General features: G+C 62.4%; 39 protein-coding genes and 1 pseudogene (1 of these 40 running past the window's edge). 14 read left to right on the top strand and 26 right to left on the bottom strand.

The features are described from left to right. From CAF80_RS28030 to CAF80_RS28000, 7 genes are all read left to right on the top strand, one after another. A protein-coding gene (locus CAF80_RS28030) for an ABC transporter ATP-binding protein (protein ID WP_085668233.1) crosses the window boundary here: on the top strand, positions 1-389 show its final stretch. 697 nt of this gene lie to the left of the window's left edge; 389 of the gene's 1,086 nt are visible here — the last part of the coding sequence; its start codon lies off the left edge, out of view; its stop codon occupies positions 387-389. A gap of 1 nt (position 390) precedes the next feature. Beyond that, entirely contained in the window at positions 391-1,308 is a 918-nt protein-coding gene (locus CAF80_RS28025) for an ABC transporter permease (protein WP_007959454.1), read from the top strand. Further along, complete coding sequence (locus CAF80_RS28020) at positions 1,305-2,093, top strand: ABC transporter permease (RefSeq protein WP_007959453.1); 789 nt, start codon at positions 1,305-1,307, stop codon at positions 2,091-2,093. Before CAF80_RS28025 ends, CAF80_RS28020 begins: the two co-directional genes overlap by 4 nt. 15 nt (positions 2,094-2,108) lie before the next feature. Then, a complete protein-coding gene (locus tag CAF80_RS28015) occupies positions 2,109-3,161 on the top strand; it encodes an extracellular solute-binding protein (protein WP_064597104.1) in 1,053 nt (350 codons plus the stop codon). A gap of 85 nt (positions 3,162-3,246) precedes the next feature. Next, a complete protein-coding gene (locus CAF80_RS28010; RefSeq protein ID WP_085668234.1) occupies positions 3,247-4,443 on the top strand; it encodes an amidohydrolase family protein in 1,197 nt (398 codons plus the stop codon). Then, positions 4,440-5,927 carry an amidohydrolase family protein gene (locus CAF80_RS28005; RefSeq protein ID WP_085668235.1) on the top strand — a complete coding sequence of 496 codons (1,488 nt, stop codon included), beginning with the start codon at positions 4,440-4,442 and terminating at the stop codon, positions 5,925-5,927. Before CAF80_RS28010 ends, CAF80_RS28005 begins: the two co-directional genes overlap by 4 nt. An 11-nt stretch (positions 5,928-5,938) precedes the next feature. Then, complete coding sequence (locus CAF80_RS28000; RefSeq protein ID WP_011334531.1) at positions 5,939-6,598, top strand: flavin reductase family protein; 660 nt, start codon at positions 5,939-5,941, stop codon at positions 6,596-6,598. A 202-nt stretch (positions 6,599-6,800) separates the two neighbouring features. Here the strand turns inward: CAF80_RS28000 and CAF80_RS27995 are convergent, their stop codons facing one another. The 5 genes from CAF80_RS27995 to CAF80_RS27975 form a co-directional block, all read right to left on the bottom strand. Beyond that, positions 6,801-9,899, bottom strand: coding sequence for an error-prone DNA polymerase (locus CAF80_RS27995; protein ID WP_218191740.1), 3,099 nt, complete (start codon positions 9,897-9,899; stop codon positions 6,801-6,803). Continuing rightward, the gene (locus CAF80_RS27990) at positions 9,875-11,290 is read right to left on the bottom strand and encodes a DNA polymerase Y family protein (RefSeq protein ID WP_085668236.1); all 1,416 of its coding nucleotides are present in this window, start codon (positions 11,288-11,290) and stop codon (positions 9,875-9,877) included. The genes CAF80_RS27995 and CAF80_RS27990 overlap by 25 nt, the downstream gene beginning before the upstream one ends. Before the next feature lie 7 nt (positions 11,291-11,297). Further along, positions 11,298-11,915, bottom strand: a complete 618-nt coding sequence (gene imuA, locus CAF80_RS27985) for a translesion DNA synthesis-associated protein ImuA (protein WP_011334534.1) — start codon at positions 11,913-11,915, stop codon at positions 11,298-11,300. Beyond that, a complete protein-coding gene (lexA, locus tag CAF80_RS27980) occupies positions 11,915-12,532 on the bottom strand; it encodes a transcriptional repressor LexA (RefSeq protein WP_064381249.1) in 618 nt (205 codons plus the stop codon). The genes imuA and lexA overlap by 1 nt, the downstream gene beginning before the upstream one ends. 171 nt (positions 12,533-12,703) lie before the next feature. After that, complete coding sequence (locus CAF80_RS27975) at positions 12,704-13,621, bottom strand: LysR family transcriptional regulator (protein WP_085668237.1); 918 nt, start codon at positions 13,619-13,621, stop codon at positions 12,704-12,706. Between the two features lie 103 nt (positions 13,622-13,724). Between CAF80_RS27975 and CAF80_RS27970 the strand changes: the two genes are divergently transcribed. The 3 genes from CAF80_RS27970 to CAF80_RS27960 all read left to right on the top strand — a co-directional run bounded on the left by CAF80_RS27970 (position 13,725) and on the right by CAF80_RS27960 (position 18,141). Continuing rightward, complete coding sequence (locus CAF80_RS27970) at positions 13,725-15,482, top strand: amidohydrolase (RefSeq protein WP_074690282.1); 1,758 nt, start codon at positions 13,725-13,727, stop codon at positions 15,480-15,482. Positions 15,483-15,581: 99 nt separating this feature from the next. Next, positions 15,582-16,319 carry a TorF family putative porin gene (locus CAF80_RS27965; RefSeq protein WP_074690280.1) on the top strand — a complete coding sequence of 246 codons (738 nt, stop codon included), beginning with the start codon at positions 15,582-15,584 and terminating at the stop codon, positions 16,317-16,319. Between the two features lie 163 nt (positions 16,320-16,482). Then, complete coding sequence (locus CAF80_RS27960) at positions 16,483-18,141, top strand: phosphoethanolamine transferase (RefSeq protein WP_074690278.1); 1,659 nt, start codon at positions 16,483-16,485, stop codon at positions 18,139-18,141. A 7-nt stretch (positions 18,142-18,148) separates the two neighbouring features. Here CAF80_RS27960 and CAF80_RS27955 read toward each other — a convergent pair. The 11 genes and pseudogenes from CAF80_RS27955 to CAF80_RS27905 form a co-directional block, all read right to left on the bottom strand. Further along, a pseudogene (locus tag CAF80_RS27955) lies at positions 18,149-18,418 on the bottom strand (DUF971 domain-containing protein); the annotation flags it as partial. Then, positions 18,415-19,377 carry a HEAT repeat domain-containing protein gene (locus tag CAF80_RS27950; RefSeq protein WP_074690274.1) on the bottom strand — a complete coding sequence of 321 codons (963 nt, stop codon included), beginning with the start codon at positions 19,375-19,377 and terminating at the stop codon, positions 18,415-18,417. The pseudogene CAF80_RS27955 and the gene CAF80_RS27950, both read right to left, overlap by 4 nt. Next, positions 19,374-20,222 carry an ABC transporter ATP-binding protein gene (locus CAF80_RS27945; RefSeq protein WP_074690272.1) on the bottom strand — a complete coding sequence of 283 codons (849 nt, stop codon included), beginning with the start codon at positions 20,220-20,222 and terminating at the stop codon, positions 19,374-19,376. Before CAF80_RS27945 ends, CAF80_RS27950 begins: the two co-directional genes overlap by 4 nt. Further along, positions 20,222-20,995: an ABC transporter permease gene (locus CAF80_RS27940; protein WP_039768884.1), complete on the bottom strand. Its 774-nt coding sequence runs from the start codon at positions 20,993-20,995 to the stop codon at positions 20,222-20,224. The genes CAF80_RS27945 and CAF80_RS27940 overlap by 1 nt, the downstream gene beginning before the upstream one ends. A gap of 125 nt (positions 20,996-21,120) precedes the next feature. After that, entirely contained in the window at positions 21,121-22,524 is a 1,404-nt protein-coding gene (locus tag CAF80_RS27935; protein ID WP_085668238.1) for an ABC transporter substrate-binding protein, read from the bottom strand. Between the two features lie 111 nt (positions 22,525-22,635). Further along, the gene (locus CAF80_RS27930; RefSeq protein ID WP_007959413.1) at positions 22,636-22,881 is read right to left on the bottom strand and encodes a ferredoxin family protein; all 246 of its coding nucleotides are present in this window, start codon (positions 22,879-22,881) and stop codon (positions 22,636-22,638) included. A gap of 25 nt (positions 22,882-22,906) precedes the next feature. Then, entirely contained in the window at positions 22,907-24,637 is a 1,731-nt protein-coding gene (locus CAF80_RS27925; protein ID WP_085668239.1) for a fumarate reductase/succinate dehydrogenase flavoprotein subunit, read from the bottom strand. A 2-nt stretch (positions 24,638-24,639) separates the two neighbouring features. Beyond that, positions 24,640-25,386, bottom strand: a complete 747-nt coding sequence (locus CAF80_RS27920; protein WP_074690267.1) for a GntR family transcriptional regulator — start codon at positions 25,384-25,386, stop codon at positions 24,640-24,642. Between the two features lie 95 nt (positions 25,387-25,481). After that, positions 25,482-26,450, bottom strand: coding sequence for a Gfo/Idh/MocA family protein (locus tag CAF80_RS27915; RefSeq protein WP_085668240.1), 969 nt, complete (start codon positions 26,448-26,450; stop codon positions 25,482-25,484). Between the two features lie 9 nt (positions 26,451-26,459). Further along, positions 26,460-27,347, bottom strand: a complete 888-nt coding sequence (locus CAF80_RS27910; protein ID WP_085668241.1) for a Dyp-type peroxidase — start codon at positions 27,345-27,347, stop codon at positions 26,460-26,462. Between the two features lie 144 nt (positions 27,348-27,491). Further along, positions 27,492-28,529, bottom strand: a complete 1,038-nt coding sequence (locus CAF80_RS27905; protein WP_039768895.1) for an AraC family transcriptional regulator — start codon at positions 28,527-28,529, stop codon at positions 27,492-27,494. A 212-nt stretch (positions 28,530-28,741) separates the two neighbouring features. On the opposite strand from CAF80_RS27905, the gene CAF80_RS27900 reads away from it, so the two are divergent. Then, entirely contained in the window at positions 28,742-29,689 is a 948-nt protein-coding gene (locus CAF80_RS27900; RefSeq protein WP_074690261.1) for a transporter, read from the top strand. 253 nt (positions 29,690-29,942) lie between these two features. Beyond that, positions 29,943-30,137: a stability determinant gene (locus tag CAF80_RS27895; protein WP_085668257.1), complete on the top strand. Its 195-nt coding sequence runs from the start codon at positions 29,943-29,945 to the stop codon at positions 30,135-30,137. Positions 30,138-30,215: 78 nt separating this feature from the next. On the opposite strand, the gene CAF80_RS27890 is transcribed toward CAF80_RS27895, so the two are convergent. From CAF80_RS27890 to gspG, 9 genes are all read right to left on the bottom strand, one after another. Next, entirely contained in the window at positions 30,216-42,728 is a 12,513-nt protein-coding gene (locus CAF80_RS27890) for a filamentous haemagglutinin family protein (RefSeq protein WP_085668242.1), read from the bottom strand. Between the two features lie 190 nt (positions 42,729-42,918). Beyond that, positions 42,919-44,028, bottom strand: a complete 1,110-nt coding sequence (locus tag CAF80_RS27885; protein WP_085668243.1) for a substrate-binding domain-containing protein — start codon at positions 44,026-44,028, stop codon at positions 42,919-42,921. A 348-nt stretch (positions 44,029-44,376) separates the two neighbouring features. Continuing rightward, positions 44,377-45,588, bottom strand: coding sequence for a type II secretion system inner membrane protein GspF (gene gspF / locus CAF80_RS27880; protein WP_085654186.1), 1,212 nt, complete (start codon positions 45,586-45,588; stop codon positions 44,377-44,379). After that, on the bottom strand, positions 45,588-46,994 hold the full coding sequence (gene gspE, locus CAF80_RS27875; RefSeq protein WP_085668244.1) for a type II secretion system ATPase GspE: 1,407 nt from the start codon (positions 46,992-46,994) through the stop codon (positions 45,588-45,590). The genes gspF and gspE overlap by 1 nt, the downstream gene beginning before the upstream one ends. Continuing rightward, complete coding sequence (gene gspD / locus CAF80_RS27870) at positions 46,991-49,342, bottom strand: type II secretion system secretin GspD (RefSeq protein ID WP_085668245.1); 2,352 nt, start codon at positions 49,340-49,342, stop codon at positions 46,991-46,993. The genes gspE and gspD overlap by 4 nt, the downstream gene beginning before the upstream one ends. After that, entirely contained in the window at positions 49,339-49,884 is a 546-nt protein-coding gene (gene gspM / locus CAF80_RS27865) for a type II secretion system protein GspM (RefSeq protein ID WP_085668246.1), read from the bottom strand. The genes gspD and gspM overlap by 4 nt, the downstream gene beginning before the upstream one ends. After that, a complete protein-coding gene (gene gspL, locus CAF80_RS27860) occupies positions 49,877-51,022 on the bottom strand; it encodes a type II secretion system protein GspL (protein ID WP_085668247.1) in 1,146 nt (381 codons plus the stop codon). The genes gspM and gspL overlap by 8 nt, the downstream gene beginning before the upstream one ends. Beyond that, a complete protein-coding gene (gspK, locus tag CAF80_RS27855) occupies positions 51,019-51,972 on the bottom strand; it encodes a type II secretion system minor pseudopilin GspK (RefSeq protein ID WP_085668248.1) in 954 nt (317 codons plus the stop codon). The genes gspL and gspK overlap by 4 nt, the downstream gene beginning before the upstream one ends. 8 nt (positions 51,973-51,980) lie before the next feature. Further along, positions 51,981-52,439, bottom strand: a complete 459-nt coding sequence (gspG, locus tag CAF80_RS27850) for a type II secretion system major pseudopilin GspG (protein ID WP_085668249.1) — start codon at positions 52,437-52,439, stop codon at positions 51,981-51,983. Positions 52,440-52,585: 146 nt separating this feature from the next. Here gspG and gspI point away from each other — a divergent pair, with 146 nt between their 5' ends. Together gspI and CAF80_RS27835 are read left to right on the top strand one after the other, a co-directional pair. Continuing rightward, the gene (gene gspI, locus CAF80_RS27845; RefSeq protein WP_085668250.1) at positions 52,586-52,966 is read left to right on the top strand and encodes a type II secretion system minor pseudopilin GspI; all 381 of its coding nucleotides are present in this window, start codon (positions 52,586-52,588) and stop codon (positions 52,964-52,966) included. Between the two features lie 964 nt (positions 52,967-53,930). Further along, complete coding sequence (locus tag CAF80_RS27835; protein ID WP_085668252.1) at positions 53,931-54,293, top strand: DUF6124 family protein; 363 nt, start codon at positions 53,931-53,933, stop codon at positions 54,291-54,293. A gap of 636 nt (positions 54,294-54,929) precedes the next feature. Here the strand turns inward: CAF80_RS27835 and CAF80_RS27830 are convergent. Continuing rightward, on the bottom strand, positions 54,930-57,212 hold the full coding sequence (locus CAF80_RS27830) for a P-loop NTPase fold protein (RefSeq protein WP_085668253.1): 2,283 nt from the start codon (positions 57,210-57,212) through the stop codon (positions 54,930-54,932). Positions 57,213-57,671: the final 459 nt, after the last annotated feature.

The following is a 57,671-nucleotide window of genomic DNA, read 5'->3' as shown; positions in this document are numbered from 1 at the left end:
AGCACCGTTTCGTTGCCCAGTTCATCGGCGACATCAATTTCCTCCCCGGCGAACTCAAGCGCGGCGACCACAACGAAAACCTCTTCGTGCCCAGCGGCATGCCGGTGGAAATCCCCTGCCCGCCCCAAGGCGTCAGCGGCAGCAGCGTGCAACTGGCGTTTCGTCCCGAGCGCTCGCAACTGGTCGCGGCGGATCAACCGCATCATCTGCGCGGGGTGATCGAGGCGGTGCTGTATGTCGGCACCGCGACGCTGTACCAGTGCCGCTTGAACAACGACATCAAAGTCATGCTGCGGGAAAACAACGAAGGCCTGAACCGTGGTCGTGCAGTCGGCGAGCCCGTGGCGGTGCACCTGCCGCCCCAGGCCTGTCTGTTGATGGAGGCCTGAGATGAGCGTCAGCAGCACTTCGCCCTCTCTCAACCGCGCGCTGTTGCTCAGCCCGGTGGTGTTGACCCTGCTCGCGCTGATCGCCATTCCGCTGGGCATCATGGGCTACATCAGCCTGCTGCCGCGCAACACCTACGGCGGCGTCGACTGGCAGGCCCAATGGCAACTGCAAAGTTACGTGCAGCTGTTTTTCCAGGAAGGTTTTGACGGCGAACTGGAGCTGAACTGGGTCTACGCCCAGGCGCTGTTGCGCTCGGTGTTCCAGGCCGGTGGCACCACGGTGTTGTGCTTTCTGTTCGGGTTTCCGGTGGCATTGTGGATGTCGAGCCTGACCCCGCGCCGACGCAACCTGATGGTGTTGCTCATCACCATTCCGTTCTGGACCAACCTGCTGATCCGCAACTACGCATGGCTGATCATCCTGCGCGAACAGGGCTGGGTCGCCCAGAGCCTCAACGCGCTGTTCCCGAGTGCCGGCGGCATCACCCTGCTGTACAACGACTTCGCGGTCAGTGTGGGTCTGGTCTACAGCTTCTTGCCGTTCATGATCCTGCCGATCTACTCGACCCTGGAAAAACTCGACTGGCGTCTGGTGGAAGCCGCCTATGACCTGGGCGCCAACCGCTGGCATGCGTTGCGCCGGATCATCCTGCCGCTGTCGATGCCCGGCGTGATTGCCGGCGCGTTGCTGGTGTTTGTGCCGAGCCTCGGCGCCTTCATCACCCCGGCCATTCTCGGCGGTGGCAAGACCCTGATGATCGGCAACCTGATCCAGCAGCAATTCGGCACCGCACGCAACTGGCCGCTGGGCAGTTCGCTGTCGTTCCTGCTGCTGGGGATTCTGCTGTTGTCACTGGTGCTCTACGCCCTGTACAGCCGCAGCGCGGCGAAAACCCTGAACCGGGGAGCGAAAGCATGATCTCTCTGCACCTGAAAAAACTTCCGGCGACCCGAGAAATCAGCCTGCTGATCCTCGCCTATCTGTACGTGCCGATCCTGGTGTTGATCGCCTACAGCTTCAACGCCAACCGCTCGGCGACGGTGTGGACCGAGTTCTCGTTCGCCTGGTACGGGCGGATCCTGGCCAACCCGTCGATCCAGACCGCAGCGCTGAATTCGATCATCGTCGCGACCATCGCCACCGTGTGCGCCACGACAATTGCGTTGCTGGCGGCGCTGGCGACTTACCGACCGTTCTACGGCCAGAAAATGGTCGAGGGCGGGATCAACCTGCCGCTGATCCTGCCGGAGATCGTCACCGCCGTGGCCACCCTGCTGCTGTTCATGGCGCTGGGCATCAAGCTCGGGCTGATGACGGTGATCGTCGCGCACATCGGCTTCTGCATTCCGTTCGCCTACCTGCCGATCCGCGCGCGGCTCAACGATCTGGACAAGAGCCTGCTGGAAGCCGCCAACGACCTGTATGCCAATCCGTGGCAGGTGTTCCGCCGCGTGACCTTGCCGCTGCTGTGGCCGGCGGTGCTGTCCGGCTCGGTGCTGGCGTTCGTGGTCAGCCTCGACGATTTCATCATGACCTTCTTCGTCGCCGGGCCCGGTTCGACCACGTTGCCGGTGTACATCTTCTCGGCGATCAAGGCCGGCGTAACACCTGAAATCAACGCGATTTCAACCCTGATGCTGGTGATTTCCATCGTGCTGGTGGTGCTGGCCTTCTGGCTTGGCCAACGCGGCAAACAACAATAAACCTGGAGCGCGCTCATGAAAGTGAAAAACATGCGTCTGGCAGTATCCGGTCTGGCCCTGAGTTGTTTCACCGCGTTCGGCGCCCACGCCGCCGAGCCCAAGCAATTGTTCTTCTACAACTGGACCGATTACTACCCGGTGGATCTGCTGGCCAAGTTCGAAAAAGAGACCGGGATCAAGGTCACCATGGACGGCTACGACAGCAACGAAACCCTGCTCGCCAAGTTGCAGGCCGGCGGCGCCGCGTATGACGTGATCGTGCCGTCGCAGTCGATCATGCAGACGCTGATCAAGCAGGACCTGCTGCTGGAAATCGACGCCCCGACCCTGAGCAACTTCCAGTACGTCAAAGGCCCGTTCCGCGATCCGAGCTTCGACCCGGGCCGCAAGTTTTCGGCGCCGTATCTGTGGGGCACCACCGGGTTTTCCTATGACAGCGCGCGGGTGCCGGGCGGCAAGCTCGATGATTCGTGGAAAGAATTCTTCGAGCCGCGCAAGGAACTGCAAGGCCAGCTTGCCGCCCTCGACACCTCCAGCAGCGTGATCAACGCCGCCAGCCATTACCTGAACGTCGACGAATGCACGGAAAACCCGCAGGACGCCAAGCGCATCCTCGAACTGCTGCAAAAGCAGAAACCGTTTTTGAAGATGTACAGCTCCGACAACACCGTCGACCGCATGGCCTCGGGCGAGGTGATCATGATGCAGAACTGGAACGGCTCGACGGCCCGCGCCACGTTGCAGAAGAGCACGATCAAATACGTGTACCCGAAAGAAGGCCTGGCGATGTTCCAGGACAACTTCGCCGTACCGAAAAGCGCGCCGCATCCGGGCAACGCGAAGATCTTCATCGACTGGATGATGAAGCCCGAGAACGCGGCGGCCGTGTCCAACGCGATTGCCTATGCCAACGGGATTCAGAGCGATCAGTTGCTGGATGCGAAATGGAAGGTCATGGACGCGATCAACATGCCCGAGGAGTATGCCTCGCGCCTGCGGCCGGAGAAGGAATGCAGCAACAAGGCGCGGGAGCTGCAGGATCGGATCTGGTCGAAGCTCAAAGGCTGATCGCCTGACTTGAGACCGCGTCGCGGCCATCGCTGGCAAGCCAGCGATGAGGCCCGCCCAGACAACATAGAAACAGAGGTATGAAATGTCCCACCCCCGCTGGCTCAGAAACATCCGCCCCTACGGCGCCCCCGCCGAAGACCTGCTGATCGAAAACGGCAAATTCACGCAACGCCGCCCGGCCTCCAATGCTCCGCTGGCCGCCACCGACATCGACGGCCAGAACCAGCTCCTGACCGCCCCGCTGGTGGAAAGCCACGTCCACCTCGACAAGACCCTGTACGGCCAGCCCTGGCGCCCGAACAGTGCCGGCCCGACGCTCAAGGACTACATCAGCAACGAGCGCCGCGTGCTGCGCGAAGTCAAAGCGCCAATTGCCGAACGCGCCGGCGCCCTGCTGGAGAACTGCATCGCCCGGGGTTCACTGACGATGCGCTGCCATGTCGACATCGACCCGGAATTCGGCCTGCGCCACGTCGAGGCCATGCAACAACTGCGCGAAACCTACAACGACCTGATCGACCTGCAACTGGTGGTCTTCCCGCAAACCGGCCTGATCAGCCGCCCCGGCACTGCCGAACTGATGCGTGAAGCCATGGCCCTGGGCGTGGAAAACGTCGGCGGGCTCGACCCCTGCGGCATCGACAACGACCCGATCGCGCAGCTGGATTTCGTGTTCAAACTGGCCAGTGAATTCCAGCGTGGCGTCGACATTCACCTGCACGACAAAGGAGAACTGGGCCTGTGGCAGATAGCCCGGATCGCCGATTACACCGAGCGTTTCAACCTGCAGAACCGGGTGATGATCAGCCACGCCTATTGCCTGGGCATGCTGCCGTGGCGTCAGGTCAAACCGGTCGCCGAACGCCTTGCTGCACTGGGCATTTCGCTGATGAGTTCGGCGCCGGCCGATTGCGCCGTTCCACCCTTCCTGGCGCTGCGCGAGACCGGCGTCAACGTGTGTCTGGGCTCCGACGGCATTCGTGATGCGTGGTCGCCGATGGGCAATGGCGACATGCTGGAACGGGCAATGCTGCTGGCGTTTCGTTTTGATCTGGGCAAGGACGATGAACTGGCGGCGGCGTTCGACGCGGCGACGGTCAACGGTGCCCGCGCATTGGGGATCGAGGATTACGGCTTCGCCATCGGCCGGCCGGCAGACTTTCTGCTGATGCCGGTGGAAACCCTTGGTGAAGCGGTAGTCGCGCGGCCAGTGCGTCAGGTCTATCGCGGCGGCGAACTGATCGCCAGCGGCGGTCGTTTGCTGGGCAGCCGTCTGTGAAACGGATCGGCCTGAAGGCCGGTTGCGTGGTCGGTTTCGACGGCACGCAACATGTGCTGTGGCGTGACGGTGAAGTGGTGTTTATCGGCTCGCGCATCGAGTTTGTCGGTCGCGGTTATCAAGGGCCGGTGGATCAGTGGATCGACTACGGCAATGCGCTGATCGGCCCCGGTTTTATCGACCTGGACGCCCTCGGCGATCTCGACTCCACGGTGCTGACCCTGGACAACGGCGACGAGCGCGCCATGGGCCGGATGTGGTCGGCGGAGTATCTGGCGGCCGGCCCGCACGAATCGTTCAGCCCCGAAGAAGAGGTCTTCAAATACCGCTACGCCTTAACCCAGTTGATCCGCAACGGCATCACCACCGCCATGCCGATCACCTCGATGTACTACCGCGAATGGGCGGAGACCTATGACGAGTTTGCCGCTGTCGCCGATGTGGCGGGCGAACTCGGCCTGCGCACCTATCTCGGCCCCTGCTACATGAGCGGCATGAGTTACTGGCGCGCCGACGGCACCCTCGCCCATCACTGGGATGAGGCTCGGGGCCTGGCGGGACTGGACGCGGCCGAACGGTTTTTCAAGGATTTCGATGGCGCCCGCGCCGGGTTGATTCGCGGCGCGCTGCTGCCGGATCGCATCCAGACCTGCACGCCGAAACTGCTGCAACGCACATCCGCCTTGAGCCGCGAACTGAACGCACCGATGCGTCTGCATTGCTGTCAGGCGCCGGGGGAAGTGGCGATGGTCGAACAGTTGCGCGGCACCACGCCGCTGGGCTGGTTGCAGCAACTCGACCTGCTCACCCCGCGCAGCCTGCTGCCCCACGGCCTCTACACCTCGGGCGATGACGATCTGCAGCGGGTCATTGACGGCGGCGCGAGTCTGGTGCACTGCCCGTTGGTGTTCGCCCGTGACGGCGAGGCGCTGAATTCGTTCGGCCGCTATCGTGCCAAAGGCATCAACTTCGGCCTCGGCACCGACACCTGGCCGGCAGACCTGCTGGAGAACATGCGCCACGGTTTGAACATTGCCCGCTTGATGGAAGGCGGGCCCGCGCTGACCAGCAGCCTGGATCTGTACAACGCCGCCACCCTCGGCGGCGCCAAGGCGCTGGGCCGTGACGACCTCGGTCGCCTGGCCGCCGGCGCCAAAGCGGATATCACCGTGTTCAACCTGCGCGGTCTGCACCTGGGCCCGCTGTTCGATCCACTGAAAAACCTGCTGCTGGCCGGGCGCGGCGACGACTGCATCGCCAGTTACATCGATGGTCGCTGCGTGATGCACGACGGTCAGGTCAACGGCGTCGATTACCCCACTCTGCAACGCCAGGCCCAACGCCAATACGAAAAACTGATGCGCAGCCACAGCGACCGGGCCTTTGGCCGACCGGACTGGAAAATCCTGTTCCAGCCGGCCATTGCGTTCGCCGACGACTACAGCGCCGAAGCGCCGTTGAGCGCCATCGATCCACTTCTTTAGAGAACACTGCCATGCACAGCTTCGATTTCAGCCAACTGAGCCCACGGGAAAAGTACAAGATTCTGATCGGCAGCGTAGTGCCGCGCCCGATTGCTCTGGTCACCACCATCGATGCCGAAGGCCGGGTCAATGCCGCGCCGTTCAGTTTTTTCAATGCGCTGTCGGCGGATCCGCCCATTCTCGCGCTCGGCGTGGAGAACTACGGCGACCAGAGCCCGAAGGACACGACGCGCAATATCCAGATGAATCAGGAATTCACGGTCAACATCGTCAGCGATGCACTGGTGGAAGCCATGAACGTCTGCGCCGTGCCGTTCGCGCCGGGTTTCGATGAATTGACCGCTGCGGGCCTGACAGCGATTCCCGGCACCTCGGTCAAATGCCCGCGAATCGGCGAAGCACCGGTGGCGCTGGAATGCCGACGGATGATGGCGCTGAACATCGGTCAGTCCCGGGAGATCATTTTTGGCGAGGTGTTGATGGCGCATGTGCGCGACGAGTTGATCGACCCGAAAACCCTGTACATCGATCAATTGGGGCTGGATGCGATCGGGCGCATGGGCGGGCATGGTTATGCGCGGACCCGGGATTACTTCGACCTGCCGACCCGCTCGTTGCAAGCGTGGACGGAAGCGCCGGGGGGTGGCGAGCGGTTCTGGCCACAGCGCTGAAAGCTATTGCTCGTTCCCACGCTCCGTGTGCTGCTCGTGCTGATCGTTCCCACGCTCCGCGTGGGAACGCATACCGTGACGCTCTGCGTCACAGTGGACGCGGAGCGTCCATGGCGGCATTCCCACGCGGACGGTTCGACGCCTCGACGTGGGAACGATCAACGATGAAGGGCGTGGGAACGAGCAGCAGGTTCAGTGGGTGTCAGTGGAAGTCGCGGCTCTGTACGCGGATGCCGTTGAGCAGCGGAGTCAGATCGCTCAAGCGTCCGGCGATCAGATGCCGCACCTCGCCTTCCCGCTCCCAGCGGCCATCGACCTTGAGCAATTGCGAGCCCACCAGCACCTGACGCTGACGCTCGGCCAGATCGCGCCAGACCACCACGTTGACGTTGCCGAACTCGTCTTCGAGGGTCACGAAGGTCACGCCGCTGGCGGTGCCCGGCCGCTGGCGACCGGTCACCAGCCCCGCCACGCTGACCGGCCGGCCATGCTCGACTTCCAGCAACTCCCGGGAACTGCGACAGCGCCGCGCCCGCAACTCGTCGCGCAATAGCGTCAGCGGGTGCGGCCCCAGCGTGGTGCCCAGCGTTGCGTAGTCGGTGAACAGGTCTTCGCTGACACTCGGCGTCGGCAGCAGCACATCCGGCTCTTCCTGACTCGGCAACCCGGCAAACAACCCAAGCTGTTTCTGCACCCCGGCCACTTCCCAGCGTGCCCGATGACGATGACCGGCCAGACCGCGCAATGCCCCGGCATCGGCCAGCAGCGCCTGAGCGCGACTGTCGAGCCCGGCGCGTTCGCCCAGATCGGCGACATCGGCAAACGCCCCCCTCGCCCGCGCGCTTTCAATGCTGCGCGCATCCTCCTCGCGAAAGCCCTTGATCATCCGCAGGCCCATGCGGATGGCCGGTTGCTCGCCGGTGATCGGCTCCAGGCTGCAATCCCAGTCGCTGGCGCGCACGTCCACCGGGCGGATCTGCAAATGATGACGGCGCGCGTCCTGAAGAATCTGATCGGGGCTGTAGAACCCCATCGGCCAACTGTTGATCAGCGCACAGGCGAACGCCGCCGGTTCGTGGCACTTGAGCCAGCAACTGGCATAGGTCAGCAAGGCAAAACTGGCAGCGTGGGATTCAGGGAAACCGTAACTGCCGAAGCCCTTGATCTGCTCGAAGATCTGCGCGGCGAATTCCGGGCTGTAGCCGTTTTTCTTCATGCCGGCGGCCAGCCGCTCTTTGTGCGGTTCCAGTCCGCCGTGGCGTTTCCACGCGGCCATGGAACGGCGTAACTGGTCGGCCTCGCCGGGGCTGTAGTCGGCGGCAACAATGGCGATCTGCATCACCTGTTCCTGAAACAGCGGCACGCCGAGGGTGCGTTTGAGCACCACTTCCAGCTCCGGTGACGGATAGGTTTCCTCTTCCTCCTTGTTCCGGCGGCGCAGGTACGGATGGACCATCCCGCCCTGGATCGGCCCCGGCCGGACGATGGCCACCTCGATCACCAGGTCGTAGAAGGTTTGCGGGCGCAGGCGCGGCAGCATCGACATCTGCGCCCGGGACTCGATCTGGAACACGCCGATGGTGTCGGCGCGGCTGATCATGTCGTAGGTCGGACGATCCTCAGGCGGGATGGTCGCCAGGCTCAGGTCCTGATGACGATGACGGCGCAGCAGGTCGAAACAGCGGCGGATCGCGCTGAGCATGCCAAGGGCGAGGATATCCACCTTGAGCAGCCCGACGGCGTCGAGGTCGTCCTTGTCCCACTGGATGATGGTCCGGTCGGCCATGGCGGCGTTTTCCACCGGCACCAGCGTGTCCAGCGGTTGCTCGGAAATCACGAAACCACCGGGGTGCTGCGACAGGTGCCGGGGGAAGCCGATCAGTTGCCCGGTCAGGCTCAGCACGCGATGCAGCAGCGGACTTTCGGGGTCGAAACCGCCTTCGCGCAGACGCTCCACGGGCGGCGTCTCATCGCTCCAGTGGCCGCAGCAGTCGGCCAGCGCATTGATCTGGTCCGGCGGCAGCCCCAGCGCCTTGGCCACATCGCGGATCGCACCGGAAGCGTGGTAGGTGCTGACCACCGCGGTCAGCGCCGCACGACGGCGACCATAACGACGAAACACGTATTGCAGGACTTCTTCCCGGCGCTCGTGCTCGAAATCCACGTCGATGTCCGGCGGCTCGTTGCGCTCCCTCGACATGAAACGTTCGAACAGCAGCGTGGTGCGATCCGGGTCGATCTCGGTGATGCCCAAGGCAAAACACACCGCCGAGTTGGCCGCCGAACCTCGGCCCTGGCAGAGGATTTTCTGCTCCCGGGCGAAGCGCACCACGTCGTGCACGGTGAGGAAGTAGCTTTCGTAGCCGAGTTCGGCGATCAGCTCCAGCTCATCGTCGATCTGCTTGAGCACCTTGGGTTGTGCGCCTTTCGGCCAGCGCCAGGCGATGCCCTCTTCGGTCAGGTGGCGCAGCCAGGAACTGGCGCTGTGTTCCTCGGGCACCAGTTCTTTCGGATATTGATAACGCAACTCGCCAAGATCGAACGTGCAGCGGCGGGCCAGTTTCACCGATTCGTCCAGCAAGGCCTGCGGATACAACTCGCGCAACACATCAAGGCTGCGCAGATGCCGCTCGCCGTTGGGGTGCAGGCGCAAGCCGGCTTCGGCCACCGGAACGTGATGGCGGATCGCAGTCATGGTGTCCTGCAAGGCCCGCCGGCCACGGGCGTGCATGTGCACATCACCGCTGGCCACGGCTGGAATCTGCAGTTCATCCGCCAGATTCAGCAGTGCGGCCAGCCGTTGCTGATCGTTCTGCCCGCGATGCAACTGCACCGCCAGCCACAGCCGTTCACCGAACGCCTGTTTCAGCCAGCGGCCCTCTTCCTCCTCATCGACCGAATCCGGCACCCACAGCACCAATAGCCCCGGCAGCGGTTCGCTGAAGTCCTCGCGCAGTATTTGATACTGGCCTTTCCGGGTTCGCCGTCGAGCCTGGGTGATCAAACCGCACAACGCCTGATAACCCTCGATGTTCTCGACCAGCAACACCAGTTTCGGGCCGTTCTCGATGCGGATTTCGCTGCCGATGATCAGCGGCAGCTCCACGGATTTGGCCGCCTGCCAGGCACGAACGATCCCGGCCAGGGTGCATTCATCAGTGATCGCCAGTGCCTGATAGCCGTGTTTTTTCGCCCGCTGAAACAGCTCCAGTGCACTGGACGCACCACGCTGGAAACTGAAGTTCGACAGGCAGTGCAGTTCGGCATAACCCTGACTCACGCGAACCAGCCCTGCAGCCACAACGGGCCGCCCTCACCCACCGCCCGGTACGCCCAGCCTTGCTGGCCGGCGCGGTTCTGGATCAAGTAATAGTCGCGGCGCACATCGTCACCGTCCCACCAGCCGGACTCGATGCGTTCCGGGCCCATGAGAATCCGCGCCGAACCTTCGGGCACGGATTGCGGTTCGCCCAACAACCAGCCCGGACGCTGCACGCCCGGCAATGCAGGGCAACGCTGTTTGTCATCGGCGTTCTGCCACGCGCACTCCGGGCGATGATCGGCCTGAAAGCGCAGGCCCTGCACCGCCTCATCCCCCAGCCGCGCGCGCAGGCGTTCGCGCAATTGCTCCCAGGGCAAGGTCTGCTGCGGGCGGTCGTCGAACAGCTCCTGAAACTGCGGCACGAAACTCGGCAGATCCTCGGCGCGCAGACGAAAACCGCGCACCGGGGCTTCGACCTGCACCTGCTCCAGTCGACCACGGGCCAGCTCGAACAGCATCGCCGGATCGCGCTCGGCGCTGAGCAGGCCGACCTTGATCAGCGTGTCCGGCAACCCGGCGTGTTCCAGATGCAGATCGAAGCGCTGCACGCCGCTGTCGCGCCCGCACAAAAACGCCGCCAGATCGGACGTCAGGCGGCGCAATGGAAACAGCAGCGCCTGATGGGACTGCACGTCGAAATTGAGTTCGATGCGCACGTCGAAGCGATCCGGCGGCAGGTAGAACGCCAGCGCCAGCGGCCGTGCGCCGAACAGCGTGTCCAGGTGCTTGAGCATCGGCGCCTCGAAACGCCGGGCCAAGGCCTGACGCGGCAGGCTCTGCACCTGATGGAGGTTGCGCAGGCCCATGCGCGACAGCGCCGTGGCCACACTCGGCTCCAGCCCGATGCGGTCGACCGGCAGTTGCCCGAGGTGATGGCGCAGGGCTTCACCGTCGGGCACCACCAATCCGTCGTAGGCGTTGGCCAGCACCCGCGCCGCCACCGGGTTGGGCGCGGCAACGATGCGGTGCCGAAAGCCCAGCTCGGTCAGCTCCGTGCGCAACCGCGCCTCGAACTGCGCCCAGGAACCGAACAGGCCGAGGCTCGATTCGATCTCGAACACCACGGTGCGCGGGTAATGCACGCTGACCTGGGCGCTGAAACGATAGGCCCAGGCGGCGAGAAACTGCTGCCAGTGCTCGACCTCGGCCGAATCGTAATCGACGGTGGCAAACCCTTTGCTCATGGCCTGCGCAGCAGTCATCGACTGCCCCGGACGCAAGCCCAGGGCCCGCGCCGCCGGGTTGACCGCTTGCAGCACCCGGCGCTGGGCCGGGCCGCTGAGCAGCGCCAAGGGTTGCTCGGGATCGGGGCGCTGGCGCAGCACGGCGTCGAGGGCCAATTGCGGGAACAGAATGCAAACCCAGCGCATGGCGACCTCAATGCCCCACGGTGAAGGCAATCGGTGCGCTGCGCGCCAGTCCGCCCCGGCACTTGAGCACGCGCAACTGCGCCGGGCGCGCATCGATGGCAATGCGCAACGCGGCCGGCGACGGGTTGACCGCTTCGCTCAAGGGGCGCCACGCGAACGCCAGGGTCTGGCCGGTTTCCGCCGCCACCTGCAAACGGCGCAAGGCGCGGTCATCGGCCTTGTGCGGCCAGCACAGCACCGCGCCGCAACTGCCCGAGCGCAGGCATTGTTCTGCCGCCCACAACGCATCGCGTTCGCTGGCCTGGATCACCGACAACTGACGCAGATCGACCCCGGCATTGGCCCAGGCCTGCGGGTACGGCACAAACGGCGGCGCCACCAGCACGATGCGCTCCCCCGCCGCCGACAGTCGCGCCAACGTCGGCCACACCAGTTGCAGTTCGCCGACACCGGGCCCGGCCAGCAGGATTTCGCTCAGCGCCGCTTCCGGCCAGCCGCCACTGGGCAAGGCAGCATCCAGCGCCGCGTGGCCGGTGGGTTGCGGGCTGGCGGCCGGTGGCGCAGGCCGGCCCTTCCAGACCTGGCCGCCATTGAACAGCGTATCCAGCGCAACGACGGCCCCCATCAGCCTTGCCTCACCAGACCGCAGAACACCCCTTCGATGGCCAGATCCTGATCGGCCCGCACCACAATCGGCTGGTACGCCGGGTTGCGCGGCAACAGGCGAACCTCATCGCCGACCCGTTCGAAGCGTTTGATGGTGACCTCACCGTCGAGTCGTGCCACCACGATCTGGCCATTGAGCGCCTCGGGGTTGCGCCGCACGCCAACCAGATCGCCGTCGAGAATCCCGTCCTCGATCATCGAATCGCCCTGCACCCGCAGCATGTAGTCGGGCGTGCGGGAGAACAGCGCCGGGTCGAGCATCAGCCGATTGTGCAGGTCGGCATCGGCGCCGATAGGCGCACCGGCGGCCACTCGGCCGAGGACCGGCACTTCGAGCAGTTCCGGCCGCGCCGGCTGCCCGAGCAAACGAATGCCCCGGGCCTGATGCGGGTTGACCTCGATGAACCCGGCTTCGGTGAGCGCCAGCACATGCTTGCGCGCCACGCTGCGGGAGGCGAAACCAAAAGCCTCGCTGATTTCAGCGAGGCTTGGGGGCTGACCGTGTTCGGCGATGCGTTCGCGGATAAAGGTCAGGATGGCGGTACGGCGGGGAGTCAGAGTCGTCATGGAGTACATTTGTACTCCTGTGGGATTTTCCTGACAAGCACCGCCAGTCAGCTCAAACCCACTGATGATCGTTCCCACGCTCCGCGTGGGAATGCAGCCCGTGACGCTCCGCGTCACTGGACGCGGAGCGTCCCTAGAGGCATTCCCACGCAGAGCGTGGGAACGATCAGAAGCACGGAGTCAGCTCAAACCGCGTTTGGCGAGAAACCCTGCGATGTAATCAATAAACGCCACAACCTTGGCCGTAGCCCGCCGATGACTCGGGTACACCGCCAGAATGTGCGGGCCGAAGCTGTCCGGGTCGATCTCGTAATCCGCCATGACCCGCACCAGTCGCCCGTCGGCGATGTACGGCGCGGCGCTCCACAGCGGCGTGTGCAGCAAACCGCGCCCGGCCAGGGCGCTGGCCAGCAGCAAATCGTAATTGTCACTGCGCAACAGCGGCGCCGCCGGTTGCGCCAGGCTCAGGCGCTGGCCGTCGCGTTCGGCCCACCAGAACTCGCGGCTGAGCAACGGATGCCGGTACAGCAGCCATTCATGCTGATCGAGGGTTTGCGGCGTCACCGGCAACCCTTTGCGCGCCAGGTATTCAGGGCTGCCGCACAGCGCCAGGCGATTGCTGCCGACCACTCGCGCGATCAGCCCCGGCAAGTCGTCGTGCCCCTCGCGCAACGCCAGGTCATAGCCGCTTTCCAGCAGATTGACGAATTCGTCGCACAAATCCACTTGCAGGCTGATCTGCGGGTATTGCTGCAAAAAGCCGTCACACACCTGATCGAGAAACGCCCGCCCGTAAGCCAGCGGCGCGGTGATTTTCAGGCTGCCGCGCAGGCCGTGCTGCAACTGCTCGATTTCCTCGCTGGCCTCGTCCAGCCGTTGCAACACCTGGCGTGCGGTTTCCAGATACAGCCGGCCGATTTCGGTCAGCAGAATCCGCCGCGTGCTGCGCTCGAACAGCCGCGCGCCGAGTTCGGATTCCAGATGATTGACCGCTTTGGTCAGGGCCGACGGGGTCTTGCCCAGTTGCTCGGCAGCGCGGCTGAAACTGCCGAGTTGCGCGGTGACCACGAACATTTTCAGTGCACCCAGCTTGTCCATGCTTTTTCCATTCAGGCAAAAACGTTTTTCGTGAGGGAGGCGTTCTGTCGGGCGTTGGCAGCCACTAATCTGGCCATCAGACGCAATAACAAGGAAATGTTCAATGAAAAGATTCATCCCGCATTTCGCAAAAAATGTGCTGGTCGCCGCTATGAGTTTTGCCTCGATGGAAGCCATGGCCGCCACCGATCTGGTGCTGCTCAATGGCAAGATTTTCACCGCCGACCGCGCCCAGCCGAAGGTTCAGGCGCTGGCCGTGGAGAACGGCAAGGTGCTTAAAGTCGGCAGCGATGCGCAGATCAAGGCCTTGATCGAGCCCGGCACCCAGGTCATCGACCTGAAAGGCCAGGCGCTGATGCCCGGCCTGATCGACAGCCATTCCCACGCGATTTTCGGCGGGCTGGAAATGGTCTCGGCCAACATGGAAGACGACGTGGTCGGTCTGGATGAACTGGAAAAACGCCTGCGCGGCTGGCGTGACGACGGCAAGGCCCGGCATGGCGATGTGCTGAGCGTGGCCGGCATGAGTTCGGCGTATTGGGCCAAGGCTGAAGCGCTGGGCAAAATCTTCAACAACGGCGAATGGGCCGACGTGCCGGTGGTGTTCACCGGCAGCGATCACCACACGGCGTGGGCCAATAACGTGATGCTCAAGCGTGCGGGCATCGACGCCGCGCTGCTGAAAACCCTGCCGGACGCAGAAAAAGACACCATCGGCAAACTGGCCAGCGGTGAACCGAACGGCTTTGTGGTCGACGCCGGCTGGGATCGGGTCGCCTCGAAAATGCCGGTGCCGAGCCCGGCCGACATGCTCAAGGCCGCGCAATCGGCGGTGCGTTTCAACAACAGCCTGGGCATCACCGCGTGGATGGACCCCGCCGCCAACGCCGCGCCGGGCGAGCCGGTGTTCGCCCTCAAGCCCACCGAGAAAACCGTCGGCGTGCTGCCGGCCTATAAAGCCCTGTCGGAAAGCGGCGGCATGACCGCCCACGTCGCCGCGCTACTGGTGGCCAACCCGAAAAGCGTCCCGGCCGACCTCGACACCCTCGACAAGGTGCGCCGGCAGTTTCAGGGCATCCCCAACCTGACGCTGCCTGGGATCAAGATCTTCGCTGACGGCGTGATCGAATACCCGGCCCAGAGCGCGGCGATGATCGATCCCTACAGCAACTCGCACAAACAGGGCGAGTTGCTGATCGATCCGCAGCACTTCGGCGAACTGGTCAGTGCCATCGACCAGCGCGGCTGGCTGGTGCACATCCACGCCATCGGCGACCGCGCGGTGCGCGAATCGCTAAACGGTATCGCCCAGGCGCGCAAGGACCGGCAGAGCGGCGTGACGCACTCGATCACCCACCTGCAAATGGTCAACCCGAAGGAGTTCGCCCGCTTCAAGCCGTTGAACGTGATTGCCTCGATGCAGCTGCTGTGGGCCAGCGCCGACGACTACACCACCGACATGATCAAGCCTTACGTCAGCGCTCTTGCCTTTCGCTATCAATACCCGGCGCATTCGCTGCTCAAACAGGGCGCGACGATTGCCGGCGCCAGCGACTGGCCGGTGTCCTCGCCGAACCCGTGGAACGCCATGGCCCAGGCCATCACCCGCACCGGGCCGCTGGGCGTGCTCAACGCCGACGAACGCCTGGATCGCGAAACCATGTTCTACGCCTACACCGCCAACGCCGCGCGGACCATCGGCCTGGAACAGCAGATCGGCTCGCTGAGCCCTGGCAAACAGGCCGATTTCATCGTGCTCGATCGCGACGTGTTCAGCGTCGACGACAAGGCCCTGCATGACACCCAGGTGCTGCAAACCTGGTTCGCCGGCCGTCAGGTCTACGCCCCTACCCTCCAATAACAATCGCCGTACCCGCTGCCCGCCCCCGCGCCCGACGCCGGGGTCCGGCGCAGCCTTGCCCGCTTCCTGCCCATAACAACCACAACAACGGGACTTCACATGAAAGCCTTGCCCCTGCTCGCCCTCACTTCCTTGAGCCTGCTGCCTTTGAGCAGCCACGCGATAGCCCTGAACGATGATTTCGCGGTGCTGGTCGACCTGACTCTGGCCAGCGACTACCGCACCCGCGGCATCTCCCAGACCCAGAACGACCCGGCGGTGCAGGCCGGCCTGACCCTGGCCCACAGCAGCGGCCTGTACCTCGGCGCGTGGAGCTCGAACGTCGATTTCGGTGGCGGCCTGAAAACCCGTCAGGAAGTCGATTACTACGCCGGCTGGTTGTGGCAGGCCACCGAGGCCGTGAGCCTGGATCTGGGCTACATCAAATACGCGTATCCCAAGGAGAGCCAGTTCAACCAGAGCGAGGTGTACTCGATTCTCAGCGCTTACGGCGTGAAACTCGCGGCTTATTACTCCAGTGACGCGCCGGGCATCGACAGCAAACAGAGTTCGCTCTACAGCTACATCGGCTATGAAACCGAATTGCCGTTCCATTCCGGGCTGAAGCTGCGCTACGGCAACATGGACTTCAAGGATCCGCATATGTATTCGGCGTCCGGTCACAGCGAAGAGTCTTACCGGGAGTGGGAAGTCAAACTGACCCATAACGTGGCCGGCATGGTGCTGGGCCTGAGCTACATCGACACCGACCTCTCGCAGAGCCAGTGCCTCAGCAACTGGGGCTTCAAGGACGTGTGCACGGCCACGGTCGTCGCCAGCGTCAGCAAGTCCTTCTGACCCGCCGCAAATCTCCCGTGGGAGCCGGCCTGCTGGCGCCCACATTTTTTTTGCACTTACCGTGATTTTGTTACCGGATGTTTACGGAATTTTTACCAATGCTCTTCTACAGTTACGCGCGTAACCGTATGGGTTTTCGACTGACGTAGAGGAAGGTTTCGAAATGGCTTTGGGCAAGGGACTGCGTTTACCGTCCATCACTCCGACCCGCCTGGTGCTGCTGTTTTCGCTGGCACTGGTGGCGCTGTACAACCTGGCGACCTGGAAGGCGCTGGGAACGCTGATTACCTTGCAAGGCGCGCACAAACTGGCGTTCTTCGCGTCCTTCGGGCTGTTTCTCTGGGCGGCGATCACCCTGCTGCTGACCCTGGTGTCGTTTCGCTGGACGCTGAAACCGGCGCTGACGCTGGTGGCCCTGCTCTCGGCCTGCGCGGCGTATTTCATGAACGAATACGGCATCACCATCGACACGGTGATGATCCAGAACGTGTTCGAAACCAATCCCGGGGAGGCCACCGCACTGTTCAGCGGCAAACTGCTGGCTTACGTGCTGGTGCTCGGTGTGTTGCCGGCCGTGCTGATCTGGCGCTGGCCGGTGGTTTATCGGCCGTTCTTTCGGGGTTTGCTGAACAAGGTGCTGGTGATCGCGGCCTGTGTGCTGGTGATCGGCGCTTCGGTGGGCGCGTTCTATTCGACCTACGCGCCGATCTTTCGCGAGGAAGACAAGCTCACCCACTTCATCAACCCGACCAACTACATCTACGCGATCAGCAAATACACCAAGCAGCGGCTGGGGATCAAAAAGCATTTTGTGGTGCAGGCCATCGGCGAAGACGCAGTCATGAGCGCCAAGGCAGCCGGTCGCGAGAAGAAATCGCTGATGGTGTTCGTGGTCGGTGAAACTGCCCGGGCCGACCATTTCTCGCTCAACGGTTATGAGCGCGAGACCAATCCCGAGCTGAGCAAACTCGACATCATCAACTTCACCAACGTGCATTCCTGCGGCACTTCGACGGCGGTGTCGGTGCCGTGCATGTTCTCGATGTTCCCGCGCGAGGACTACAGCGACAAGAAAGGCAAAACCTACGAAGGCCTGCTCGACATCCTGCAACGGGCCGGCGTGCAGGTGCTGTGGCTGGACAACAACAGCGACTGCAAAGGCACCTGCCTGCGCGTGCCGAACCGCGACATCGCGAAGAATCAGCCGGGGCCGTTCTGCGACGGCAACAACTGCCTCGACGAAGCGCTGCTGGCCGACCTGCAAGGCTACATCGATAGCCTCAAGGGCAACGCGATCATTGTCCTGCACGCCGACGGCAGTCACGGCCCGGAATACTACGAGCGCTATCCCAAGGACATGGAGCGCTTCAAACCGATCTGCCACACCAATCAACTGGGTAGTTGCAGCCGTGACGAGCTGGTTAACGTCTACGACAACACGATCCTCTATACCGACCATTTCCTGGCCAAGGTGATCGAGCTGCTCAAGCGCAATCAGGACCACCTCGATACGTCGATGCTGTACGTCTCCGACCATGGCGAATCCCTGGGCGAAAACGGCCTGTACCTGCACGCCGCGCCTTATGCGCTGGCGCCGGAAGCGCAGACCCATGTGCCGATGGTGATGTGGTTCGGCAACAACACCCTGGCGCAACTGGGCATCGACCGTGGCTGCCTGCAAGGCAAAAGCAGCCAGCCGGATCTGAGCCATGACAACCTGTTCCATTCGGTGCTCGGGTTGTTCGAAGTCAGGACGTCGCTGTATCAGCCGGGGCTGGATATTTTCCATGGCTGTCGGCCGGCGATGACGGCGGGACAGTGATCCCCTCCAGCTGCGCCAGATAGGCCCACGGGTAAATCCCGCGCTGGTGGCCGTCGCTGAACACCAGCTGCAGGCCATAGCCCTGAGCGTTCAATTCGATGACCCGCACACGCGGGTCAACCATGGGCGGCGAGCCCCGCAGGCGAAACGCCCGGCATTGCGAGCACGGGCATTGGCGGCGCAGTTCGGCATGCTCAAGCAGTTGCTCGCGGCCATCCGGCCAGCTCAGCAGCAACCGGTGCTCACGTTGGGAGTTGCCGACCGACAGCGGATTCATTGCAGCTGACTCAAGGCAATCCGCACGGCTTTACGCACTTCCGGGTCGCCGTCGTCCTGCGCGGCCTGCAACGCGGCCACGGCACCGCGATCGTTCAGTTCGCCGAGGGCCAGCGCGGCTTCCTTGCGCAGGTTGCTGATGCGATGGCCGAGGGTGTCGATCAGGGCGTCGAGGGCTGCGACGTACTTGAGGCGCCCGAGGCTGCGGGTCGCGCGCAGGCGCACTTGCCAGTAGTCGTCGGCCAAGGCTTCGATCAGCGCCGGGCCCGCGTCGGTATGGCCGACCTTGCCGAGGGTGGTCGCGGCTTCTTCGCGCACTTGCCAGGCTTGATCCTGCAAGGCTTGACGCAACGCGGGCAGCACTTCGGCGTCACTTGCCAGACCCAGGGCGCCGGTGGCGGCGCGGCGAACTTCGGTGTCAGGGTCATCACTCGCCAAGCGGGCCAGGGCCGGCAGCGCGTCGAGTTGCTTGAGCCAGCCGAGCACGCCGACGGCTTCGCGGCGGACACTGGCGTCGGCATCGTTCAGAGCCTGAGTCGCGGCCGGCGCAGCGCCGGGGAAACGCAACTCGCGCAAGGCCCGGAACGCGGCAATCCGCACGCCGGTTTCGGCATGGCTGGTCCACGGCAGAATCACCCTGCCCGCCGCTTCGGTCTTGAGCAGGCTCAGGCTCTGCGCCGCAGCGGCTTGCACGGCCGGGGACGGATCCGTCAGCGCCTGGCACAACGCTTCGACCACCGGCTCGTCTTCCCAGGCTTCCAACAGGCGCGCCGCTTCGGCACGCACTTCTTCGGCGGGGTCTTCGGCCAAGCGCTCGACCAGCCACAGCAAACCGTCCGGCTCTTCGAGGTCGGCCAGGTCGATCAGGGCAATCCGCCGCACCCCGGCATCATCGGCGGTGAGGCGTGGTTGCAGGGCGAGAATGTCGTCGTTATCGGTCACAGCAAAAAATGAGGTCACAGGGCAAATCTCGGCAAGGAATTTTCGGGAGGCAGGCCGAGCGGATTGAGGCGCGGCAGCGGTCGGTCGTTGTCGTGGCGCAGCAGGTCGAGGCAGTGGCGCTTGAGGCGCGAGAACTCGTGGCTGGTGACCAGTTCGGTGGTGCGTGGCCGGGGGAAATCCAGGCGCAGGTCTTCGATGATTCGCCCTGGCCGTGCGCTCATCACCAGCAAGCGGTCGGCAAGGAACAGCGCTTCGTCGATGTCATGGGTGACGAACACCACGGTGGTGCGAATCCGCGTCCAGATGTCCAGCAGCAGTTCCTGCATGTTCAGGCGGGTCAGCGCGTCCAGTGCGCCGAAGGGTTCGTCCATCAGCAACAGCCGTGGCCGGTTGACCAGCACCCGGGCGATTTCCACCCGTTGCTGCATGCCGCCGGAAAGTTGATCGGGCCAGCGTTCGGCGAAACCTTCGAGGCCGACCAGTTTGAGGATGTCGTCAGCGGCACGATGGCGTTCGGCTTTGCCGATACCGCGCATCTTCAGGCCGAAGGCAACGTTGTCGCGCACCGTGCGCCACGGGAACAGGGTGTGATGCTGGAACACCATGCCGCGTTGCGGTGACGGGCCGGACACTTCGGTGCCATCGACTTTCAACTGCCCGCCATGGAGTTGCAGATGCCCTGCCAATGCGCCGAGTAAAGTCGACTTGCCGCAACCGGAGGGGCCGAGAATGCACACGAACTGGCCGGGTTCGATCTGGCAGTCCAGCCCCTGCACCGCTTCAAACGCTTGCCGGCCTTCGCCGAGCACGATGGACAGCTGACGGATATCGATCCGCCCTTCCGGGGTTTGCATCACGCTCATCAGGCTTTTCCTCGTGGTCGATGCCAGGGCGTGAACAGCCCGCCCAGGCGTTTGATCAGCAGGCTGCTGCCCATGCCCAACACGCCGATCAGCAACATGCCGACCACGATGTCCGCATAGTTCTGGATGGTGTAGGACTCCCAGGTGTAGTAACCGATGCCGAACTGGCCGGAGATCATTTCGGCGGTCACCAGGCAGAACCACGACGTGCCCATGCCGATCGCTAGGCCGGTGATGATGCTCGGTGCGGCGCCCGGCAGGATCACTTCCAGCAGAATCGCCCGACGCCCGGCCCCGAGGCTTTTGGCCGAGGCGATCAGGCGCGGGTCGACGCCTTCGACGCCGTGCACGGTGTTGAGCAGGATCGGGAACAGCGCGCCGGTGAAGGTGATGAAGACCATCGACAGTTCCGACGACGGGAACATCAGGATCGCCAGTGGAATCCAGGCCACGGCAGGGATCGGGCGCAACACTTCCAGTGGCGGCAGCAGCAGGTCTTCGGCCCACTTCGAACGGCCGATGGCCAGGCCCAGGGCGATGCCGATTACCAGCGCGGCGAGGTAGCCGGCGAAGACTCGGCCGAGGCTGGCGCTCAGGTGCTGGATGAGCTTGCCGGAGTCGCCCAGGCCGAGGGCGGCTTCGATCACGGCCAGCGGGGTCGGGACGTTGGCGAAGGTGACGAGGCCGAGGTTCCAGTGGTGGCTGGCGGCGAGTTGCCAGAAGAGCAGGCAGAGCAGCAGTGAGGCGGCTCGGGGGATCCAGCGTGAAAACATATATCACCTCTGATCGTTCCCACGCTCCGCGTGGGAATGCATCCCGCGACGCTCCGCGTCACAGTGGACGCAGAGCGTCCATGGCGGCATTCCCACGCAGAGCGTGGGAACGATCTACGTTTGAGTTAACGACTGGCCACTGCCTGAGTCGTGGCATCGGTGAAGTCGAGGACTTTCCCGCCCTGCGCCGATGCAAATTGCTGCGCCTGGCCTTTGAGCAGGAACGCGCTGAGGCGCCCCTTCGCATCGCTGGCAAACCACGCCTGCTCCGCCAGCAACTTGATCCCGCTGTCACTCGCCTGGGCATACACCGCACGGATGTTCTTGCCTTCCGACTTCAGACCGGCCAACGCGGTGAACGCCTCTTCAGCCGAGGCATAGCGCCGGACCTTGTCCTCACCGCGCACCCAGATTTCCGCGACATGGCTGAAATCGCTGATAGCTTTTCCAGTCGCCGCATCGACCGACTTCAAGGGCGTCTGCGCGTAGTTGGCCAGTTGCGCGGTGTAATCCAGATTCGAGGCCTTGAACGCCGCGCGGATGTACTGATCGTCGATAAAGGTGTTCAGGTCGAGCCCGCGATCGGCCTTCTTCAGCAGCTTCAGCGTGTCGATGGCAGTGCCCACGGCCTGGCGGTATTCCGGTTTCCAGCTCAGGTCGCGGGTCTGCACGCCGAGCGGGCCGTGGAACAGATAATTGACCTCGGCATCAACGCCGGTGACCTTGGCGATCAGCTCGCTGTATTTCTCCGGTTCGGCGGCCAACAGTTGATTGGCCTCGATGCTGGCGCGCAGGTAGGCGACGACGATTTCCGGGTATTTTTTGGCGTAGGCCTGATCCACCAGCGCACCGTGGAAGGTCGGTGCATTGGCTTGGGCACCGTCGTAGATCTTGCGAGCAAAGCCACGGCTCGGGAACAGCTCGGCGAACGGTACGAAGTCGGCGTGGGCGTCGATCTTGCCGGCCTGCAACGCGGAACCTGCGACCTCCGGCGGTTGGGCGATGATGTTCACGTCCTTCAGCGGGTCCCAACCCTGCTCCGCCACCGCGCGCAGCAGCATGCCGTGGGCGGTGGAGGCGAACGGTACGGAAATGGTCTTGCCCTTGAGATCACTCAGCGACTGCACGCCGGACGCGCTCGGCACCACGATGCCGTTGCCGCTGCCTTTGATGCTGCCCGACAGGACGCTGATGAACAGGCTGTGTTTGCCGGCGGTTTCGAACGCCACGCCATTGAACGCACCGGGGAAATCGGCCATGGCGCCGAAGTCGAGTTTGCCGGCGACCATCTCGTTGGTCAGCGGTGCGCCGCTGGTGAAGTTCTTCCACTGCACGTCGTACTTGGCATCCTTGTAGGCGCCGTCGTGAGGCAGGTATTTGTCGAGCAGGCCCAGCTCGCGAATCAACAGGCCGCCGGCGGCGCAGTTGATGGTGGTGTCCTGGGTGCCGATGGCAATGCGGATGGTTTCGGCCGAGGCCGACAGGGTGAACGAAGCCAGTACCAGACCGGCGATTGCTGCACGCAACATGGTTGAATCCCCTCGAATCATTTATAGGATGTTCGTCTCCGCCGCGATCAGGGCGCGGTGGGAAACGAGGGGTGTGTTGAATCAGGCGTCCGGTGTTGCCGGATAGCGTTTTTAGCGAAGCAGATACGGGATTTCGACTTTCACCGCGCCGGTCGGGCAGTCCTTTTCGCAAGGCATGCAGTACCAGCATTCGTCGAACGCCATGTAGGCCTTTTGCGTGGCCGGGTTGATCGCCAGCAGGTCCATCGGGCAGACGTCGACGCACACGGTGCAGCCCTTTTCGGCGATGCATTTGTCCTCGTCCACGGTGACGGGGGCGTTGGAGCGGAAGAAGATTTCCTGGGCTTGATAGGCCATGGTTCGGACTCTCTCTAGTGATGCATCAAGCGGCGAAAGCGCCGACCCGCAAACGGTCGTAGGCCTGCATTTCCTCGGCATCGAGCGGGATGATGTAAGGCTCGACGGCTTTCTTGAAACTGGTCATGCGCCCGTCTTCGCCCTTCTTCAGGTGGCAGTGGCAGAACCATTCGCGGTCGTCTCGTTGCGGGTGATCGACGCGGTAGTGGTACAGGCCCCAGCGGCTTTCGGCGCGGAACAGCGAGGCACGGGCTGCCATTTCGGCGCAGTCGCGGATCACGCTGGTTTCCATGGCGCGCATCAGTTCGTGGGCGTTGTTGGCCTTCATCTCGTTGAGATCGCGTTCAATGTCGCTGAAGCGTTGCAGGCCGATTTCCATTTTCCTGGTCACTTTCGGCGGTTGCAGGTAGTCGTTGACGAAGCGCCGCAGCTTGTACTCGACCTGCGCCGGCGGCAGGCCGTGTTCGCGATCCAGCGGTGCGTAGACCCGGGCCTTTTCCTTTTCGATCTGCTCGGCATCCAGCGCAGAGAACTCGCGCCCGGCAACAAACTCCGCCGCGTTGTTACCCGCGAACCAGCCGTAGGTGAACGCGCCGAGCATGTAGTTGTGCGGCACGGCGGCCATGTCCCCGGCCGAGTACAACCCCTTCACCGAGGTCTCGGCGCGCTCGTTGACCCACACGCCGGACGCCGAGTGACCGCTGCAAAAACCGATTTCCGAGATATGCATCTCGACCATCTGCGTGCGGTAGTCGGTGCCGCGATTGGCATGAAACTGGCCGCGACTCGGGCGCTCGTTGCTGTGCAGAATTTCCTCGATGTTCTGGATGGTTTCCTCGGCCAGGTGATCAAGCTTGAGGAACACCGGGCCGTTGCCGCTTTCCAGTTCCTGGTGGAATTCCCACATCATCTGCCCGCTCCAGTAGTCGCACTCGATGAAGCGTTCTCCCTTGTTGTTGGCGGTGTAGCCGCCGAGCGGGCCAGTGACGTAGGCGCAGGCCGGGCCGTTGTAATCCTTGATCAGCGGGTTGATCTGGAAGCACTCGAGGTTCGCCAGTTCAGCCCCGGCGTGATACGCCATCGCGTAACCGTCGCCAGCGTTGGTCGGGTTTTCGTAGGTGCCCATCAGGTAACCCGAGGACGGCAGACCGAGTCGGCCGGCCGCGCCGCAAGCGAGGATGACAGCCTTGGCCTTGATCACATGGAAGTCGGCGGTGCGGCAGTCAAACCCCATCACGCCGTTGACGGCGCCCTCCTCGTCAGTCAGCAGACGGGTGCAGACCAGGCGGTTGGTGATGCTCACTCGCGCGCGCTTCAACTGGCGATAGAGGACTTTCTTGATGTCGTGCCCTTCCGGCATCGGCAGCACATAGGCGCCCATGTGGTGGACTTTCTTCACCGCGTAATCGCCGGTTTCGTCCTTCTCGAACTTCACGCCCCAGCGGTCGAGCTGCTCGATGGTTTCAAAACTGTGCGTCGCGTAGGCGTACACCGCCGCCTGATTGACGATGCCGTCGTTGGCGATGGTGATTTCCTTGGTGTACTGCTCGGGCGTCGAGTGGCCGGGGATGATCGCGTTGTTCAGGCCGTCCATGCCCATGCTGATCGCACCGCTGCGTTTGACGTTGGCCTTGTCCACCAACAACACGCGCAGCTCCTTGTTCTTTTCCTTGGCCTTGATCGCAGCCATCGGGCCAGCGGTGCCGCCGCCGATCACGACGATGTCGTATTCCTGTTCGAGGGTATTGCGGGTCATGTTCAGGCCCCTTTTTGCCGGTCGATCCGCAGGCGGTACTGGAACGCATCGCCACGGTAGTAAAGGTGTTCGAAGTCCAGCGGCTGGCCGTGGGCGTCGTGGGTCAGACGTTCGATGCGCATGATCGGCGAGCCGGCCTCGACGTTCAGCGCCTGGGTCAGGTCGCTGTCGGCCAGCACCGCGTCGATGGCAAGATCAGCGTGGCCGAGGGCGATGCCGCAGTCGTTCTCGAGGATCAGGAAGATGTCGCGGGTCACCAGATCAGCCTTCTCCAGCCGTTCGCCGACGGCTTTGGGCAGGTAGGTGATTTCCAGCGAAATCGGCTCGCGATTGATCAGGCGTACGCGTTTGATCTGCGCAACCGTTTCGCCTTCGGCAACCTGCAAACGTTCGGCGACCAGTTTGTCGGCGGCGATGAATTTGAAGCTGCGCAGGCGGTTGATCACCTCGTAGCCGCGGCCGGTCATGGACTCGGCGAGGCCTTGCAGGGTGCTGACGTTTTGAAAGGTCTTGGGTTTGGCGACGAAGGTGCCTTTGCCGTGGATCTTGAAGATCAGCCCTTCCTTCTGCAGATCGCCCAAGGCCTGGCGCACGGTGATGCGGCTGACCTTGAACAGTGCGCCGAGCTCGCTTTCGGACGGCATCTGGCTGTCTTGCGGGTATTCACCGTCGAGAATCCGGGCGCGCAGCACGTCGCGCAGTTGAGTGTGCAGAGGAACGCTGCTTAAGGAGAGAACGTTATCGGTCATCACGGGATCACTTGTTATAACGAGTTATGACGTGATCTTAGAGACGTTATGACAAGCTTGAGAAATATTGTTTGGGCATAACCTTAGATGCGCCTTCAGTGGCGCTTGAGGATCTGATCCATGACCCAATCGGTCTTCAGGGCCTCGGCGGCGATTGCCGGGTGCTGCGACTCACCGCGAATCTGCGCATTCATACCGAGTACGTGATGCCACTGGATGTGTTCGTGATGGGGGATTTCCAGGCTGATGTGCTCATCGGCATGCAGCTCGACCGGATGCTCGTCGAACACCGAAAAACCGATCCGCCCTTGGCTGCCGATGATCTCGACCCGATCCTCACGGCGGTCCGCAACAAAGCTCCAGCAGCCCATACCCAACGCGCCCGAAGCGAATCGCCAACTGGCGCTGACCGCATCCTCCGCCGCGTACAACCCGGCCTGACGCGCGGTGAAGCCAGCGACTTCCACGATGTCGCCCAGCAGGTACTGGAACAGGTCGAATCCATGGCTGGCCAGATCCGCAAAATACCCGCCCCCGGCGACCGCCGGATCGGTGCGCCAATTGTCGCTGCCGTCCAGATCCTTGGGCGACGGCGCCTTGGTCAGCGTCCAGCTCAGATGCCGCACCTCGCCGATGCGCCCCTGCTCCAGCCATTGCCGAACCTGCTGGAAGCGCGGCAATGAACGGCGGTAATAGGACACGAACAGGTACAAGCCGGCGTCGGCAAACACCTGCTGCATTTCGCGACTTTGCCCGGCATTGAGCGCCATGGGTTTTTCCACGCAGCAATGCTTGCCGGCGGCGGCGACTTTCAGGCTGTAGGCGTGGTGACTGTCGGGTGGCGTGGCGATGTACACCGCGTCCACCTCGGGGTCGTTGATCAGGGCATCGACGTCGGTGTACGTCCGGGCGATGCCGTGGCGCGCGGCGTAATCGGTCACCGCTTCGAGGCGTCGCCCCATGACGGCCACCAACGCCGAGCCGGGGGCCTTGTAGAAGGCCGGCCCGCTCTTGCGTTCAGCGACGCTGCCGCAACCGATCATGCCCCAACGCACCACGTGCATGCTTGCGCCTCAGCCGATGCGCAGTGCGCGCAGGTCGAGGTGGCCGTTTTGCAGCGGCGGGCACCAGTAGTAGCCGCCGGTGATCGGCCGGCTGATGCGGTACAGACCGTCGGTGACACCGTCTTCCAGACCGCTCATGCGGCGCAGTTGCGCTTCGAAGGCATCAAGGGAGAACCCGAACGCGAGGAACATCAGGCCGGCGCGATCGCCTTCGATCCACGGCATCGAACGACGCACGACGAAGGCTTCCGGGGCGAAACTTTCCTGGGCGGTGCGTTTGACGTGAGCGGACACCGGGGCGTCGTCGATCTCTTCGTTGTCGCTCAGGCGACGGCCCATGATGTTGTCCTTGTCCTCGGCGGACAGCGCATGGAAACCCTTGAGGTCGTGCTGCCATTGCTGGATCGCAGCGAAGCTGCCACCGACCAGACCGTCCGCACCTTCACTTTGCAGTGCGGCGGCGATAGCGGCTTCGTCATGGGGGTTTTCGGTGCCGTCTTCATAACCGGTGAGGTCATGGCCGTCCTTGTGGCGAAAGGCTTCCTGCATCTGCACCAGACGCAGCGCCGGGGCCAGTGCGGCCTCAAGCGCAGTGCTGCGGTTGAGCAGCTCGCCACGGTCGACGCCGTGCAGCCAGACCCACAGGGCGTGCTGGGTCGACGGGTTTTCCACGCCAACGCCGGTCAGCGCCGGGAAGCTGCGCAAGCCGTCGATGTGCACATTCAGGGCCTTGGCCAGGGATTCACCGAAACCGACCACCGCCGACTTGCCATCCACCAGGTTCAGCAGGTTGTCGATCGCCTGCGGCAGCGCTTCAACCGACTCGAGAGCGAAAAACAGGTGACGTGCTTGCGGCGGAACAGGGGTGGCGAGAATGCCCGGCTGGTAGTAACTCATGTCGACTCCTTGGAAAGAGCGCGGAGTTTAACTGTAGGCGGAGGGTTTGTGGGGGATTGAAATGGGTTGGATAACGTCAAAAGCGCCCTCACCCCAGCCCTCTCCCGGAGGGAGAGGGCTGGGGTGAGGGGTATCGGTCTCAAGTCAAATCACAGAACTCTCCATGCGCCACGCACTCGGACTCTTCCCCGTCCACCGCTTGAACGCCCGCCGAAAACTGCGCACATCGCTATAGCCGACCTCCTCGGTAATCCGCTCGATCGGCATATCAGGATTGGCCAGCAAACTCATGGTTCGCGCCTGCCGCACCTGCTCCAGCAGCGCCTCGAACGTCAACGAATGTTCAGTCAGCCGCCGACGCAAAGTCCGGCTGCTCATGTTCAAGTCACCGGCAATCTTTTCAATGTGACTGCCCCGGCTCAGATCCCGCGCAATCGCCCGCTCCACGGCCTGGATCAGATCAAGTTTTTGATGAACCTGCGCCGCTTCCAGTTCCAGCAGTTTGACCGCCTGACGCAGCGCCAGCGAATGATGATTGGGCAGATTCACATCCAGCCATTGCACGTCGATCAGCATCCGATTGTGCAGGCAACCGAAGCGCACCTCCGGCCCCAGCAGACGCCGGTATTCATCAACGTAATCCGGCGCCGCGTGCATGAATTCCACGGCAATCGGCTTGAACGTCTCGCCCACCAGCGCCCGGCCATAGACCAGCAGGCTGGCGAAAAACTCTTCCACCGCAAACACCTGCACCTCGGCAAACGGCAGCCGGCACTCAACGTCGACGTAGACCTGATCGCCCACCACATCGACGCTGGAAACCACGATCCCGCCGGAGGTGTGCTGATGCCGAACGCCAATGTCGAACGCATCGCGCAAGGTCTTGCACAGCGACAGTACGTGCCCCAGCAGCCCCAGCGTACCGAGCACGTTCTGCGCGCCCACCCACAGGCCCAGCCCCTGATTGGGCAAAGCTTTAAGCCCCCGCTGGATCATGGCCACGGCCTGGCGGTAGGAAATTCGCTGCGCCGGATCCTGCAGGTCTTCGAAATCAAAACCCAGGCCACGGCACAGGCTCTGCGGCTCGATGCCCTTGTTGGCGGCGACTTCGGCCAGGGTTTGCAGGAGAAACGGCGACACCAGCGCCATTTCGAAGGTCGGGTCTTGGACTTTTACGTTCATGGGGGCTGACATTCCGGATCACGCTGAATTGTTATTTTTGTTACCGGTTATGTCGAAGGAAGTTAGCACAGGGTTGACGAAGTGTCCGCAGAAGCCCCCTTCCGTGTCCGCCAATACCCTGCCCTGTTGTGCGCCAAGGGCTTATTTCTATCGTGGCCGGGCACCCCGAATGCCGGCGTTGCGCCCAAGACACAATAATAATGAGGACGGACATGACCCCGAACCGCGCGACATTCCCTGTGCGACTGGCGCTGAGCCTGCTCGGCTGCGCCGCGACCCTGCCGGCGCTGGCCACCGAAGCCGGCGTCGACAACATCGGCCCCGGCACCGACGGCTTCTTCATGCTGCCGATGGAAGTCGACAGCCTTCCGGAGAACATGGTCGCCTTCAACCTCTACTACAACCACTACAAGGCTCGGAAGCTCAACATCAGCTCGTTCGGCGGCAAGGTGCCGAATGTCGAGATCGAATCCACCGCCGTCATCCCGCGTCTCGATTACCTGAGCCCGGTACGAATCTTCGGCGGGCGCCTGGCCGGTTACATCGCCCAGCCGTGGCTCAAGCAGGAAGTCTCGGTGTTCGGCCTGAGCGACACCCGCGAAGGCATGGGCGATACCACCATCGCGCCGATCATCCTGTGGGACATGGGCAAGGACCTGACCCTCGGCGCCGCTGTTGAAATCACCGTGCCCACTGGCGAATACAGCGTCGACCGGCTGGCCAACACCAGCAACAACTTCTACACCTACAAACCGCTGTTCTCCTTCACCTGGCTGCCGACCGAGCGCACCGAGGTGTCGATGAAGACCACCTACAGCTTCAACGAGAAGAACAAGGACACCGACTACAAATCCGGGCAGATCTTCCACTTCGATTACTCGGCCAGCTACAAGATCACCGACGACCTGATGCTCGGCATCAATGGCTACTACCTCAAGCAGACCACCGACGACAAACAGTTCGGCCACACCGTGCAATTCGCCGGCCAGGACGTTGATGACGGCGTACGCGGCAAGGTCTTCGCCATCGGCCCGGCGCTGCACTTCACCTTCCTCAAGTACGCCAGCGCCGAGATCCGCTGGGCCAAGGAATTCGACGTGGAGAACCGGCCAGAGGGGGAAATGTTGTGGGCGAAGGTGAGTATTCCGTATGCGTTCTGAGTGCATTTGTAGGAAGGTGCGCGCGGATTTGTAGGCTGGAAACCTGAAAAGCAGAGAGCGGGAATAGGCCTACAGCGGCGGTCGAGATTGCCGGACAACGGGAGGAAACGTCCGGCAGATTTCAAAGGGGCGCTTGCAGATACTGGGCTTCGTTATTCCATGGTTCTTCAAGGGCCCATGGGGTACATCGGCTGCCAGTGACGACAATGGGCCATTCCCCCTTGAACTGCCGAGATTGATCACGGAGATCACTATGAGCTTATTACTTTCCCCGTTTTACTCTGACTTCGAATCCGAAGAAGAGGCCGAGAGCTACGATCACTGGTTTCGTGCAGAGGTACAGGATGCATTGGATGATCCCAGTCCTGGCATTCCCCATGATGAAGTTATGGCAATGCTCGACCAGATGCTGGAAGAGATACGCAGGAAGCCCCGCGCTGCAGCTTGAATGGATCAACTGGCTGACATCTTCAACATAAAAAAGGGCGGCCAAACGGCCGCCCGAAGCGTACTACACGAGAGTCCTTTACAACGTCAGCTGTCCCCGCTCCTCTTCGGTCAGCTGCTGTTTCGCCTGTTCATCCAGCGTCCCGGCGCCCAGCACCTGCACCGGGCTGTTGGGGTTGTAGCCGGGTGTCGGCGCGCGGCTGGCGCCGTCGCGGGTCGGGGCCAGTTGTTCGTTGCCGAAGCTCAGTACCTGCACGGTGAACACCGAAGCCTGGTTCTGGCGCGACGCGGCTTGCTGCTGACGGGCGACGTCTTCCGCGGCCTGGGTTGCCGAGGACGCAGCGGAGCTGGCCGAAGTGATTGCGCCGGTGTTGACCGCCGAGACCACCGGCACGCCGGTCGCCTTGCCCTGCACCGAGATGTTGGCGGCGTTGACCACCGTCAGCGCGGCGATGTTGACGTTGCCCGAGACGCGAATCCCCGCCTCGCCCGCATCGATCGTGCCCAGCGGCGCGATCAGGTCGATGTCCCCCGGCGCCACTTCGGCAATCGGGTTGAGTGTGGCGATACCGGCGCCGGTGCTCGGCACCGATGGCGACAGGGTCACGTTGCCCCAGGTGTCGTACACGCGTTTCGGCGGGGTGTAGACCACGGTGGTTTTCGAACCGCGACCGGCGTTGATGTCGCCCTCGGCAGACCAGCCGAGGATCGAGCCGCCGAACGTGGTCATGATCCGGCTCTGCCCCAGCAAGATACTGCCTTGGGAGTAAAGCTGAATGTTGCCCGAACCTTGGGTGATGATCCCTGCCGTGGACGGCGGCGCGGCACCCTCGATGCCGAACACCTGACCGCCGCCCGGCGTGAGCATCTGGATATCGCCACCGAACAGGGTCTTGACCCCGGCGCCTCCGTAAAGAGTGATGTCGCCGTCGTAGCGGATCGGGTTTCCGGCCACGTCAGTGGTCGGGAACAGCGAAGCAATAGCGTTACGACCACGCAGATAACTGCCTGTGCGCGGGCCGTCGACATCGTTGTATTCCAGGCCGCCAGCACGCAATTCGGCGAAGTACACCTGGCGGGCGAAGATCGCCTGTTCGGCACTTGGCAACGCTGCAAAGAAGGCTTGCGCCTGCTCTGCGTTGCCACTGAAGCCGTAGCCGAGGGTCAGCCAGCTCTGCAGCTCGTCGAGGTAGGTCTTGACCACTTTGCCCGGTTGCCCGTTGAGGGATGCGTTCGGGTCCGCGAGGTTCTGCGGGTTCAGGTACCGGGCGATGAACCGCGAATAATCCGGCCCCTGCGCGCCCACACCGGCCTGCAACACCACACTGGCGCCCGGCCGCTGATCACCGGCCACCAATGAGCCAAGGCTGGTGATGCTGGCGCGGTCTTCCATCAGGATATTGCGCCCGGCATTGATATCCAGGACGCCGGGGCCCGCGATGTCGAAGCTGCTGTAGAGGATGTCCCGCCCTGCCGATACCCGCGACACGTCCCTTGGGTCGTCATGCACGAACAGGTTGCCGGTCGAGGTGATGCTTTCTGTCGGTGTTATGCCCATCTCGGCACCAGGCACGGTCGTTGGGCTGCCCAGGAAAGTACCGGACGCCACGATATCGCGCCCGGCCAGCATCCAGACAGGGCCTGCGGCTTCGTACCAGGTACGTTTCGACAGGCTGAACGTCAGCGTTTCACCGCTGCGAACGCCCACCAGATCGCCGGTCAAGGCGTAGAACCGCGCCGGTGTCTGGACGTCGCTCAAGCCCGAGTAGCTGTTGGCGCCGAAAGCGAATAACGGATAGCGCAGATTCTTGTCCGGCAAAACCCCGTCGCTGTTGCGATTGCTCATGATCGGCGTGGCCGACGTGTTGTTGCCGTACCCGTTGAAGGCCGGCGCGAACGGTGTGGCGATGGACAGCGGACTTGCGCCCGACTGATTGATCGCATAGCCACCCGCGTAAATCGAGTCCTGCGCCAGCAACTCCAGTTGCCCGGTGCTGGAGGGTGCCAGCAGCAGCGAATACCCGGTTGCCGGCACCGTTCCACTGCCCTGGCTGTAGACCGCTGAAGGCCCGGCATAAATCGAACCTTGCGCCGCCACCGCCCGCAGGATCGACGGGTACACGAAGCGTCCGTCGGTAGGCGACGTATTGCGTCCGGTGACAGGGCCCTGACCGGTGACTTCACCCAGTTGGGTGCTCGGTGTCAGGTTGCCTCCCGCCGAAAACAGGTCGATGGCGGTGTGATCGGTCCACAACGAGAAGCCCGTCAGGCCGCCCCCCTCATGGACGACACCGTCGTCCGTGGTGAACGGCGTGGAGTTCTGCAGCCGCACCCGACCCGGGTCCGCCGCCCCGCCCAACACCAGATCGCCGCGCGTGCTGAGGCTCATCCCCGAATCCCCCGGAATCAGCACCAGCCCACCGGAGGCGCTGCCCATCGTGGACGTGAACGGGTCGAACGGGCGCACTTCACGAGGATCCTGGGTCGAGGCTGCGGCGCCATATTGCAGATTGATCCCGCCCAGCGCGCCGCCGGCCAGTCGCGCGGCACCGCGCAGGTTGATCAATGCACCTTGCAGGTCGTGTTGTGCGACACCGATGCCGTTCTCTCCGGCCCGGGCCTGCAATGACGGGTTCACCGATCCGCCAATGCGGATGTCCATGTCGCCGCCACCGGTCAATTGCAGGCTGCCATCGCTGCCCACGCGCCCGGTGCTGCCGACCGCCACGACCAGCCCCTGCCCACGCGGATAAAGGTTGGTTTTGTTAGCGTCGCCCATCGCCTTGAGCATGCCGGCATCGCCCCCGGCGCGCAGGCTGATATTGCCGCCGCCCAAGGTGCCGAAACCGGTAAAACCGACCAGGTACGGGCCCGTATCAACACTTTGATCCGGCAACGGTTGCGTCGCATAGCTGCCGAAGTTGATCCACCACGCCGTCGGCACATCACTGTTACCGGTGCCCTGACGCCAGAGCCAGTTGCCCACGGCCACACTCGGAACCTGCTCACGGGTGTCCATGTTTTGCGACAAGCCGCGACGCCCCAGTACATCGCCCGAAATCGAACCGCCGGCATTGATGGTCAGGTTGCCGCCCATTTGCGGGTACCAGGCCTGATACAGGCTGTCACTGCCACTGACCCATTTTTCGTAGTCACCGCCGGCACTGCCCAGCACCGAGCCGTTGTCCGACAGTTTTCCGCGAGGCTGATTGAAGCGCGGATCGATGTCTTGCGACTGAGTGCCGGCGGTATACACGCCGTACGGCGAATCCATGCTCAGATCGCCGGCGGCGAGCACGTCCAGATCACCGGTGCCGGTCCGCAGCACGCTGAACATCTGTGTGTGGGTCTTTACCGTGGTACCCGGTTTGTTCTCCACGCACAGTTCCGGGAATGCACCACACCAGGCGAGTACATCATCGTCGGTCATCGGCGAGCCAGGCGGCATGCCCATCCAGTTGTCCGGCGCCCAGACCCAGCGCGGGGCCGGCACACAGGAGTTCGGCGCCCAGTCGCACCACATCATTTGATCCTCGGGGACGGGGTCACCCGGCGTGAAGCCGCCCAGGTTGCCCTCGCCCCAGACCAGGGTCGGTGGTTTTTCTGTCACGGTCAGACCGTAATGGGTGTCGGCCAGGCGCAGATGGCCATCGCTGGACACCGGCTTGATCGCCCGGCTGTCCGCGGCGCTCAGGTCGGCCCCCGCCACCACGCGCATCGACCACGACGCGCTGTCGGCCGGCAACAGGCTGGCGACCGCCCAATTGCGCCCCTGGGTCGTGCCGGTCAATGGCCGCAACTCGATGAACGCCGTACCGTCCGCCAGTACGACATTGGTCATCGACGGAATCAGCGAGCCGCGCAACAGGGCCAGCGAACCGCTCAGGCGCACGCCCTTGACCCCGGCGTCGCCGGCCTCGACGCTGCCCGGCAGCGGCACGCCTTTGGGCCAGCGCAGGGCTTGCAACGCTGTTGCGTCATTCAAACGGATACCCGCTCCCAGCCGGCTGCCCGCGGGCAAAGTCACGCTGTCGGCGAGCAGCGTGCCGGCGGCATACAGCACGTTGCCCGAAGCATCGCGAACCGAGCCGGCGAGCACCGTGCCGGCGCCGAAGGTGTAAGGTGCCGCCAGCGTTGCCTCGGTCGGCAACAGTGTGCCGCTGGCCAGCGTCGTCGCTTGCAACGGGAGGTCGTAGTTCAACGTGGCGCCGACCGGGAACACCGTACCGTCCGCGAGCGTAACGCCCGCCCCCGGCACGATCAGATCGCCGCCGAACGGCTGAATCCCCGGCAGCAATTTCCAGCCGGCATCGTCCACGGTCTCCGGCGGCGGTGCGAAACCGTCGTTGAGGCTGCCATGGATATCGAGGTTGCCGCCCGCGCGGATCACCAGGTTGCCCGCCTCGCCCGAGCCGTATACCGAAGTCTTCTGCGTGTGCGGATTCAGGCTGGCGTAGCGGTAACCGGACAGGTCCACATCACCCTGCACCACCAGATCACCGTCGGCGGTTTTACTGGCGATCTCGACCCCAGGCCGTAGATGGAAGGCGTCGGCATAAGTGGCGTTGTTCAGACCGGCCAGTTTGTTGTTCAGCAAGTTGCCGTTGGCCAGCGCCGCGTTGATGAACGCCGTGCTGTCGCCGTGGATGCGATCGAGGTACGCCTGATCGATCACCTGATATGGGCGTCCACTGGCCGCCGGGTCCGTGCCGTCGCTGGCATCGGTATAGCGGCGCGTGGCGTTGAGGCCAATCGAGCGGGCTCCCTGAATACTCAGCGCACCGCCGGCATCGATGGCAATGTCACCCGTCCCCAGACGCGGCGCGTTCAGCTCCAGCGTACCGCGCAGCAATCCGTCGGACTGCCCCGGCAGAGTGCCGCGAACGGCCTCGGTGCCATGGCGCAAATCGATGCGCGCACCGGCGCCGAGCGTCAGCACGCCTTGTCCGGAGTTGAGTTCGACCATCGCCCGGTTCGGTGCGTCGATGATCTTGCCGTAGCTGTCGACCCGCAGCACACGACCATGGGCGTCAAGCACCGCATTTCCCGCGACGGTCAGGCCGTTTTGCGCCGACAGGCGAATACTGCCGACCCGCTCGCCGCCGGCATCGATCAGGCCAGCGACTGTCAGCTGGCCGTTGTCCACCGACACATTGACCTCGCCCGCCTTGAGCCCGTCGCCGATCAACAGATCGCCTTGCTTGAGCTGCAAGCTGCGGCTGCCGAAAACCTGCCCCGCGTTCAAGCGCTGATTGAGGGCCGCGAACTGCTGGCTCGCGTCGCCATTCAGGTGCTGCGCGCGGATATCCACGCCACCGGCCTTGTACGGCACCAACGTGCCGCCGGCATCGTAATAGCCGCTGCTGGCACCGAGGATATCGCCTTGCAGATCGACCATGCCGGCATCGGCGGCCAGGGCCACGGCACTCAGGTTACCGGCCTGATTGTTCTGCGCCGACAGATCGATTCGCGAACCCGCCGCCTGACGAATGTTGCCGTCGCGGCTGTACAGCGCCACATCGCCGCCCCAGCTGTACTTGTTCACATCGTTGAACGGCAAGGTGCGACCCGCCATGTCCAGATACGCGCCACTGGCGAGGGTCAGATCGTCCTCGGACTTGACCACCAGTTTGCCGCTGGCCAGGGCGATGCGACTGTCCAGCAGGACATTGCGCGCATCGAGGGTCAATTCGGCTCCCAGCGCATTGGCGACAGCCGCTGTACCGGCACCCGTCAGGGTCAGATTGTTTCCGGCCTTGAGCAGGTTGACCGAGCCCGACTCCCCCGTCAGCAACGGCGTACGCAGCGTGAGATTGCCGCCGCTGTAGGCATAACCGTTGACCGGATCGAAAGCGCCCTGCGTCTGGTACACCGCCAGGCTGCCCTTGTGGTTGGCGGTGATGCGATCGCTGGCAGAGAGGTTGACGTTGGCAAAACCCAATACCAGACGTTTGTTCTGGTCCAGACCGCTGGCCTGCGGATTGGGGCCGTAGCCGAACTCGATCCGTTGCGCCTGAATATCGAACGTGCCCTGGCCAGTGCCGGCGCCGCCCGTGATCACCGACCCCGGATCCTGAGTCGCACCGTTCCAGATCAGATTGGCGGTGCGAATGGATGCCACGTCGCCGCTTTCGCCCAGGCCGTAAATGGCCGGAGTGCTGAGTATCAGGTTTTGCAGTTTGCTGATGCCCGTCTGCGGGTCCAGCGTATCGAGGCTGACACTGCCGTAAAAATTGAACGCATCGCGGCTGGTCAGGCTCAGGGTTTCCAGCGCCGGTGCGCCGAACTGTGTATCGCCCCGCAACAGGCGGTTCAAGACGTTCTGGTTCAGGGTCAGACCGGTCGGCACCCGGTTGCCGGCGGCGCTCAAGGCCTCGGCACTGCCGGCATTGACCGAGCCCACGGCCAGCGTCAGATGACGGGTGCCGAAGCGTACCGATTCGTCGAGTTCGAATTGCTTGTCAGTGGCGGCGGTTATGCTGCCGTTGGAATAGAGCAGCGTCGGGTTGTTGCACGTTGTCGTCGGGCAACTGCCAATGAGAATGTTACCCGCGCCGGATGTCCTGACCGACACTTCTGGCGCCAGCACATTGGTCCAGCCGTTCGACACCACCAGCAACCCCGCCGCACCCGGTTTGTAGATGAAGCCGGTGCTGGAATCGTAAGGCGCGTTGCCACGCCCCAGAGTGTTGATGCCCGAGCCGGCTTCGAGGCTGATGCCGCCATCGGTCCGGGTGGTGCGCAGCAGCACTTCGGGTGCCGACAACACGGCACCTTCACGCAGGGTAATCGTTGAGGTATCGCCGCTGAACGCGATGATGTTGCCCGACGTGTTGTAATCGATCGTCGGTTGCGCGCCGAGGGTCAAGCGGCCGGCATTGAGCGCGTTGAGGCTGCCGGCATACAGCGACACACCTGCAAAACCTTCAGTGCTCGAATGTCCCGCGCCGAGAATTTCGAAGTTGGGCGCGCCGTGCACCACGGCCGTCCCGACGACGCCTCCCGTGGCGGGCTGGAACAGCGCCTGACCGTTGAAATCCAGCGCGTTACCCGGTGCGGCGCCCTGGGACAGATTCAGTCTCAGGGATTTGCCGTCCATGGGCGCCAATGCCCGTGGCACGCCCCGGCGCGTCGCATCGCTCTGGATGAACTGACTGAAAGAGGTCTCGTTGTACTGCGAGTAACGGCGCAGCACGGCGGCGGATGTCAGGATGACCTGGCTCGCCAGGCTGTCACGCAGGCCGGTATTGGCAATCGACATCCGCCCCGAACCCGTCCACGAACCATTGCGCAGCGGCAGTGCAGCGTTGGTTGCACCCGCTGCCGCCTGGCCATTGACCTCGACCCGGAAGGCACCCGGCAACAGCGCAAAGGTCGAGGGCAGCAACGTATAGGTGCCCGCCGCCAGCCCCGGCACGCCCGCCCCGATGGTGACCTGCTGGCCGATGCGCGGATCGACCGCCCCCGCCTCGGCGAGCATCGGCGCATAAGCACTCTGATTCCCCGGCACGATGGCGTATACCGGGTTGCTGGCCAGGCCAGGCAGGCTGAAGGTGCCGTCACTGGCATTGCGCACCAGCGGGTTGTAGCGGGCATCGGTGGAACCGCCACGCCCGGATACGAAACCGGCACCGCGCAAATCACCGCCACCCGACAGGTCGATCAACGCACCGCCTTGCACATCGACGTACTTCGAGGTGAGCGTCACGCCAGCGGTTTCGGCGGTGATCCCTCGAAGCAGCACGGACTTGCCGTTGTAGCGATAGTCGATGCCGTCGGTGGTGCCGCCATAAGGCATGACCAGCCCGGCTGCGCTGGCCGAAGTCATGCTGCCTGGCAACAGTTGCAGTGTCCGGGTGTTGAGGACCAGGTTGTCACCCAGATTGATCATGCCCAGCGGCGCACGGATCACCCCGCCCTGCTCGATATGGGCAGCGGCCAGCGTCAGATTGCCGAAGACCGAGTAAGGCAACGCGGCAGGCGCGGCCCCGGAACTGCTGATTCGCAGTGTCCGCTCAGGATTGGCGTCACGCTCGACACTCTGATAACCCACCCGCACCTCGGCTGTGACATCGCTGGCGGGGTAGATCTGCGCGGCACGCAGGTTCAGGTCGCCCGGTGTCCAGAGTTCGGTTTTCTCGACGTTGCCGGTGGGTGCCAGAAAGCGCAGATCGCCTCGGCTGTCGAGCGTGACCTGTTCAAAACCACGCCGCCCGACTTCCAGCGCCGGGCCGCCGAGCTGCACGATTGCCCCGGCCGTGCCGAACGACAGACTGTTGCCCAGATCCAGCAGATCTGCCGTGGCGGTGAAGTGTGCCGGCGCCACTTCGGTGGTCGGATTGTTCATCACCCGTGGCCGGATATCCCCGGGAGCCTCGGAATACTTGCCCGTACCCGACAGACGCACGTAAGGCGCAGACAGATTGATCCGTGCATTGCTTTGCGAACTGTCGGCCAGCGACAAGGCCCCGGCATACAGGCTCAGGCTTTGATTCATGTGCAGATCGACGTTGCCGTCGAACGACAGCAGACCGTTGCTCAGCACGCTCAGGTTGTCGAACCCGCCGGACATCAACTGATCGGCGCCCAGACGGGCACGTCCGTATTGCAACGCAGGGGCGGCTTCACCCGCTTGCAGACTGCCCGGCAACTGCGACGGGCCGGCGTCCTGGCCGATGACGATTTCGCGCGGCACGCGAACGTCGTTGCTCGCGTCGCTGCGCAGATAAATCGGGGTCTCCAGCGCAATGTCCAGTCGCCCGCCCGCCGCCCCGGCACCACCGGCCGCCGCACGCAGGCCGCCTTCGATGAACAGGCCGTTGTAGGAACTCAGCGAAATTCGTCCACCATCCGTGGCAACCAGCGTCGGTCCCTGCCCGGCGATATCCAACATCGCCTGTGCGCCGGAAGCCTCCAGTCGCGCACCGCTTCGCACAATCACATAAGCATCGGCCGACGTGGCCGTGGCTTTCTTCGCATCGGTTTCACCACCGATGATGATCGAGCCGCCCTTGCCGACCTGGCCATACACCCTTCCCAGCGCATCGATGCCGGTGGCCACGCGACCGGCCACATCCAGCACCGCGTGCTCGCCGATCCAGATGGAACGGTTGTGGATTTGCTTGTCCGCCGTCTGCGAGGAATCGGCGACATTGATCGAACCGAACTGCTGCTGGCGGATATCGATTGTGCCGCCCCACGCATTCAACTGGCCATCGACCGTGAGCTGACCGGCGCTGCGCAGATTGATGCGCTGCCCCGGATCGACACTGATCCGCGAGCCCTGGCCAAGAGTCAGGGAGTTGCGGGTCGGATCGACCAGAGCTATCTCGCTGGAACCGGCCTGCAAAGCCAGGCTGGCGCCGGTACGCTGGGTCAGTTGCGCCTTGAGCGGGTTTTCCTGATAAAGCGTCGGCGTCCACAACTCCAGCGCCTGCCCTGGCGCGATGCCACTGACCTGATTCGCGGCCGTGTCACCAAAACGGTAGACCGGCATCAACACTTCAACGCGGGTGTTGTCCGCCACGTCGAGGCGATCGAGGCCGATAAGGCTGTAGTCAGAGAAGCCTTTGTCGAACAGATCCGGTTGCAGATGCAATGTGTTGTTGACGAGGGGTTTATCGGACTGGCCGATGAGGATGTCGCCCGCCTGTATCAGCAGTCGGCCACCGCCGGAAACACCGTAACCGCGCAGTTGGCCGTCCAGGGTCAGGTGGCTGTCACCCGGCGCGGACAAGGCGCTGGACTCCAGCGTCACATCACCACCCTTGCCACCGCGAGTCTTGCCGTTGGCCAGAATCGCTCCGCCGGAAGACACGTCCAGCAGACTGCCCGCACCGATTTCGATATCGCCGCTGCTGCGGATCGACACCACGCCACCGTCCAGATACGCCAGGCTTGCGGCATCATCCGGGTTGGTGCGCAGGTTGCTCCACAGACCGCGCGTGTCCAGTTGTGCCCCTTCAGCCACGCTCACGCGGGTGGCCTTGCCGGTCGGTGCGACGAGCCGGGTGTCGGTGAGGCGATCGGTGTTGAGCTGATTGAGCACGTTGCCCAGGTGCAGGCTGCCGCCGCGCGCGGTCAGGTTTGCGTTGACCTGCACCTGCGGCCCGTAAAGGGTGATGTCGCCACCCTTGTCGACGGTGACGGCACCTTGGACGTCGATCCGTTCTTTGGCCGCCACTTTCAGTGCGCCCGGTTGCCAGTCGCTGAGTTGCCCGGCATCGAGAAACAGCTTGCCGTCGCGCGCATCGGATACAGCGCCGGTCAGATCCCGATCATTGCCTTCAGCCGGCCGCTCGCCGCCGATCTGCACCTGATCGAACAACGGATTGAGCCCATAGAGCAAACCACCGGACGCCGCCACGTACGCCGGGTCGTAACTGCCGACAATCAACTGCCCGCGCCGCGCCAGCGCCGTCTGACTCTGCGCATAGCCATCGAGCACCGCACGCGGGGCCTGGGTCTGGCGCTCGCCTTGATAAACCTCGCCGAGCAACTGACCTTCGAGCACGGCGTTGCGGGTGCCGATCACCAGTTGCCCGGCATCGCGACCCACGGTGTAACCCGATTCCCGACGACTGGACGGCGCAATCAACGGGTTGTAGTAATAACTCGTCTGGCCCCAGCGCTCACTGCTGTCTTCATAGCCCTTGTACAGTCCGGTGTAAAGCAGATCCCCAGGCGCTTTGGAGACTTCATACAGGCGCCCGTCGGCCCCACGCAGCCAGCTCTGGCGAATCTCGCCGCTTTGTACATCCAGCGTGCCGCCGGACAGATTGATCAGCGAGCCCTTCTCGGTCACCACGTCATTGCCGGCAAAACTCACCATCCCGCCCTGGGCCATCCATTCGCCGATGCGGTGGCCCTGGGTGCCGAGATAGCCGCCGACCTCCAGCAGACCGCCCGCCGTGTACCAGCGATCCGTGGCGTAGCCGTTGGTGCCGGCCGGGACGTAGACCAGTTCGCGCACATCGACCCAGATGTCATTGCTGTTGAGCGCACCTTTATCGCGATTGACCGAAGCATCGCGCTGCTCGTTGCCCTGGACGTTGATCTTGATGCTGTTGGATTCCATCGCGACTTTCACGCCGATGGCACCGGAGACATCGATCAATGCGCCGTCTCGCACCAGACTGCGACGCTGCGCCGCCACCGCCACTTGCCCGCCGGTGGCCAGGGTGATCGAGCCGCTCTGGAACTCGACGCTGCCGCCGCTCTGGATGTCGACGCGTGACTGGTCGCTGCGAATCCTGTTGTTGGGCGTCACGCCGGTCAGCGCCGCCTGATGCTGACTGTCGAGGGCCGTCAGGTCACTGCTGTCAAGCAGGATCGCCGTCGCGCTGCCCTGCCCCAGCGTCACGCTGCCCTGAGCGTCGGTCGCCGGGTTGAGCAAATGGATCGTGCCGCGGGTCGCGACCGAGGTGCTGGCCAGCAATACGCCGTTTTGTACGACCTCGTGGCCGGTCAGGGTGATGTCGCCGGTCGCGGCCTGAATCAGACCGTTGTTGCTGACCTTGCCGGCAGCACTGCCGGTCTTGAAGCCCGGCGTGACTTCGTTGCCGAACGTCGTGGAGAAGGCGTTGCCTTCAGTGCCCGAGCCTTTGCGGATGTAAAAGCGATCGCCTGCGCCGAGCACGGTCTGGCCCTTGGCGGTGTTGATGCTGCCGTCGTTCTGCACTTCGCTGCCGAGCAGCAAGGCATAGCCGCCGGCATCCGTGGATTTGGCCGGCCGCGCCGTTTCGATGGACGCACCGCGCTCCACCAGCACTTTGCCGGCCGCCTCGGTGAACGTCGGCTGACTGCCGGTGCTGTCGAAATACAGGCCGCGATCGCGGAACTGAATATCAGTAATGTTGGCTGCCGCCGCGACCAGGTTGCGCACGTTGACCTGGCTGGTGCCGCTGAACACGATGCCGTTGCGGTTGATCAGCATCACCGTGCCATCACCCTTGATCTGGCCCTGAATCTGGCTGGCCCGCGCATTCGGATCGTTGACCCGGTTGAGCACCGCCCAGTTCGACTGCTGGGCGAACTCGACCGTGGTGTTGCGCCCGACGTTGAAGGTCTCCCAGTTGAGGATCGCCTTGTCGGCGGTCTGCTCGATCTTCACCGTGGTCTTGCCGTCGGCCTGAGTCTGCTGCGGGCCTTTGGCGTTCTGCCAACCCTGCGTGAGGCTGTTGTCGACCTTCAGGCCGCCCTCGCCCAGACCGTCAGGCACAAACTGCACCGTGCCCAGTGCCGCCGCACGACCGGCCGCCTGCGCCGCCTGTTGCGCCGCAATCGCGGCTACGGTGTTGTTCAGCGTTTGAATCGAGCGCTGCAACTGCTGGTTGGCCTTTTGCTGCTGCGCCAGCGGTGGCGTCATCCCCGGCAATCCGCCGACGCTCGGGCGCGCTGCGGCGGCCTGTTGCGCCGCGCCCTTGGCGGCAAACCATCCCGAGCTGAAGGTGGTCGCCGCCTCGGCACTGCCCGCCACCAGGCACAAGGCAATCGCCTGCGCCAGGGGCTTGAGCAACCACAGCGCCGGATCGGCGGCCATGCGCTGCTGAGGCTGAACACGGGTACTGCGACGGGATGGGCGAGCGAGCATCACTACGAGATCCTTTTTGTTTGCCACACGAGGCCGCAGGTCGGCTTGCCCCTGCTGTTACGACATAGGCGGTTGGCGGGGGCCGCGACCGAACGGATGTCACACAAACTTCATGAATGAGGAGTAGATCGGCCAAAAAAAATGGCAGCAGCCCGAAGGCTGCTGCCATTTCATTGCCGTGAAACGAGGCTTACAAAGGACGACCGACAGCGTTGCAGACGCTGGCGTTGTTGATGTCCAGGTTGTTGCCCGAGGTGTTGGTGACGAAGTTGGCAGTCACAGCCGCTTTCCAGTTGGTTGGAACCGGAGTGAAGCTGTGAGCGATGGTGGCAGCGTTGTTGCCCGGGTTGCTGTAGTGAGTGGTCAGGAAGGCTTTGACATCAGCGGCCACGGCTGCGTCCTTGTAGCACTGGCCGAAGATGAAGTTGGTGTAAGCCACGATCGGGTAACCGCTGGCTGGGTTAGGAACGACCGGTACCCACTGCGAAGGGTTCGAAGGGGTGGTTGGCAGAGCAGCCGAACCCAGTGCCAGCGAAACGTTGGCGGTGGTTGGCTGTACGCCGTTGACGCGAGCAACCACTGCGTTGCTGGCGGCGTTCACACCGTCCGGACCGACGTAACCGATGGAGCCGTCAACAGCGTTGACCTGAGTGGCCACGTCAGCAGTACCGGCAACGCCTACCCAGTTCGAAGGCAGGGTCGAACCGGCTGGCAGACGAGCGCTGGTGAATGTGGAGTTGGTGGCGAACCTGGTCGGGCAGATCGAGTTCAGGTGACGAGTCAGGATTTCCGAAGTGCCGCTGGAAACGTTGCGATAAACAACGCGGATCGGCGTGGTGTCGGAAGTGCCCAGCAGCTCGCCCCAGGTGGCTTTGGCGCCGGAGAAGGCATCGCACAGCTGAGCGCTGGTCAGGTTCAGAGCGGTCTGACCGGATTTTTTGTAAGGGATGGCAACCGAAGTGGCCACCGAAGGCAGCTGGATCAGCGGGCCGTACGAAGCGCCGAAGTTGGCGTTGTAGGTGCTGATTTCCGAAGCGCTGAGGATCGAGTCGCTACCGGCGAAGTGAACCGAACCGGTGGTGCTGAACAGTGCCGAGTTGTTGGTCAGGAAAGCGGTCTTGCCGGTGCCGCTACCGGTACCCACGTAGCTGAAGTTGGTTGGCAGGATGCTGTTGCTAGAGCCTTTGTACAGAGCGGCAGGCAGAGTCGCGCCACCACCGGTAACGTTGGCAGCCATGGCCTGGGCGGAAGCCAGGGCAGCGACGGTCAGGGAAGCTGCGATCAGAGTGCGCTTGAACATGAAGAATCTCCTTTTCAACGTTGGTTGTGAACACAGGTTTTCAGGGGTCTTGCATGACACTGGGAAGACTCACCGCCGACCTTCGCAAGCGGGGTCCGGGGTTAAGTCGCACTGAGAAATTCGCAGTTTCCGGTGACAGATAAAGGAAAAAACCTCGGGAGGTGCGAGGTGATTTGCGAGGGATTTTCTCGGGTGTTCCGGGGGTTGTTCGGAGTGTCTGCGGCAAGCTTTTCGAGGGAATCGGCCACAGCCCTTGAAGGGCCGTTGCAGATGACAGAAAGGAGAACCCGAGGATGCTGTTTTTGGCGCTCGGGTGAGATCCGGGCGCCGGCAAAAAAGTTGAAAAAACTACTGCACCAACTGGTTGATCTCGATGATCGGCAACAACACCGCCATCACGATCACCAGCACCACCCCGCCCATCACCACGATCATCAGCGGCTCAAGCAACGCGGTCATGCCCATCGCCCGGCGCTCGATATCGCGGGACAGGGTTTGCGCCGCACGCTCGAGCATCGGCGGCAACGCACCGGTTTTCTCGCCGCTGGCGATCAGGTGAATCAGCACCGGCGGGAACACGTTCTCCACTTTCAGCGCTGCCGCCAGGTTGACGCCCTCGCGCACTTTGGCGGTGGCCTCATTGACGCTCAGGCTCAGACGATCATTGGACAAGGTCTGCCGCGCCGCTTCCAGCGCTCGCAACAACGGCACCCCCGCACCGCCGAGAATCGCCAGCGTCGAGGCGAACCGCGCCGTGTTCAGCCCCAGCACAAACCGCCCGATCAGCGGCAGCTTCAACACCCGATGATGCCAACTCAAACGCGCCGCCGGATTGCGCAAATACAGGCGCCAGCTCCAGAACGCACCGGCCATGACGCCTGCGCACAACCAGCCCCACGCCCTAATGAAATCACTGGCATTGAGCATCGCCAGCGTCAGCCCCGGCAGATCCTGCCGCGCCTGGGAAAACGCGCTGACCACCTGCGGCACCACGTAACTCAGCAGGAAAATCACGATGCCGATCGACACCAGCCCGACCACACCCGGATAGATGAACGCGGTGAGAATCTTGCCGCGCAGGTTGTTGCGCTCCTCGATGTAATCCGCCAGCCGCTCCATCACCTGCGCCAGATCACCGGACTCCTCGCCCGCCGCAATCAGCGCCCGGTAAATCTCCGGAAAATCCCGTGGCCGCGCCGCCAGCGCTTCGGCCAGGCGCATGCCGCTGCGCACATCGGCGCGAACGGCGCTGAGGGTGTGGGCGATGTGTTTTTTCTCGGCCTGTTCGACCGTGGCACTTAGCGCAGCCTCCAGCGGCAGACTGGCGCCAAGCAGGCTCGACAGCTGCCGGGTAGCCCAGGCCAGATCGTTATCCGACAGCCTGGCGCTGAACAATCCACCGCCGCCGTGCTGTGAGACGTTGCTCTCCTTCTCCACCGACAACGCCGTCAAGCCACGACCACGCAGCACACCAAACGCGGCGCCCTGACTCTCCGCCTCCAGATGCCCGGATTCGATCTTGCCGCTGGCATCGGCGGCCTCAAAACGATAGCGATTCATCAGGCGTCCCGTGTCACGCGAAGGATTTCTTCAGGGGCCGTGGCACCGCTGCGAATCCAGCGCTCGCCGTCCTCACGCAGGCTGAACATCCCGGCCTTGCTCGCCGCCGCGCGCAACGCCTGCTCCCCTGCGCCTTGGTGAATCAGGGTGCGGATGTCGTCATCGATGCAGAACAATTCGTGAATGCCGGTCCGGCCGCTGTAACCGGTGTGATTGCACGCCGCACAACCGACCGGGCGCCAGGTCCCGGGCGTCGCCGGGTCTTCCTGTTTGCACTGATTGCACAGGCGCCGCACCAGCCGCTGGGCCAACACGCCGAGCATCGACGAGGCCAGCAGAAACGGTTCGACGCCCATGTCGATCAAGCGGTTGACCGCCGACACCGCGTCGTTGGTGTGCAGGGTCGCGAGCACCAGGTGACCGGTCAGCGAAGCCTGCACCGCGATCTGCGCGGTTTCGAGGTCGCGGATTTCACCGATCATGATGATGTCCGGGTCCTGCCGCAGAATCGCCCGCAATGCCAATGCAAAAGTCATGTCGATCTTCGCGTTGACCTGAATCTGGCTGATGCCCGGCAAGTCATATTCCACCGGGTCTTCCACGGTGAGGATGTTACTGGTGCTCGCATCCAGTCGCGCCAGTGCCGCGTAGAGGCTGGTGGTCTTGCCGCTACCGGTCGGGCCGGTGACCAGCACGATGCCGTGGGGCTGGCGGATCAGGTGATCGAGTTTGGCCAGCACCTGCGCGTCCATGCCCAGCGTTTCCAGATGCAGACGCCCGGCCTGCTTGTCCAGCAGACGCATCACCACTCGCTCGCCATGGCCGGTGGGCACGGTGGAAACACGAATATCGATCGGCCGTCCGGCCACGCGCAACGCAATGCGGCCGTCCTGCGGCAGGCGTTTTTCGGCGATATCGAGCTGGGCCATGATCTTGATCCGCGACACCAGCGCACCGTGCAACGCCTTGCGCGGCGAAACCACATCACGCAGGGTGCCGTCGACCCGGTAGCGCACCACCGAATGGGTTTCGAACGGTTCGATGTGAATGTCGCTGGCCTCATCCCGCGCCGCTTGGGTGAGCAAGGCGTTGATCATGCGGATCACCGGCGCGCCGTCCTGGGTGTCGAGCAGGTCGGTGATTTCCGGCATGTCCTGCATCAGGCGATCTAGGTCGACTTCGTTTTCTGCCGCCCCCACAACCGCTGCCGCACTGCCGGTATCGGCGTAGGCCGTGGCCAGCAGGCCGTCGAGTTCGTCATCGCGCACCCGCTCAAGCCTCACCGCGCCGAACTGTCGGCGTACTTCGCTGATCGACCAGCCCGGCGTCGACGGGCACACCGTCAGCACGCCGTCACGCAGCAGAATCCGCTGCGCCTTGGCCCAGGCGTAAGGCAATGCGCTCATTGCAGCGGCACCGCTTTGATCGTCGCGCGGGGGCCGGACACCGGTGCCGGCACGCCTTGGGCGGTGGCCGGCAATTGCGGCGCCTGCATGTCCGGCATCGCCCAGCTGCGCTCCGGTTGCAGACCGCCCTGAGCGCGGCGCATGAAGTCGTAGCGGTTCAGCGTGATGCTGCGCCCCGCCGCGCTGTCGCGGATGATGTACGGGCGCAGGAACACCATCAGGTTGGTCTTGGTGATCGAGCGGCGTTCGTTGCGAAACAGTGCGCCAATCCCTGGAATGCTCGACAACCACGGCACCGCGTCATTGCTCTGGCTGTAGCCATCCTGCAGCAGACCGCCGAGCACCATGATCTGTCCGTCATCGAGCAGGATGCTGGTGTCGAGTGCGCGTTTGCTGGTGACGATCCCCGCCGAGTTGGCCGCCGCCGAGGCGCGCTCGTCGATGCTGCTGACTTCCTGATAGATGTCGAGCTTGACCGTGCCGCCCTCGGAAATCTGCGGCCGCACATTGAGCTTCAAACCGACTTCTTCACGGGTCACGGTCTGGAACGGGTTGTTGCTGGTGCCCCCGCCGCCAGTGACGTAGCTGCCGCTGACAAACGGGATGGTCTGGCCGACGAAAATGCTCGCCGCTTCGTTGTCCAGGGTCAGCAGGTTCGGCGTCGACAGCACGTTGGTGCCGCCCTTGCTCTTCAGGGCCCGGGCCAGCACTTTCAGGTCGAGGATCTTGCCGATGCCGGGGATGTCGACGGTGCCATTGACGTAGCCGAGGTTCAGGCCTTGCGGCAGTACATCGAGGCTGGTCTTGCCATTGACGTTGATCCCCGAACCACCGAGGTTGGCGCCGCCGATCACGCCTTTGCCGCCGAGGTTGCCGGTCTGCCATTGCACGCCGAATTCGCTGGCATCGTCCTCGCCGACTTCGACGATCAGGCTTTCGATCACCACTTGCGCGCGGCGCTGGTCGAGCAGATCGATGACTTCGCGCAGGTTGCGGTACAGCGGCTCCGGCGCGGAAATCAGCAAGGTGTTGGTGGTCGCGTCGGCCTGAATGGTCACGCCGCCGGCGCTGAAGGCGACGTTTTGTTCGCTGCTTTGCGCATTGCCGCTGCCGCTGGTGGCGCTGCTGCCCTGAGCGTAACTGCCGCCGGTGCTGCCGCTGTTGGTGGTCGACGTGCTGCCGTTGGTTTGCGTACCGCTCTGGCCGTTTTGCCCGCCGCCCGAGTTGGTGGAGCTGCCCATGTTGCTGAGCACCGAGCGAGCATTGTCGCTGGTGCCGCTGTCGCTCTCGCCGGTCAACAAACCGCGCAGGGCCTGGGCCAGTTTGCCGGCCTGAGCGTTGCGCAGATACACCACATGCAGATTGCTCGGGTTGCTCTGGGCGTTGTCGAGTTTGTAGATCAGGTTGCGCGCAAGCTCGGTGCGCTCGGGGCTGCCGGCGCGGATGATGATGGTGTTGGAGCGCGGGTCGCCGATCACGGCGATTTTTTGCGTCGGGTCGTTGCCCGGTGCGTCGAGCAGGTCAGCCACCATCGGCGCGATGTCGGCAGCGATACCGTTCTGGATCTGCACCACGTCGGTGTCGATGGCGCTCGGGGTGTCGATGGTCTGGATCAACTGGGCGACGCGCGTGAGGTTCTCGGCGTAGTCGGTGACGACGATGGTGTTGTTGCCCGGGTAGGCGTTGATCGGGTTGTTCGGCGATACGATCGGGCGCAGCACTGGGATCAGGTTCACCGCGTTCTCGTATTGCAAACGGAACGTGCGGGTAAGCATGCCGTTGCCGGCCGGTTTGTCGGCGCTGTAAATCGGTCCGCCGAGCAACTTGGCGTCGGCCTCCGGCACCACCTGCGCCACGCCGCCGACGTCCACCACGCTGAAACCCTGCATGCGCAGCGCCGCCAACAACATGTCGTAAGCCTGATGCGCCGGCACCTGACCTTCGGAGACCAGCGTCAGGTTGCCCTTGACCCGTGGATCCACCAGAAACTGCTGGCCGGTGGAACGCGACAACGCCCGCACCACCGCTTGAATATCCGCGTCGACAAAATTCAGCGTCACCGGTTGATCGCCCAGCGGATTGGCCGGCAACGTCGTGCCCCGCGCCGAACCGCCGCTGCGGGCGCGTTCGGTGATGTTGTGCAATTGCTTCGGCGCCGGTTTGACCTGAGCCTGCGCCCGCTCGCGGTCGAGCACCGCGTCGCCACTGCGCTGGGTGTTGGCCAGCGGCCGGCCGAGTTCGCTGTCCACCAGCAGCGGCGGTTGATTCGGTGGTGTGGTGTTGCTGCACGCGCTCAATGCCATCAGCAGCATCGGCAACGCCATGCGTTTGGATCCTGACCCCTTCATGAAGCTTCCTTAGCGCCCAGCGCCTGATCCATGCGTACGGTGCCCGACAGAGTGCCGGCCGTGTCATCGGTCGCCGCGTCGTCTGCGCGTTGCAGACGGGCCTCGACCACTTGCAGTGAAAAATTCCGGGGTTGGCTCAGCAGCCAGTCGAGCACGGCGTCGGCCGGTGCCGCGTCAAAGGTCAACTGCCAGCCGGCGGACGCGGCCGCCAATTGGTAATGGCCGCCCAGTCCGCAGGCTTGCAAGGTCTGTTGCAGCGACTGCTCAAGGTTCTGCCCGTCCGGGCGCACGCTGACGTCGCGCAACAGCACTTCCAGCGCTTCGGCCTGAGCTCGCAATTTCGGGATTTCGACTTGGGACGCGGCGATCTTCTTCAGCGGCGGCTGAATCAACGCCACCCACACAAACAGCCCCAGCAACAGCGCCGCCATGCCGCCGACCATGCGTTTTTCCCGCACGGCCAACGGCTGCCAACGGGCCTGCAACTGAGCGTTGAAGCGCTGCCAACCGGCGCGGTATTTCGCAAGCGATGGGCTATTCATCTTCGGCTCCGCTGCTGTCGTCGTTGTCGGTGGCAGCGGTCGCCTCGCCGGCCGGGCGCAAGACCCAGCCGTCGTCGTTCGGGCTGATGCTGATACCCGCCTGGGCAAGCGTGTCTTGCCAGTCCTTGTCGTTGCCCGAACGCCGGGCCTCGGGCAGCAGACTCAATTGCAACGCGCCGTCGACAAACTCCAGCCGCTGCACCGTGCCCGCCATGGACGGCATGCCACTGCCGGCCTGCGAAACCAGCCGCGTGAAATCCTGCCCCGGCGCATCCACCGCGCCCTGCTGACGCGCCGCGATTTGCTGACGCGCCTGTTGCAACGGATTGAGGATCACCGGCAACTCGGGGAACGCCTGCTTCACCCGCTGCGCCATCTGCGCCTTGAGCTGCTGGCCCTGCCCGGCCTCGCGAGCGGCGTACAAGTTCAAACCGATCACCCACACCGCCAGTGCCAGCGCACAACAACCGAGTGCCCTGCCCCAACCGCGATGTTCGGTGCCCGGTTGCTGAAGGCCGCCGTGCAGGCCCCAGTTCGGCAACGGGCCGGAGGAGCGTTGCGTGTCGGCCAATGTCGATTGCACCGCCTCAGGCGCGCCGTCACCGACCCAGTGTGCCGGCAGACCGGTTTCCAGCAGCCAGGCTTCGTCGATCATCGGCTGCACTTGAGCCGAGTTCTGGCCGTGGCGCAGCAACAGGTGATCGTCGTGCAGACAGCCGACGCCGCCGGCCATCACCGGCAAGCTGTAGGCCGCCGGATAAAGGCCTCTGAGGTTCAAGCCGTATTGCCCGAGGTGCTGCAAATCCTTGCGTGCTACCCAGGCAATCTGCACCTGGCCGCTTTCATTGCGAGCGCTGTGGGCGATGTGCATTTCGGCGCTGTCGCCGAGCATCAAGGCCTGCGCCGCACATTGCACAGCCGCAGCGGTTTTGTTCGCAGGCAGCGGCGGCAGATCGATACTCGCCAACAGGCTGTCCGACGGGTGCAGAAAGCACAACAGCGGCTGTTTCGGCAGCGCGCCAAGTCGAACGCGTTCCTGGCGAGTGACCTGCCCCTGTCGATCCAGCCAAACACAATCCACTTCACTGTCGAGACTCAGCGCCGCCAGCGGCGGCAAACTCACGCGCAACTGGCTCATACGCCCACCCGCGACCAGATCACTTGCGGCAACCGATCCTGACTGCGATGCAGCAACGCATCGAGGCTGACCCGCCGCTGATCGCGCCGCGCCTGCCCGCGCAGCCGAAACCAGTCGCTGGTGATGCCGACCTTGACGCTGGTGATCTCCAATTGCGGCAGGCGCAGGCGATTGACGAAATCCCCACGATTGATGAACCAACGCCCGGCGTCACGCTCATTGATCAACGCCTGCGCCCGCTCCAGCGACAGCCCCGGCACATAAGCCGCCAACACCGGCGCCGTGGCCGTGTTGCCGTTGACCCAGGTGGTCGCCGGAATCACCGTCAGGTACGGCGCCATTTTCGCCAACAGCGCATCGTTGACCCCGTCGACACTGCGCAAATCATCAAGCGTGCGCAGCATCGGCAAGGTCGGCGATTGCGGTTTGCGCGACGCGGACGGCGACGTGGCGCGCCCGCTGTCGAAAGTGCTTTTCGCCACAGGCTTGTCCACTATTTGGGCATTCAACAGGTGCGGATAAGAGCCGATCACCCGCTGACTGATGCGCCGGCTCAAGCCGCTGCTGACACCAATCAACTCGCACAAGCGCTCGAACGCCTGCACCTGCGCATCATCGATCCGCTCGTTAGCCACCAGATTGCGCAGGTTGAACTTGCCCTGCTCGTCCTCCAGCCGCCCCTCGAAACCCTGGGTGTTCAAGCGCTGCGCCCAGGGTTGATCGAGTCGGGTCAGCGGATCGCGCTGCCGCGCATCCCACAACAATTGCCGGCTGATCTCCAACCCGCCGTGCAACACCCAACGGCCCTGCACGCGCAATTGTTCGGCTTCCAGCGCCCGGGTCGAAACGCTCTGGCGGGTCAGCATGCCGGCAGCGATCACCGCGACCACCGCCGCGATCAGCAGCGCACTGATGATCGCCATCCCCTGCTGGTTCGATTGGCTGTTCATGACCGGCCTTACAACTGCCAGGAACCGATGTCGGCATTCACGCCGTCGCCGTCAGGCTGGCCGTCGGCGCCGAGGGAAAAGATGTCGATCTCGCCGTTGGCACCGGGATTGAGGTACTGATAAGGACGACCCCACGGGTCATTCGGCAGGCGCTCCAGGTACGAGCGCCAGTTGCTGTTCTTCGCATCGGCCGGCCGCTCCACCAGCACTTTCAGGCTCTGGCTCTGGCTCGGGTAAGTGCCGTGATCGAGGCGATACAACTTCAGCGCCTGCATCAACCCGCCAATGTCCTGCTTCGCCGCCGTGGCCCGCGCCTGATCCGGCCGGTCGAGCACCTTGGGCACCACCATCGCCGCCAGAATCCCGAGAATCACCACCACCACCATGATCTCGATCAGCGTGAAACCCTGCTGCCCACGGGGCATCCGGCTCGGTCGACTGGGCTGTTTGAACTGCGCGATATCCATCTCGTCATTCCCTGGCTTGATTCGATTCGACGCGCAGTGTTGCAAGAAGATATGTCAGGGATGTTGAAAATCCTCGGGTGTTTTCGTCGTCAAGCCGTCAAGCACGGGCGTTAGCGTCAAGGGCTGCCCGACCGCCCGAGACCCCGATGCGCACCCCCTCCCCGCAAGCCGGATTCACCCTGATCGAAGTGCTCGTCGCGCTGGCGATCATCGCCGTCGCCATGTCCGCCGCCGTGCGCGTGGCGGGGTTGATGACCCAGAGCAGCGGGGTTTTGCGGGATCGCTCGATTGCGATGATTGCGGCGCAGAGTCGGATGGCTGAACTTCGGTTGGAAGGGAGATTGCCGATGGGGGTTAAGGTGATGGAGTGTGATCAAGGGAGGTTGTTGTTGCGGTGTGAGCAAGTGATTGGGGGGGTGGAGAATGGGCGGTTGTTGAAGGTTGGGGTGCAGGTGTTTGATCGCAGCCAGGAAGCGCCGCCGTTGGCGAGGCTTGAAACACTGCTCAGCCGCCCGGATACCCCATAGTTCTGGCCTGCTCAAAACGCCAAACCCGAGGGGGGGACAGATCGGGATCCCTGAGGACTTCGCGCCTCAAATCTCCCGATCTTCACTCGCAACCATTGAATCTATTTTCTACTGTTGAACCACTGAAAATGTTCTGGGAACCGACACAGATCCGTCAACCCGAGCCGTGATGCTGTGCCTGCCCAAGGCCAGCCCACCTAACTCCATTAACCATTGGCCTGTTGGTCCAGCAAGGACATTACCTTTCAAGATTGTTCCATCGAACACTCCGACGTTCGTCCCTGATACCGAGAGACCTGCGACTCTCACAGTGGTATCAGGGGTTGCTCCGCCATTAGGTACTTCACCCTTGGAATCGCTGATAGAAACGATCATGGGTATGGGGGCATTGGACTTGGATGTAGACATGTCAGTAACTCCGTTTCGTGGGTTTGGTTTGACGGAGTGATTCAATCGTGGGCAGCAGGAAGCGTAACCTGTCAGATCTGACAGGTATTCGGATGTTTACGACCAACGGTCATTTCTCTTGCATTCTCTTTTCACCCTGCTCAATCACTGGCTGCCCCCTCTACCGCACGAACGGACGCTGTGCCGATAGCCTGTTTAACCGATTTTTTCAGTGCCGTTTAAAGACACTCAGCGTTACTTCCTCAAGGCTACAACGCCTTGCGTCATTGCCTACGACTACGCCAGAATCCGCCGGCTTGTGCGTCTGGGGTGCGGGTCTTATCGTTTCCGGGTCACTGAAAAACAGTGATCGGGTTTGGTAGCCCGCACATGAGAGTTGCACAGCATCACCATTCGCGGCGTCGTTTCGTCTCGGCTTTATGGTGGTCATGCACAGGGCACCTTCGGGTGCGCCGGGTTCCTCATGTGCCGGTCTACCAACCTGAGCATGGCCGCCACCTTCGTTTGGTAGCGAAATTGGATGGCCTCCCTTTTTGAAGCATGAGGAGTTACATCTATGATCAAACCAACACCCAACCCACCAGAAACCGACCCGGTCTCCCCCTACAAATTCCCCGACTCCCGAACCCTCAACGAAGCCGCCGAACGCGCCCTCGACCACTACCTCACCCCACAACAACGCATCATGGGCAGCCACCACAAACACGATCCCATGTACCTGGCTAACCCGGCGTACAACACTGAATCCCTGCTGGCCAACGCCAGCGAATCATTGGGATCGGCCAGCGAAATGCTCAATAACTTTGCGGCCACTCTGGAGCCGGCTCACCGCAAAACCGCGATTGGGATTGCGCAGTTGGTGATGTTGAGTGAGCTGGCGGTGAATCAGGCGCTGGATCATGTTGAGGTGAAGGCGTAAGCGTCTGAGTGCTGTAGCTCAATAGACGAAAAGAAAATGGCCGAGGTTGTCAGGTGTGACTGACGACCTCGGCCAAGTGAGCATTTTTATTTTTTTCGGCACATCTCGACGTCGCCCAGAGTTTTCAGGTCGTTGACGATTACTAGCGACTCCAAGGAAACGAATCCGCTTACTGCCCCCCTTTCTCCAGGCACCGGTATTGGTCATTAGCCGGCGTTCGACCGCTTTGTCTTAGACCAGTGCACGCACTCAGCAAGCCCGACGATGCTCCTGTAAATCTTGCACGAAGAACGAGTGTTACCATCCCGCTCGTATCGGGCTACTATTGAGCAGCTGTTGCCATTTATCTGCCTCTAACCTGAAAAGAGGTGGTTGGGTAGATGGAAATTTTGGTTTGCAAGCCTAAATTATGGGATGGAGACGAGCCGAGATCATGGACGTACGAACTTTGGAAGGAACAGTCTTTCGCGGTTGGGACGTAAAAAACGCTATTGGATCCGGCGCCGACGGAATTGTTTATCTTAAAAAAAGGGGACTGATTTATTATCTACATCAGCATTCCAGAAATAAATCAGTCCCTCCTTGGGATAGGGGGGGGCTCTTTTAGCACTATCGTAATCGACTCATAATATATGGCTATAACTCCTTGATGTCCGCTCCCGATGGAGGTCCTAATTCTACGCCACCCTCTGGCTGCATTTGCTGTTCGGCTAGAGCATGTTTATGAATGTATACAAACTGGTGGGCGGTTATTTGCGCTGGTGTACCTTCTTGATAGTAATCTGGATCATCAAGATTAACTCCATAGCGCGAGCGAAGATTAGCCGCGATGTAGTCAGGGGAGATCAATGAGGCTATTGAATCATATGTCTCACGCCGAAGATCCGATCGTACAGGCAGGCCACTTTCTATTTCCCACCCCTCCCCAATATAAGTTTCTAAAAAATCATCTACTCGTTCAGGCTCAGCATCGAACTGTTCACGCAAACAAAGTTCTACCTCTTCCTTGTCACGGCCTTTTTGCCAATACCAATATAGCTGAGGTGCGTCGTCTCCAGCCTGTTCAAATATGGGTGCAGCAGCGTTTGCCACATAAATGCGATCGGCAAACCTCTTAAAGATAGTCTCATTCGCCTCACTTGGAAGCACTTGATACTGCTCATTTCTATCAGGCCAGTTAATGAGCCACCGAACACATTCACTCCCCATTTTTAAAGGTGAAGCCGCATCCACAATCATCTCAACGGCAGCTTGCCTATTCTGTACTGGAATACATCTCATAAGTTGAGATATCAGTATGCCTGCTTGCATCATCGTGCCACCGATTACATATGGCCCTCGCTCACGGGGAAGGAGATCGCCATTTTCAGCGAAAGCGATTGCGACCGGTAAAGCAAATCTCTCGCCCATAGATTCCACACGATCTCGCAATGCCTGTATTAGCTGTGGCATAGCCCTTTTAGAGTACGCACTCAGAAGACCACGCCGCCCATGCGCATCAGCTGCTACGAGCGCCTCTATCAAAACATCAAGGTGACTATCCGCTATATCCCCTTCAGGTACTCCATAAACGAAATAGCGTCTAAAGTACCGAGCAGAGCAAATGCGTTTCTCTCTAGCCCATTTTTCCTCCCAATCCCCTCCATACATTGAGTTACCCGTTCGAGGAAACAAGGGCTTCAGCAACCGATCTCTTACTTGCTCGCGCTCTGCAGGTAGCGACTCGGGCATCGCGACTTCAATAATTCTGTCGATAGGTGAAGGTGGCCGCTCTAATCCTATTAAGGCTCCACGAGGCTCACCCTTTAGGAATATTTCGGAACTGTCGCGAATACTCGTATAAAGCTTTGGATAAAGTACTCGAATGCCTTCAATTAGCATAAATTCGGCAGTGTTCACTTCACCTTTCACAAGAGGCAATGCAAACATCAAAGCATTTGTGTACAACTTGGCAACTCTTGGCGTCTTTAATTTTGATTCAAGCCCATCCACAAAGTGACGTGAGAACACGTCGACTTGCCGTTGGTCGAGAACTATTCCTGCTTGATTCAAAGCGTGTTCGACACCGTCAAAAGTAATCTGACGCAGACTAATTCTATCAACTGGAGGAAGGTGCAAAGGAACTTGTATAATCTTCTCTAGAAACGCGCGGCCGGCTTCATGCCCGCCCGCACCGTAACGCTCTCCGATAGCAGCAGCGACTACATCATCGTCGAAGGCCAACACGTAGCTGGTATATTTGAAGCTTGCCGATAATTTCACCAGCTTTAAGATAGCATTTGTTTCGTCTTTATCTAATCGATCGATGTCATCGATGAGAATTACCAGCCTTTTTCTGCTCTGACCTAAGAGAACATCTATCTGGCTTTTGATTTGATCTAGACTGACCTTGGATAATGACTCCCCGATATTCTTTGCAGCATCACCGGCATTGATTTCTACGCCTGGTAGAGTGACTGAAACGACAGATAAAATGGCGCCGTAAGACTCAAGTAGTTTTGCAGCTTTTTCTTTAAAGGCCGGTTCCTTTCCTAGAGCCTCTGCCAAAGTGGCGAAAAACCCTCGTAGAAGTGCTTCCTCTGAAGGGAAGTGCCATGGATTAAACCGTATGGTGATGACCTGTTCATATAGAGCAAGTGACTCCTCCATCATCTTGAGCACGGAAGTCTTGCCGTCCCCCCATGGTCCGAATAGACCAATAACTATGCTAGATGGATCTCTACGCTTGGCGATGGTCTCAGCAATTCTTGCGGCAAAAAGCGCCCGCCCAAACCGATCGTCAACTTTAGATGCAATTGGCTCATCGGAAAAGTATTGGTTATTATCTTCATTGCATTCGCACTCTGGAGTCACAGATTCATCATTTGATGATTTCGTAGCTTTAGAATTACGGCCAAAAAACTTGCGCATCCATTTCATCAGTTTCCCCTCAACGCATTGAAGATACACAAGCTATCTCTGACAGTACGGGCACAAACCGAAAGTAATAGATAACTCGGAGCTTAACGACTGTCTATGATAGTACTTTTGAGGATAGCCGCTACGGTGCTGTTCAGATCGTGCCTGCCGATTATGGGTGGAGTTCCGCGATGCGCAATAGAGAACTTGAAAAAGGACCGCCATATCCTGTGCCTCTTGCCTAGTGAATACTCATCCCGACTGAGTTTTCTAGCAGCAGGCGACTTGCGTCGAGCAGTTACGGACATCAAACGTGTTCACCTGCAATGTCGGCTATTGGCCGAAAGCAGACATTTTCAAAAGCAATCAAGCAAATCCTCCGGCGATCCAGTACCCATTACCCGACCGAAACGCCCCCCTAACCCCTCCCAAAAAATCACGGCCTCACCAACCTAGGCATCTCCACCCCCTCCCCCAACC

This window comes from Pseudomonas sp. B34(2017), from assembly GCF_002112915.1.
Classification (GTDB): Bacteria; Pseudomonadota; Gammaproteobacteria; order Pseudomonadales; family Pseudomonadaceae; genus Aquipseudomonas; species Aquipseudomonas pharyngis.
This window is presented reverse-complemented; position numbering and strand designations above follow the sequence as displayed.

Coding starts and splice junctions, on each gene's coding strand:
- CAF80_RS28025 (WP_007959454.1), top strand. CDS start 391: ATGAGCGTCAGCAGCACTTCGCCCTCTCTCAACCGCGCGCTGTTGCTC.
- CAF80_RS28020 (WP_007959453.1), top strand. CDS start 1,305: ATGATCTCTCTGCACCTGAAAAAACTTCCGGCGACCCGAGAAATCAGC.
- CAF80_RS28015 (WP_064597104.1), top strand. CDS start 2,109: ATGAAAGTGAAAAACATGCGTCTGGCAGTATCCGGTCTGGCCCTGAGT.
- CAF80_RS28010 (WP_085668234.1), top strand. CDS start 3,247: ATGTCCCACCCCCGCTGGCTCAGAAACATCCGCCCCTACGGCGCCCCC.
- CAF80_RS28000 (WP_011334531.1), top strand. CDS start 5,939: ATGCACAGCTTCGATTTCAGCCAACTGAGCCCACGGGAAAAGTACAAG.
- CAF80_RS27990 (WP_085668236.1), bottom strand. CDS start 11,290: ATGCGCTGGGTTTGCATTCTGTTCCCGCAATTGGCCCTCGACGCCGTG.
- imuA (WP_011334534.1), bottom strand. CDS start 11,915: ATGGGGGCCGTCGTTGCGCTGGATACGCTGTTCAATGGCGGCCAGGTC.
- lexA (WP_064381249.1), bottom strand. CDS start 12,532: ATGTACTCCATGACGACTCTGACTCCCCGCCGTACCGCCATCCTGACC.
- CAF80_RS27975 (WP_085668237.1), bottom strand. CDS start 13,621: ATGGACAAGCTGGGTGCACTGAAAATGTTCGTGGTCACCGCGCAACTC.
- CAF80_RS27970 (WP_074690282.1), top strand. CDS start 13,725: ATGAAAAGATTCATCCCGCATTTCGCAAAAAATGTGCTGGTCGCCGCT.
- CAF80_RS27965 (WP_074690280.1), top strand. CDS start 15,582: ATGAAAGCCTTGCCCCTGCTCGCCCTCACTTCCTTGAGCCTGCTGCCT.
- CAF80_RS27960 (WP_074690278.1), top strand. CDS start 16,483: ATGGCTTTGGGCAAGGGACTGCGTTTACCGTCCATCACTCCGACCCGC.
- CAF80_RS27945 (WP_074690272.1), bottom strand. CDS start 20,222: ATGAGCGTGATGCAAACCCCGGAAGGGCGGATCGATATCCGTCAGCTG.
- CAF80_RS27940 (WP_039768884.1), bottom strand. CDS start 20,995: ATGTTTTCACGCTGGATCCCCCGAGCCGCCTCACTGCTGCTCTGCCTG.
- CAF80_RS27935 (WP_085668238.1), bottom strand. CDS start 22,524: ATGTTGCGTGCAGCAATCGCCGGTCTGGTACTGGCTTCGTTCACCCTG.
- CAF80_RS27930 (WP_007959413.1), bottom strand. CDS start 22,881: ATGGCCTATCAAGCCCAGGAAATCTTCTTCCGCTCCAACGCCCCCGTC.
- CAF80_RS27925 (WP_085668239.1), bottom strand. CDS start 24,637: ATGACCCGCAATACCCTCGAACAGGAATACGACATCGTCGTGATCGGC.
- CAF80_RS27920 (WP_074690267.1), bottom strand. CDS start 25,386: ATGACCGATAACGTTCTCTCCTTAAGCAGCGTTCCTCTGCACACTCAA.
- CAF80_RS27915 (WP_085668240.1), bottom strand. CDS start 26,450: ATGCACGTGGTGCGTTGGGGCATGATCGGTTGCGGCAGCGTCGCTGAA.
- CAF80_RS27910 (WP_085668241.1), bottom strand. CDS start 27,347: ATGAGTTACTACCAGCCGGGCATTCTCGCCACCCCTGTTCCGCCGCAA.
- CAF80_RS27905 (WP_039768895.1), bottom strand. CDS start 28,529: ATGAACGTAAAAGTCCAAGACCCGACCTTCGAAATGGCGCTGGTGTCG.
- CAF80_RS27900 (WP_074690261.1), top strand. CDS start 28,742: ATGACCCCGAACCGCGCGACATTCCCTGTGCGACTGGCGCTGAGCCTG.
- CAF80_RS27895 (WP_085668257.1), top strand. CDS start 29,943: ATGAGCTTATTACTTTCCCCGTTTTACTCTGACTTCGAATCCGAAGAA.
- CAF80_RS27890 (WP_085668242.1), bottom strand. CDS start 42,728: ATGCTCGCTCGCCCATCCCGTCGCAGTACCCGTGTTCAGCCTCAGCAG.
- CAF80_RS27885 (WP_085668243.1), bottom strand. CDS start 44,028: ATGTTCAAGCGCACTCTGATCGCAGCTTCCCTGACCGTCGCTGCCCTG.
- gspF (WP_085654186.1), bottom strand. CDS start 45,588: ATGAATCGCTATCGTTTTGAGGCCGCCGATGCCAGCGGCAAGATCGAA.
- gspE (WP_085668244.1), bottom strand. CDS start 46,994: ATGAGCGCATTGCCTTACGCCTGGGCCAAGGCGCAGCGGATTCTGCTG.
- gspD (WP_085668245.1), bottom strand. CDS start 49,342: ATGAAGGGGTCAGGATCCAAACGCATGGCGTTGCCGATGCTGCTGATG.
- gspM (WP_085668246.1), bottom strand. CDS start 49,884: ATGAATAGCCCATCGCTTGCGAAATACCGCGCCGGTTGGCAGCGCTTC.
- gspL (WP_085668247.1), bottom strand. CDS start 51,022: ATGAGCCAGTTGCGCGTGAGTTTGCCGCCGCTGGCGGCGCTGAGTCTC.
- gspK (WP_085668248.1), bottom strand. CDS start 51,972: ATGAACAGCCAATCGAACCAGCAGGGGATGGCGATCATCAGTGCGCTG.
- gspG (WP_085668249.1), bottom strand. CDS start 52,439: ATGGATATCGCGCAGTTCAAACAGCCCAGTCGACCGAGCCGGATGCCC.
- gspI (WP_085668250.1), top strand. CDS start 52,586: ATGCGCACCCCCTCCCCGCAAGCCGGATTCACCCTGATCGAAGTGCTC.
- CAF80_RS27835 (WP_085668252.1), top strand. CDS start 53,931: ATGATCAAACCAACACCCAACCCACCAGAAACCGACCCGGTCTCCCCC.
- CAF80_RS27830 (WP_085668253.1), bottom strand. CDS start 57,212: ATGAAATGGATGCGCAAGTTTTTTGGCCGTAATTCTAAAGCTACGAAA.